Source organism: Streptomyces sp. NPDC052773 (genome assembly GCF_044547145.1).
Classification (GTDB): Bacteria; Actinomycetota; Actinomycetes; order Streptomycetales; family Streptomycetaceae; genus Streptomyces.
The window spans coordinates 104,030-161,135 of the sequence record NZ_JBITZX010000012.1; the positions used below are offsets into that span (position 1 = coordinate 104,030).

At 73.0% G+C, this 57,106-nt stretch carries 48 protein-coding genes and 2 pseudogenes (1 of these 50 only partly in view); 31 read left to right on the forward strand and 19 right to left on the reverse strand.

Annotated elements, in window-relative coordinates:
• Positions 1-133 precede the first annotated feature (133 nt).
• From ACIG0D_RS25130 to zapE, 4 genes are all read right to left on the reverse strand, one after another.
• The gene (locus ACIG0D_RS25130; protein WP_399804912.1) at positions 134-1,600 is read right to left on the reverse strand and encodes a SulP family inorganic anion transporter; all 1,467 of its coding nucleotides are present in this window, start codon (positions 1,598-1,600) and stop codon (positions 134-136) included.
• 8 nt (positions 1,601-1,608) lie between these two features.
• A complete protein-coding gene (locus ACIG0D_RS25135) occupies positions 1,609-2,190 on the reverse strand; it encodes a carbonic anhydrase (protein ID WP_399804914.1) in 582 nt (193 codons plus the stop codon).
• Between the two features lie 81 nt (positions 2,191-2,271).
• The gene (locus ACIG0D_RS25140; RefSeq protein WP_399804916.1) at positions 2,272-2,646 is read right to left on the reverse strand and encodes a hypothetical protein; all 375 of its coding nucleotides are present in this window, start codon (positions 2,644-2,646) and stop codon (positions 2,272-2,274) included.
• A 231-nt stretch (positions 2,647-2,877) separates the two neighbouring features.
• The gene (zapE, locus tag ACIG0D_RS25145; RefSeq protein WP_399804919.1) at positions 2,878-4,005 is read right to left on the reverse strand and encodes a cell division protein ZapE; all 1,128 of its coding nucleotides are present in this window, start codon (positions 4,003-4,005) and stop codon (positions 2,878-2,880) included.
• 540 nt (positions 4,006-4,545) lie between these two features.
• Between zapE and ACIG0D_RS25150 the strand changes: the two genes are divergently transcribed.
• From ACIG0D_RS25150 to ACIG0D_RS25170, 5 genes are all read left to right on the forward strand, one after another.
• The gene (locus ACIG0D_RS25150; RefSeq protein ID WP_399804922.1) at positions 4,546-5,313 is read left to right on the forward strand and encodes a pyrimidine reductase family protein; all 768 of its coding nucleotides are present in this window, start codon (positions 4,546-4,548) and stop codon (positions 5,311-5,313) included.
• A 176-nt stretch (positions 5,314-5,489) separates the two neighbouring features.
• Positions 5,490-5,963 carry an indole-3-glycerol phosphate synthase gene (locus ACIG0D_RS25155; protein WP_399804925.1) on the forward strand — a complete coding sequence of 158 codons (474 nt, stop codon included), beginning with the start codon at positions 5,490-5,492 and terminating at the stop codon, positions 5,961-5,963.
• 109 nt (positions 5,964-6,072) lie between these two features.
• Positions 6,073-7,470, forward strand: coding sequence for a UDP-N-acetylmuramate--L-alanine ligase (gene murC, locus ACIG0D_RS25160; protein WP_399804928.1), 1,398 nt, complete (start codon positions 6,073-6,075; stop codon positions 7,468-7,470).
• 13 nt (positions 7,471-7,483) lie between these two features.
• Positions 7,484-7,891 (forward strand): peptide-methionine (R)-S-oxide reductase MsrB, encoded by a 408-nt coding sequence (gene msrB, locus ACIG0D_RS25165; RefSeq protein WP_399804931.1) that lies wholly within the window; start codon positions 7,484-7,486, stop codon positions 7,889-7,891.
• A 139-nt stretch (positions 7,892-8,030) separates the two neighbouring features.
• Positions 8,031-9,404, forward strand: coding sequence for an FAD-dependent oxidoreductase (locus ACIG0D_RS25170; RefSeq protein ID WP_399805284.1), 1,374 nt, complete (start codon positions 8,031-8,033; stop codon positions 9,402-9,404).
• Here the strand turns inward: ACIG0D_RS25170 and ACIG0D_RS25175 are convergent.
• On the reverse strand, positions 9,322-10,707 hold the full coding sequence (locus tag ACIG0D_RS25175; protein ID WP_399804934.1) for a cation:proton antiporter: 1,386 nt from the start codon (positions 10,705-10,707) through the stop codon (positions 9,322-9,324). The two genes, ACIG0D_RS25170 and ACIG0D_RS25175, sit on opposite strands and share 83 nt — an antisense overlap.
• Positions 10,708-10,903: 196 nt before the next feature.
• Positions 10,904-11,512 (reverse strand): TetR/AcrR family transcriptional regulator, encoded by a 609-nt coding sequence (locus ACIG0D_RS25180; protein ID WP_399804937.1) that lies wholly within the window; start codon positions 11,510-11,512, stop codon positions 10,904-10,906.
• A gap of 380 nt (positions 11,513-11,892) precedes the next feature.
• Here ACIG0D_RS25180 and ACIG0D_RS25185 point away from each other — a divergent pair, with 380 nt between their 5' ends.
• Together ACIG0D_RS25185 and ACIG0D_RS25190 are read left to right on the forward strand one after the other, a co-directional pair.
• Entirely contained in the window at positions 11,893-13,332 is a 1,440-nt protein-coding gene (locus tag ACIG0D_RS25185) for an APC family permease (protein ID WP_399805287.1), read from the forward strand.
• A gap of 62 nt (positions 13,333-13,394) precedes the next feature.
• A complete protein-coding gene (locus ACIG0D_RS25190; protein ID WP_399804940.1) occupies positions 13,395-14,969 on the forward strand; it encodes an amidohydrolase in 1,575 nt (524 codons plus the stop codon).
• A 7-nt stretch (positions 14,970-14,976) separates the two neighbouring features.
• Here ACIG0D_RS25190 and ACIG0D_RS25195 read toward each other — a convergent pair whose 3' ends face one another.
• Positions 14,977-15,966: an acetylxylan esterase gene (locus ACIG0D_RS25195; RefSeq protein WP_399804943.1), complete on the reverse strand. Its 990-nt coding sequence runs from the start codon at positions 15,964-15,966 to the stop codon at positions 14,977-14,979.
• A 232-nt stretch (positions 15,967-16,198) separates the two neighbouring features.
• Here ACIG0D_RS25195 and ACIG0D_RS25200 point away from each other — a divergent pair, with 232 nt between their 5' ends.
• From ACIG0D_RS25200 to ACIG0D_RS25220, 5 genes are read left to right on the forward strand one after another with little or no spacing between them, the layout of a single operon-like run.
• Complete coding sequence (locus tag ACIG0D_RS25200) at positions 16,199-17,125, forward strand: ABC transporter permease (protein ID WP_399804946.1); 927 nt, start codon at positions 16,199-16,201, stop codon at positions 17,123-17,125.
• The gene (locus ACIG0D_RS25205; protein ID WP_399804949.1) at positions 17,119-17,991 is read left to right on the forward strand and encodes a carbohydrate ABC transporter permease; all 873 of its coding nucleotides are present in this window, start codon (positions 17,119-17,121) and stop codon (positions 17,989-17,991) included. The genes ACIG0D_RS25200 and ACIG0D_RS25205 overlap by 7 nt, the downstream gene beginning before the upstream one ends.
• A 49-nt stretch (positions 17,992-18,040) precedes the next feature.
• Positions 18,041-19,696, forward strand: coding sequence for an extracellular solute-binding protein (locus ACIG0D_RS25210; protein ID WP_399804952.1), 1,656 nt, complete (start codon positions 18,041-18,043; stop codon positions 19,694-19,696).
• Positions 19,693-20,412 (forward strand): hypothetical protein, encoded by a 720-nt coding sequence (locus ACIG0D_RS25215; RefSeq protein ID WP_399804955.1) that lies wholly within the window; start codon positions 19,693-19,695, stop codon positions 20,410-20,412. The genes ACIG0D_RS25210 and ACIG0D_RS25215 overlap by 4 nt, the downstream gene beginning before the upstream one ends.
• Positions 20,409-22,475, forward strand: coding sequence for a beta-galactosidase (locus ACIG0D_RS25220; RefSeq protein ID WP_399804957.1), 2,067 nt, complete (start codon positions 20,409-20,411; stop codon positions 22,473-22,475). The genes ACIG0D_RS25215 and ACIG0D_RS25220 overlap by 4 nt, the downstream gene beginning before the upstream one ends.
• Here the strand turns inward: ACIG0D_RS25220 and ACIG0D_RS25225 are convergent.
• The 3 genes from ACIG0D_RS25225 to ACIG0D_RS25235 form a co-directional block, all read right to left on the reverse strand.
• Positions 22,421-24,457 (reverse strand): alpha-glucuronidase, encoded by a 2,037-nt coding sequence (locus ACIG0D_RS25225; RefSeq protein ID WP_399804960.1) that lies wholly within the window; start codon positions 24,455-24,457, stop codon positions 22,421-22,423. The two genes, ACIG0D_RS25220 and ACIG0D_RS25225, sit on opposite strands and share 55 nt — an antisense overlap.
• A gap of 87 nt (positions 24,458-24,544) precedes the next feature.
• Positions 24,545-26,026 carry a sensor histidine kinase gene (locus tag ACIG0D_RS25230; protein WP_399804963.1) on the reverse strand — a complete coding sequence of 494 codons (1,482 nt, stop codon included), beginning with the start codon at positions 26,024-26,026 and terminating at the stop codon, positions 24,545-24,547.
• Positions 26,023-26,715, reverse strand: a complete 693-nt coding sequence (locus tag ACIG0D_RS25235; protein ID WP_399804966.1) for a response regulator transcription factor — start codon at positions 26,713-26,715, stop codon at positions 26,023-26,025. The genes ACIG0D_RS25230 and ACIG0D_RS25235 overlap by 4 nt, the downstream gene beginning before the upstream one ends.
• 203 nt (positions 26,716-26,918) lie before the next feature.
• Here ACIG0D_RS25235 and ACIG0D_RS25240 point away from each other — a divergent pair, with 203 nt between their 5' ends.
• From ACIG0D_RS25240 to ACIG0D_RS25265, 6 genes are all read left to right on the forward strand, one after another.
• On the forward strand, positions 26,919-28,256 hold the full coding sequence (locus ACIG0D_RS25240) for a ferric reductase-like transmembrane domain-containing protein (RefSeq protein ID WP_399804970.1): 1,338 nt from the start codon (positions 26,919-26,921) through the stop codon (positions 28,254-28,256).
• A gap of 55 nt (positions 28,257-28,311) precedes the next feature.
• A complete protein-coding gene (locus ACIG0D_RS25245) occupies positions 28,312-28,713 on the forward strand; it encodes an FMN-binding protein (protein ID WP_399804971.1) in 402 nt (133 codons plus the stop codon).
• A 1-nt stretch (position 28,714) separates the two neighbouring features.
• Positions 28,715-29,464 (forward strand): FAD:protein FMN transferase, encoded by a 750-nt coding sequence (locus ACIG0D_RS25250; protein WP_399804973.1) that lies wholly within the window; start codon positions 28,715-28,717, stop codon positions 29,462-29,464.
• A gap of 166 nt (positions 29,465-29,630) precedes the next feature.
• The gene (locus ACIG0D_RS25255; RefSeq protein ID WP_399805290.1) at positions 29,631-30,866 is read left to right on the forward strand and encodes an ABC transporter ATP-binding protein; all 1,236 of its coding nucleotides are present in this window, start codon (positions 29,631-29,633) and stop codon (positions 30,864-30,866) included.
• On the forward strand, positions 30,863-31,519 hold the full coding sequence (locus ACIG0D_RS25260; protein ID WP_399804976.1) for an ABC transporter permease: 657 nt from the start codon (positions 30,863-30,865) through the stop codon (positions 31,517-31,519). The genes ACIG0D_RS25255 and ACIG0D_RS25260 overlap by 4 nt, the downstream gene beginning before the upstream one ends.
• Complete coding sequence (locus ACIG0D_RS25265) at positions 31,516-32,184, forward strand: ABC transporter permease (RefSeq protein WP_399804979.1); 669 nt, start codon at positions 31,516-31,518, stop codon at positions 32,182-32,184. Before ACIG0D_RS25260 ends, ACIG0D_RS25265 begins: the two co-directional genes overlap by 4 nt.
• A gap of 101 nt (positions 32,185-32,285) precedes the next feature.
• Here the strand turns inward: ACIG0D_RS25265 and ACIG0D_RS25270 are convergent, their stop codons facing one another.
• The 4 genes from ACIG0D_RS25270 to ACIG0D_RS25285 all read right to left on the reverse strand — a co-directional run bounded on the left by ACIG0D_RS25270 (position 32,286) and on the right by ACIG0D_RS25285 (position 36,598).
• Positions 32,286-32,909 (reverse strand): GTP-binding protein, encoded by a 624-nt coding sequence (locus ACIG0D_RS25270; RefSeq protein WP_399804982.1) that lies wholly within the window; start codon positions 32,907-32,909, stop codon positions 32,286-32,288.
• Positions 32,896-33,384 (reverse strand): DUF742 domain-containing protein, encoded by a 489-nt coding sequence (locus tag ACIG0D_RS25275; RefSeq protein ID WP_399804985.1) that lies wholly within the window; start codon positions 33,382-33,384, stop codon positions 32,896-32,898. The genes ACIG0D_RS25270 and ACIG0D_RS25275 overlap by 14 nt, the downstream gene beginning before the upstream one ends.
• A gap of 71 nt (positions 33,385-33,455) precedes the next feature.
• On the reverse strand, positions 33,456-33,932 hold the full coding sequence (locus ACIG0D_RS25280) for a roadblock/LC7 domain-containing protein (RefSeq protein WP_166002879.1): 477 nt from the start codon (positions 33,930-33,932) through the stop codon (positions 33,456-33,458).
• Positions 33,929-36,598: an ATP-binding protein gene (locus ACIG0D_RS25285; RefSeq protein WP_399804989.1), complete on the reverse strand. Its 2,670-nt coding sequence runs from the start codon at positions 36,596-36,598 to the stop codon at positions 33,929-33,931. Before ACIG0D_RS25285 ends, ACIG0D_RS25280 begins: the two co-directional genes overlap by 4 nt.
• Positions 36,599-36,961: 363 nt before the next feature.
• Here ACIG0D_RS25285 and ACIG0D_RS25290 point away from each other — a divergent pair, with 363 nt between their 5' ends.
• The 5 genes from ACIG0D_RS25290 to ACIG0D_RS25310 all read left to right on the forward strand — a co-directional run bounded on the left by ACIG0D_RS25290 (position 36,962) and on the right by ACIG0D_RS25310 (position 44,227).
• Positions 36,962-37,909, forward strand: coding sequence for an ABC transporter substrate-binding protein (locus ACIG0D_RS25290; protein ID WP_399804992.1), 948 nt, complete (start codon positions 36,962-36,964; stop codon positions 37,907-37,909).
• A 92-nt stretch (positions 37,910-38,001) separates the two neighbouring features.
• Complete coding sequence (locus tag ACIG0D_RS25295) at positions 38,002-39,792, forward strand: aromatic amino acid lyase (RefSeq protein WP_399804995.1); 1,791 nt, start codon at positions 38,002-38,004, stop codon at positions 39,790-39,792.
• A 269-nt stretch (positions 39,793-40,061) separates the two neighbouring features.
• Entirely contained in the window at positions 40,062-41,891 is a 1,830-nt protein-coding gene (locus tag ACIG0D_RS25300) for a S8 family peptidase (protein WP_399804998.1), read from the forward strand.
• 336 nt (positions 41,892-42,227) lie between these two features.
• Entirely contained in the window at positions 42,228-42,875 is a 648-nt protein-coding gene (locus ACIG0D_RS25305) for a ScbR family autoregulator-binding transcription factor (protein ID WP_399805001.1), read from the forward strand.
• A 173-nt stretch (positions 42,876-43,048) separates the two neighbouring features.
• On the forward strand, positions 43,049-44,227 hold the full coding sequence (locus tag ACIG0D_RS25310) for a damage-control phosphatase ARMT1 family protein (RefSeq protein ID WP_399805004.1): 1,179 nt from the start codon (positions 43,049-43,051) through the stop codon (positions 44,225-44,227).
• A 17-nt stretch (positions 44,228-44,244) separates the two neighbouring features.
• Here the strand turns inward: ACIG0D_RS25310 and ACIG0D_RS25315 are convergent, their stop codons facing one another.
• Complete coding sequence (locus ACIG0D_RS25315) at positions 44,245-45,510, reverse strand: cytochrome P450 (RefSeq protein ID WP_399805007.1); 1,266 nt, start codon at positions 45,508-45,510, stop codon at positions 44,245-44,247.
• A complete protein-coding gene (locus ACIG0D_RS25320; protein ID WP_399805010.1) occupies positions 45,507-46,310 on the reverse strand; it encodes an alpha/beta fold hydrolase in 804 nt (267 codons plus the stop codon). The genes ACIG0D_RS25315 and ACIG0D_RS25320 overlap by 4 nt, the downstream gene beginning before the upstream one ends.
• A 185-nt stretch (positions 46,311-46,495) precedes the next feature.
• Here ACIG0D_RS25320 and cyc2 point away from each other — a divergent pair, with 185 nt between their 5' ends.
• A complete protein-coding gene (gene cyc2, locus ACIG0D_RS25325; protein WP_399805014.1) occupies positions 46,496-48,664 on the forward strand; it encodes a germacradienol/geosmin synthase Cyc2 in 2,169 nt (722 codons plus the stop codon).
• Here cyc2 and ACIG0D_RS25330 read toward each other — a convergent pair.
• Positions 48,657-50,186 (reverse strand): hypothetical protein, encoded by a 1,530-nt coding sequence (locus ACIG0D_RS25330; RefSeq protein ID WP_399805017.1) that lies wholly within the window; start codon positions 50,184-50,186, stop codon positions 48,657-48,659. The genes cyc2 and ACIG0D_RS25330 overlap by 8 nt on opposite strands.
• Positions 50,187-50,267: 81 nt before the next feature.
• Between ACIG0D_RS25330 and ACIG0D_RS25335 the strand changes: the two are divergent.
• Positions 50,268-50,597: pseudogene (locus tag ACIG0D_RS25335) on the forward strand (multicopper oxidase domain-containing protein); the annotation flags it as partial.
• Positions 50,598-50,622: 25 nt separating this feature from the next.
• Here the strand turns inward: ACIG0D_RS25335 and ACIG0D_RS25340 are convergent.
• A complete protein-coding gene (locus tag ACIG0D_RS25340; RefSeq protein WP_399805020.1) occupies positions 50,623-51,360 on the reverse strand; it encodes a hypothetical protein in 738 nt (245 codons plus the stop codon).
• Positions 51,361-51,448: 88 nt separating this feature from the next.
• On the opposite strand from ACIG0D_RS25340, the gene ACIG0D_RS25345 reads away from it, so the two are divergent.
• The 5 genes from ACIG0D_RS25345 to ACIG0D_RS25365 all read left to right on the forward strand — a co-directional run bounded on the left by ACIG0D_RS25345 (position 51,449) and on the right by ACIG0D_RS25365 (position 56,069).
• Positions 51,449-52,315: a LysR family transcriptional regulator gene (locus ACIG0D_RS25345; protein ID WP_399805023.1), complete on the forward strand. Its 867-nt coding sequence runs from the start codon at positions 51,449-51,451 to the stop codon at positions 52,313-52,315.
• 168 nt (positions 52,316-52,483) lie between these two features.
• Complete coding sequence (locus tag ACIG0D_RS25350; RefSeq protein ID WP_399805025.1) at positions 52,484-53,077, forward strand: PDZ domain-containing protein; 594 nt, start codon at positions 52,484-52,486, stop codon at positions 53,075-53,077.
• A gap of 93 nt (positions 53,078-53,170) precedes the next feature.
• Entirely contained in the window at positions 53,171-53,797 is a 627-nt protein-coding gene (locus ACIG0D_RS25355) for a LysE family translocator (protein WP_399805028.1), read from the forward strand.
• A 124-nt stretch (positions 53,798-53,921) separates the two neighbouring features.
• Positions 53,922-55,070, forward strand: coding sequence for an aminopeptidase P family protein (locus tag ACIG0D_RS25360; protein WP_399805031.1), 1,149 nt, complete (start codon positions 53,922-53,924; stop codon positions 55,068-55,070).
• Positions 55,071-55,124: 54 nt separating this feature from the next.
• Entirely contained in the window at positions 55,125-56,069 is a 945-nt protein-coding gene (locus ACIG0D_RS25365; protein WP_399805033.1) for an aminoglycoside phosphotransferase family protein, read from the forward strand.
• A gap of 192 nt (positions 56,070-56,261) precedes the next feature.
• On the opposite strand, the pseudogene ACIG0D_RS25370 reads toward ACIG0D_RS25365, so the two are convergent.
• Positions 56,262-56,460, reverse strand: a pseudogene (locus ACIG0D_RS25370) (hypothetical protein); the annotation flags it as partial.
• Positions 56,461-57,047: 587 nt separating this feature from the next.
• Between ACIG0D_RS25370 and ACIG0D_RS25375 the strand changes: the two are divergent.
• A protein-coding gene (locus tag ACIG0D_RS25375) for a TPM domain-containing protein (protein ID WP_399805294.1) crosses the window boundary here: on the forward strand, positions 57,048-57,106 show its 5' end (the start). 1,936 nt of this gene lie beyond the right edge of the window; 59 of the gene's 1,995 nt are visible here — the first part of the coding sequence; the start codon lies at positions 57,048-57,050; its stop codon lies beyond the right edge, outside the window.

Genomic DNA, 57,106 nt, shown 5'->3' on the forward strand with positions numbered 1-57,106 from the left:
GGGCGCGCCCCCGCCCCCCCCCCCCCCCCCCGCGGGGGGCCCCCCGCGCGCCCCCCCCCCCCCCCCCCCCCCCCCCCCCCGGGTGGGAGTGCGCCGGCGGGTCGGGGGCCCGCCGGGGGAGTGGGTCGCCGGGTCAGGCGGCCATGGTCAGCTTCACCGGTTCGATGCCGGTCGCGCTGTGGCGCTCGGCCCAGTTCTCCAGTGCCGTACGGCAGGCGTGGTCGAGGTGGTGCAGACCCGACAGGTCCAGCTCGACCGGGCGGTCCTGGGGCAGGGACTCCAGGCTGTCGAGGATCTTCGGCAGCCTGAGGAACGTCGCGTTGCCCGACAGATACGCCTGGACGGGGCCGGCGCCCTTGTCGACGACCTCCAGCTTGACGTGTGAGGCCTCCCAGGCGGTCTTGACGACCGACAGGGCGAGGCCGATCAGGACGCCCTCGAACATGTTCACGGTGACGATCGACACCGCGGTCACGACGAGGATCAGCGCCTCACCCTTGTGACCCCGCCACAGCCCCGCGATCTGGCGGAACGGGATCAGCTTCCAGCCCGCGTGCACCAGGATGCCCGCGAGGGTGGGGATCGGGATGAGCGCCAGGGCGGAGGGCAGCGCGGCGGCGAACAGCAGCAGCCACACGCCGTGCAGCACCCGCGACGCCTTGGTCTTCGCACCCGCGCTGACGTTGGCGGAGCTGCGCACGATCACCGCGGTCATCGGCAGCGCGCCGAGCAGACCGCACACCGTGTTGCCGGTGCCCTGGGCGATCATCTCCTTGTCGTACTGGGTGCGCGGACCGTCGTGCAGCCGGTCCACGGCCGCCGCGCTGAACAGGCTCTCCGCCGAGGCGATCAGCGCGAACGCGACGATCGTGCCCCAGATGGCCGGGCTGGCCAGTTCGCCGAAGGCCTCGGACCCGGGCGGCTGGATGACGCCGAGCAGGCCCTCCACCTCGACCGTGGCGACCGGCAGGGAGAAGACGAGCGAGACGACCGTCGCCAGGACCACCGCCGCGAGGGCGCCCGGCACGGACTGCACCTGCTTCGGCAGCTTCTTCCACAGCACGACGACGGCGATGGTGCCCGCGCCGATGGCGAGGGAGGCCAGGGCCTCGGTGCTCCGGAACGCGTCGGCGAACGCTCCGGGCAGGCCGAAAATCTTGCCTATGCCGGTCTCCGGCGCCTTCAGGCCGGCCGCCGCGTAGATCTGGCCGGCGATGATCACCAGGCCGATGCCGCAGAGCATGCCCTCGACGACGGAGACGGAGATCGCCCGGAACCAGCGGCCGATCTTGAGGAAGCCCATGGCGAGCTGGAGCAGGCCGGCGACCAGCACGATGACACCGAGCGTGCCGACCCCGAATTCGCTGACGGCCTCGAAGACGATCACGGTCAGACCGGCGGCCGGCCCCGACACCTGGAGGCTGCTGCCGGGCATGAGCCCGGTCACCAAACCGCCCACGATGCCGGTGACAAGACCGATTTCGGCCGGAACGCCGGAGGCGACCGCGACGCCGACGCACAGCGGCACGGCGACCAGGAAGACGACGATGGAGGCGAGGAAGTCCTGCCGCAAGTGGGGGAATTTGGATATGGCGGACATGGCGGGCCTCACAGAGTCTCGAACGAGTCGGTCTCCGCGCGGTGTTCGCGCACCGCACCCGTGTGCACCTCGTAGTACCAGCCGCGCAGGCGGATCCGGTCCTCCGCGAGCCGCTTCTCGATGCACGGGTAGGAGCGCAGCCGCTGAAGCTGCGTCAGGACGTGGTTCTGTACGGCCTCGGCGACCGTCGGGTCGCTCGGATCGGAGCACTTGGGGTGGTCCGCGGCGTGTGCCAGCCAGTCCCGCACGGCCGGTACGGCGTCCAGGTCGTCGCCGCGCACCACCGCGCCGACGGCGCCGCAGTGCGAGTGCCCGCAGACCACGATGTCCTTCACGCCGAGGACTTCCACGGCGTACTCGATGGTGGCCGCCTCGCCCGTGGGGGTGGCGGAGGCGTAGGGGGGAACGACGTTGCCCGCGGTGCGCAGTTCGAAGAGCTGGCCGGGGCGGGCGCCCGTGATCAGTGCCGGGACGACCCGGGAGTCGGAACAGGTGATGAACAGGACCTCCGGGGACTGGCCCGCGGCGAGGCCGGCGAACTCCTCAGATCGCTGTCCGAACTTTCGGGCGTTGTCGATGAGGGGCTGCATGATGTGGTGATTCCTCCTGGCGCGCGTGGGGCGCGTCGGGCGAGCATGACAGAGCAACAGAGGTGGGGGACTGCTGTGTGCTCAGCAGCGGAAGACCTGAAGTGCGGCCTGTGAATGGGCTGACGACGGTCTCTCGCGGTCGTAAGCGGCACCGGGCGGGGGCGCGACGAGGCCGGTTCCCGGCTCCCCTCGGGCGGGCAGCGGCCGTCCGGCCGCGTCGGGCGCGGGCACGACCGTGCGGGTGCGGTCGCGGAAGTGCAGGTGGCCGTTCGGGTCACCGCAGGAGGGAGCCGAGTGGAGGGAGGTGTACTCCTCGTGGCTCCGCGCCGTGATGGAGGGGATGGTTCCGGTCTGGGCCGTGGCCACGAAGTCACGTGTTGTGTACGCGTGTGCGAACGACGCCGTGGCGGCGAGGCAGGGGAAGGTCAGCAGGACGGCGGCGAGAACCGCTAACACGGTCCGTGCCGTCGCACCTCTGAACATGACTGCCCTCCCTCGAAACGCCCATGCCTTCTAGTCCGGACCAACGGTTGGTCAACGGTTGGTCAAGAAACACGTTAACCCTGCAAAGTTGTTTGCAGGGTTAACTCAACGTTTCGAGCGGAAGAGAGCCCAAAAAGAGTGGGTTGACTGTCCGAAACCAGATCTTGATCTTGGCTGCGGTGATCCGGTAATGGGCCCTCGGGGTCAGTCGGTCGCGGTCGGCTCCACCAGTCGCTTGGCGTCGCGGGCGAGCGCGGTCAGCCGCGAGATCGCCCGGAAGTACTTCTTGCGGTAACCGCCCTTCAGCATCTCCTCGCTGAACAGCCGGTCGAAGGGCAGCCCGGAGGCCAGGACCGGGACCTCGCGGTCGTAGAGCCGGTCCGCGAGGACGACGAGCCGCAGCGCGGTCGACTGGTCGGGAACCGGCCGTACGCCCGTGAGGCACACCGCCTTGAGCCCGTCCGTGAGGGCGCCGTAGCGGCTCGGGTGGACCCGGGCCAGGTGGTCCAGCAGATGCGGGAAGTCGTCGAGGGAGGCGCCCTCGGTGGCGTACGCCGCCTTGGTCACCTGCTCGTCCGAGTACGGGGCCGGGGCCTCGGGCAGGCCGCGGTGGCGGTAGTCCTCTCCGTCGATGCGCAGGGTGCGGAAGTGCGCGGACAGGCCCTGGATCTCGCGCAGGAAGTCGGCCGCCGCGAAGCGGCCCTCGCCGAGCTTGCCGGGCAGCGTGTTCGAGGTCGCGGCGAGCGCGACGCCGGCGTCGACCAGCTTGCCCAGCAACGTCGACACCAGGACCGTGTCGCCCGGGTCGTCCAGCTCGAACTCGTCGATGCACAGCAGCCGGTGTCCGGACAGGGTCTGCACGGTCTGCTGGAAGCCGAGGGCGCCGACCAGGTTGGTCAGCTCCACGAAAGTGCCGAAGGCCTTGTACTCGGGTGCGGCCGGGGTGGCGTGCCACAGGGAGGCGAGCAGATGGGTCTTGCCGACGCCGTAGCCACCGTCGAGGTAGACCCCGCGGGGCCCTGCCGGGGCCTTCGGGGCCTTGGCCCTGCCGAAGCCGAAGAGGCCGCGCTTGGGAGCGCCCTTGCCGGAGGCGTGCGCACCGCCCAGGCCCGCCGCGAAGGACTCGAGGACCTGGACGGCCTCGGTCTGGCTCGGCTGGTTCGGGTCCGGGATGTACGTGCTGAAGCGGACCGAGTCGAAACGCGGTGGCGGGACCATCTCCGCGACCAGGCGCTCCGCGGGGACGCGGGGCTCACGGGCGCAGAGGGAGAGGGGGGTGGCCGCGTCGGTTATCGGGGGGCGGCGGTTGGCGGGGGCGGGGGTGGAGGACACGGTTACCCATGCTAGGGCCTGTGGGCGGGTGGCTATGGGGGTGGCTATGGGGGTGGCCGCGGGGGGCCTGTGGGTGCGGCCAGGGGCGTGGTGGCGGCGGTGCCTGCGGGGGTGGGCGAGGAGGTGCCCACGAGGGCGGCTAGTAGGTGCCCGCGGGGCAGTGCCTACGGGACGCCGGTCCGGTCGTCTCGCGGGTGCGGCGGCGTCGCGGTCGGCCGCCCTCCTCCACGCTCGGCTTCGCTCGCGCCGTGGGCCTCATCGCCGGGAAGTCGGGGAGCCGGGGAGTCGGGGGGAGCACGGAGTCGGGGACCCTCGTGGCCGGGAAGCCGGGAAGCCGGGAAGCCGGGAAGCCGGGAAGCCGGGAAGCCGGGAAGCCAGGGAAGCCAGGGAAGCCGAGGAGGCGCGGAGCTGGGGAGCCGCGGAGCCGCGCAGCCGGGGAAGCCGCGGAGTCGCGTACCGATACCGACGCCGAGCCCCCGAGGGGCGCGGCTTCGTCGCTCGGCACGTTCGGTATCGCTCTCGCGTGGAACACTGCTCCGCATGCGACGCCTGTTCCCTGCGGCCGCCGAGGCCGATGATCGTGAGTGGAGTCTCGCCGAGCTGGCCGAGGCCTATGCCTATCCCGAGCCGGGGCCGGGTGAGCCGGCGGCCTGGCTGCGGGCCAACATGGTGTCCACGCTGGACGGGGCCGCCCAGCACGAGGGGCGGTCCCAGCCGATCTCCAACGCGACGGACATGCGGATCTTCGGCACCCTGCGGGCGCTGGCCGATGTGGTCGTGGTCGGTGCTGAAACGGTTCGCCAGGAGGGGTACCGGCCCGCGCGGGCGCGGGCGGAGTTCGCCGCGCTGCGGGAGGCGGCCGGGCAGGGGCCGGCCCCCGCCATCGCGGTGGTCTCCGCGAGCCTGGAGCTCGACTTCTCGCTTCCGCTGTTCACCTCGCCCCTCGTGCCCACGCTGGTGCTGACCGGCGCGGCGGCGGACCCGGCGCGGATCGCCGCCGCCGAGAAGGCCGGGGCCCAGGTGGTCATCGCCGGTGACGGGGTCGGCGTGGAGCCCGCCCGGGTCGTACGGGCGCTCGCCGAGCGCGGCCACACGCGCCTGCTGACCGAGGGAGGCCCGCGGCTGCTCGGGCAGCTGATCGCGGCCGGGGTGCTCGACGAGCTGTGTCTGACGGTCTCGCCGATGCTCACCGCGGGGGACGCCCAGCGGATCGCCGGGGGGCCGGGCGTGGCGACGCCGCGGCAGTTCGAGCTGGTGTCCCTGCTGGAGGAGGCCGGGTTCCTCTTCTCCCGTTACCGTCGGTCATGAGTTCATATGGAATCTGCCATTCCGTTTCGATGGAATGTGCCGTTCCGTTTTGCTTCCGATGGGCAGACTAGGACTCGCAGTACCCGTGCGCTCACGGGGCAGGATGGTTTCCGCAGGGCCTGGGGCCCACGGAGGACAGAGGGCGTCACAGCCCTCGAAGCAGAAGGGGGCGCCTGGTGTTCACAAGCGTTTTGATGATCGAGAAGGCCCTGACGTCCGCCGACGTGGAGTTTGTCACCACCTTGCACGGCGACGAGCCGGTCCGCTTCCACGTGCTGCTCCAGCCGCGCGGCGAGCAGGCCGACCGCCTGCTGCGCGCCATCGACGACCTCGCCCTCGGCGCCGTGGAGGAGGCCGTGCGCGAAGGGGAGACGCCCGAGGGCGAGGAGGCCAGAAGCGCCGGGGAGCAGGCGCTCGACGTGTCGCTGAGAGCGCTGCGCGCGGCCGGCAGCGCAGCCGACGGACGGCTCATCGAGGACCATCCGCTGGACGCGCTGAAGTCCCTGGTCGCGGAGGTCGGGGCGGACGAGGTGATCGTCCTGACCGACCCGCACTACGTGGAGGAGTTCTTCCACCGCGACTGGGCGTCGCGGGCCCGGCACCGGGTCGGGGTGCCGGTGCTCAAACTGTTCTCCCACAGCAAGGCATAGGCTTGGGCGGCGCACCCCGGCCGGCCGCGGCCGGGGCGCCCACCGACGTACCGCACACCGAGACGCCGAGCACCGCGTCTCGACGTACCGCATCTGGGGAGAAGAACGCATGGCACCCGGCCTTCCTACCGCCATGGACCGACCGCACTTCATCGGCATCGGCGGCGCCGGAATGTCGGGCATCGCCAAGATCCTCGCGCAGCGCGGCGCCAAGGTCGCGGGCAGTGACGCCAAGGACTCGGCGACCGCCGAGGCGCTGCGCGCGCTGGGCGCCACGGTGCACATCGGACACGCCGCCGAGCACCTCGCCGACGACGCGAGCTGCGTGGTCGTCTCCTCGGCGATCCGCGCCGACAACCCCGAGCTGGCCCGCGCGGCCGAGCTGGGCATCCCCGTCGTGCACCGCTCCGACGCCCTCGCCGCGCTGATGGAGGGCCTGCGCCCGATCGCGGTCGCGGGCACCCACGGCAAGACGACCACGACGTCGATGCTCGCCGTCTCCCTCTCCGCGCTGGGGCTGAACCCGTCGTACGCCATCGGCGGCGACCTGGACGCGCCCGGCTCCAACGCGCACCACGGCGACGGCGAGATCTTCGTCGCCGAGGCCGACGAGAGCGACCGCAGCTTCCACAAGTACGCCCCCGAGGTCGCCATCGTCCTCAACGTCGAGCTGGACCACCACGCGAACTACGCCTCGATGGACGAGATCCACGAGTCCTTCGAGACCTTCGTCGGCAAGATCGTCCCCGGCGGCACCCTGGTCATCTCCGCGGACCACGAGGGCGCGCGCGAACTGACCCGCCGGCTCGACGGCACGGTGAGGACCGTCACGTACGGTGAGTCGGCCGACGCCGACGTCCGGATCCGCTCCGTCGTCCCGCAGGGCCTGAAGAGCGAGGTGACCGTCGAGCTGGACGGCGCGTCGCTCACCTTCACGGTCTCCGTCCCCGGCCGCCACTACGCCCACAACGCGGTCGCCGCCCTCGCGGCGGGCGTGGCGCTGGGCATCCCGGCGGCCGAGCTGGCGCCGGCGCTGGCCGCGTACACCGGCGTCAAGCGCCGCCTCCAGCTCAAGGGCGAGGCCGCCGGCGTCCAGGTGATCGACTCCTACGCCCACCACCCGACCGAGATGACCGCCGACCTGGAGGCGATGCGCGGGGCGGCCGGCGACGCCCGCATCCTCGTCGTCTTCCAGCCGCACCTGTTCTCCCGCACCCAGGAGCTGGGCAAGGAGATGGGCGAGTCCCTGGCGCTCGCGGACGCGTCCGTCGTCCTCGACATCTACCCGGCCCGCGAGGACCCGATCCCCGGGGTCACCAGCGAGCTGATCATCGACGCTGCCCGCGCGGCGGGCGCCGAGGTGACGGCCGTGCACGACAAGGCCGAGGTACCGGACGCGGTCGCGGGAATGGCCCGCCCCGGCGATCTCGTTCTCACCATGGGCGCGGGCGACGTCACCGACCTCGGCCCGCGCATCCTGGACCGTCTGTCGAGCCAGTCGAAGTAAGGGGCTGAAGCACATGCCGTACGACGTCGAGAAGCCGGACGAGCAGTGGCGCGCGGAGCTGTCCCCGGCCGAGTACGCGGTGCTGCGCCAGGCCGCCACCGAGCCCGCGTTCACCGGTGAGTACACCGACACCAAGACCAAGGGCGTCTACTCCTGCCGTGCCTGCGGCGCCGAGCTGTTCACCTCCGACACCAAGTTCGAGTCCCACTGCGGCTGGCCGTCCTTCTACGACCCCAAGGACACCGACGCCGTGGAGCTGGTGGAGGACCGCTCCCACGGCATGGTGCGCACCGAGGTGCGGTGCGCCCGCTGTGGATCACACCTCGGGCACGTGTTCGAGGGTGAGGGGTATCCGACGCCGACGGACCAGCGGTACTGCATCAACTCGGTCGCGCTGCGGCTCCACACCGACGAGGCGTGAGGGGACGCCGCCCGAACCGACCCGAAACGCCCTCGGCCCGCCCCGCGGACCGGAATACTGGTGACCTCTCACGACGAGGTGACCGGGGAGCGGATCGGTGAACTCTGCTGGAGACAAAGGCCGTTGGAGCGAGGACGGCATCCGGGGCGGGCGGCACGCGGTCGTCGTCGGAGGGAGCCTCGCGGGACTGCTCGCGGCGCATGTGCTCGCCGGGCACGCGGACCGGGTGACGATTATCGAGCGGGACCGGTTCCCGGACGGGCCGCAGTCGCGGCCCGGTGTGGCGCAGGGCCGGCATCCGCATGTGCTGCTGGAGGGCGGGCAGACGGCGCTGGAGTCGCTGCTGCCGGGCTTCCTCGCGGAGCTGCGGGCGGCGGGGGCGCCACGGGTGGGACTGCCGTCGGACCTGGTGCTGAGGCAGGACGAGCGCTGGTTCCGCCGCATGCCCTCGACCACACACATCTACACCGGCTCCCGCGCCCAGCTGGAGGAGCTGCTGCGGCGGCGGGTGCTCGCCAACCCGGTGATCGGGGTGGTGGAGGGCACCGACGCCGTCGGACTCGCCGGTGACGCCTCGCGCGTGCGGGGCCTGCTGCTGCGGGACCGCTCCGGCGGCGCCCGCGGCGAGCAGCGGACCCTGGAGGCCGACCTGGTCGTCGACGCCTCCGGCAGCGGGACCAAGGCCCCGCAGTGGCTCACCGCGATCGGCGCCGAGGCCCCGCGCGAGGAGACCATCGACACGGGGCTGGCGTACGCCTCCCGCGTCTACCGCGGCAAGGACGGCGTCCTCGGCGGCGACACCGCCGGCTACTACGTCTACCCCAGCCCCGCCCAGGTCCACGGCGGCGGTGCGCTGCCGCTGGAGGACGGCACCCACCTGGTCATCGTCTCGGGGCTGCGCGGCGACGAACCGCCCACGGACGACGACGAGTTCGTGACGTACGCCAAGCGGCTGCCGCATCCGCTGCTGCACCGCTGGCTGGACGAGGCCGAGCCGCTCTCCCCGGCGTTCGGCTACCGGCGCACCGCCAACGTCCGCCGCCGCTACGACCTGCCCGGCCGCCGCCCGGCCGGATTCCTCGCCACCGGTGACGCCCTGTGCACCTTCAACCCGATCTACGGGCAGGGCATGGCCGTCGCCGCGATGAGCGCGGTCGCCCTGCGCGACGCGCTGGCCGACCCGCGCCGCACCCCCACCACGCTGCGCGTCCAGCGGGCCGTCCTCGCGGCCTCCCGGCAGGCCTGGGACATCTCCGCCGGAGCGGACCGCAAGATGCCCGGCGCCACCGGCACCGCGGTCGAGGGCCGGCCCGCGGACCGCGCCGCCGAGTGGTACCTGCGGCGCGTCCAGGAGCGCTACCCGAACGACCCCGTCGTGGGCCGCGCCTTCCGCGCCGTACTGACCCTCTCCGCGCCCGTCACCGCCCTGTTCACGCCCCCCGTGGCCCGCGCGGTCCTCTTCGACGCGCCGCGGCCCGCGCTGACGGAGCCTCCGGTGACACCGGAGGCCTGAGCGCTGTGGCGGAGCGCTGGACGGCGGGGTCCGTCGTGCGCTCCGCCGCCGGGGTGGCCCGGGTACCGGGGCCGTCGGGGTTGTCAGGAGAGTCGGTGCTGCCGGGGCGGCCCAGGAGCCGGTTCAGGAGGGGGCCGGCCATCGCTGTCGTGACCACGGCCATGACGACCATGAGCGAGTAGAGGCCCTGGCTGAGGATGCCGAGGTGGAGGCCGACGTTCAGGACGATCAGCTCGGTCAGGCCCCGGGTGTTCATCAGGGTGGCGAGGGCTGCGGACTCGCGCAGCGGCATGCGGTTGAGGCGGGCGGCGGTGAACGCGCCCGCGAACTTGCCGCCGATGGCCACCGCGAGGATCAGGGCGAGGTCGCCGAGTCCGCCGGCGTCGAGGCCGGAGAGGTCGACCTGGAGGCCGGCGACCAGAAAGAACACCGGCAGCAGCAGGGTGCCGCTCAGCTGTCCGAGGCGGTCGTGGACGTCGGCGCGCAGCCGTTCCGTGCCGGTGCGGGGGAGGACCACGCCGAAGAGGAAGGCGCCGAAGATGTAGTGCAGGCCCAGCCACTCGGTCGTGGCGGCGGACAGCAGCAGTCCCGCGAGGACGCAGGCGAGCACGCCCGGGGTGAGCGAGACGGCGGTGGTGCGGGCCGCGAGACGGCGCAGCAGCGGGCGTACGACGAAGAACATGCCCAGCAGGTAGGGGGCGGCGAGCAGGATGCGCCACTGCTCCGGGCCGGTCGGGCCGCCGAGGGCGACCACGGCGGCCAGCAGCGTCCAGGCGAGTACGTCGTCGATGGAGGCGCAGGCCAGCGCCACCACGCCGAGTGGGCTGCGGGCCATGTCGCGGTCGGTGAGGATCCGGGCCAGCACCGGGAACGCCGTGATCGACATGGCGATGCCCATGAACAGCATGAACGCCGTACGGTCGGTGGCGGCGTGGTCGCGCAGGAGGTAGAGGGCCAGGAGGGTGCCGAGACCGAACGGCAGCAGGATCGAGCTGACCGAAACGCTGGCGGCGAGGCTGCCGATCCCGCGGATCCGGCCGGCGTCCCACTCCAGGCCGATGACGAACATGAAGACGGCGATGCCGACCGCGGCGAGCGCGCTCAGCAGGGGCCGTACGGAGTCGGGGAAGACGGCGTCGGAGACCGCCCCGTCGAACAGGGTCGGCCCCAGGGCGATGCCGGCTAGCACCTCCCCGATCACCGCGGGCTGACCCAGGCGCCGCGCCAGCGCGCCGAGCAGCCGTGCCAGGAGCACCAGTACGGCGAGTCCCGCGAGAAGGGACGTCGTCTGATCAGCAGTCATGCGGCGATGCTTGCCGCCGGGACGACACGGTGAACCCGCCGGGCGGCGGTTCCGAGGGCACTGAGGGCACGCGGGGGCGCAGGTTCGGCGCAGCTTGCTTCCGCGGGGGCGCCGACGGGCGGGAACGGCACCGGCCACCGGCCTGGATTCCGTCCTGGGACGGCAGGGCGCACCGAAGCGCCCGGGCGGCGCCCGGTCAGGCGTCCGCCAGCCTGCGCCGCGCGTCCCCGAGGAAGCCCTCCAGAGCGATGTCGAACGCCCGGTCCGCGCGGTGGCCGGCGACGGCGGCCAGGGCCTCGGCGAGGCGTGGGGTCGCGGCGGTGTCGGCGATCTCCCACATGGTCTCGGGGGCGGCGAGGTCCAGGGCCGAGCCCAGGACCACGTTCTCCAGGGCGGTGAGGACGGGCATGACGTCGGGCAGCGGGAAGCCCGCGTCGAGGAGGAGGTCGACGGCCCGCTCGTACTGCGCGAGGACGCGGGGCGCGCGCACCGGCGAGGTCATCAGCATCGGGATGGCGCGCGGGTGGGCGGCGAACGCGGCCCGGTAGGAGCGCGCCCAGGCGGCCAGCGCGCGGTCCCAGGGGCGCAGGTCCAGGGTCGTGGCGTCGATGGCCTCCGCCACCCGCTCGCGCAGCAGTTCGACGATGCCGTCCCGGCCGTCCACATGGTGATACACCGAGCCGGTCTGCACACCGAGCCGGCGGGCGATCTGCGGAACGCTGAACTCGCCCTGGCTGTCGACGAGTTCCAGTGCGGTGGTGGTGATGCGCTCCCGGTCGAGCAGGGGTGTGCGCGGCCGTCCCATGAGGCGTGGTCCTTTTCGAGGTCTTCCCGGCTGTCTGAAGGTGAGGTTACATTGCGGAAACCGAAAGCCTTTAGGTTTACGGCGCCGGACACCCCGCACGCCCGTCCCCACTCGTCCCTCACGCAGTCAGAAGGGCTTCGCCCGTGCCCGTCTCCAGCTCCAGCACCAACCCAGGCCCCGGTCCCGGTCACCGGCCCGGCTCCGGTCCCCGGCCCGGCTCGGACCCCCGGCCCGGCTCCGCCTCCCGGCCCGGCTCCGGCTCCGCCTCCCGGCCCGGCTCCGGCTCCGGCGAGGGCGCCGCCGTCTCAGGCGAGGGCGCTGCCGTCTCCGGCGAGGGCGCTGCCGTCTCCGGCGAGGGCGCCGCCGTCTCCGGCCCCGCCCTGCGCGCCGGCACGCTCGGCACCGCCGACATCGCCTTCTTCGTCGTCTCCGCCGCGGCCCCGCTCACCGTCATGGCCGGAGTCGCCCCGCTCGCCATCCTGCTCGGCGGCATCGGCGCTCCCGTCGGGTATCTGCTCGCCGGCCTCACCCTCGCCGTCTTCGCCGTCGGCTTCACCGCCATGAGCCGCCATGTCCGCAGCGGCGGCGCGTTCTACGCGTACATCACCCGCGGCCTCGGCCGCGGCGCCGGCATGGGCGCCGCCCTGCTCGCCCTCATCGGCTACAACGGCATGGAGATCGGCGTCTACGGCCTCCTCGGCACCGCCACCCAGGACACCGTGCACGCCCTGACCGGCGCCGACATCCCGTGGCTGCCCGTCTCGCTCGCGGGCCTGCTGCTCATCGGATACGGCGGCTACCGGTCCATCGACTTCGGCGCCAAGGTCCTCGGTGTGCTGCTCGTCGCCGAGACCGGCATCCTCGTCCTGCTCGCCGCCGGGGTGCTGCTCAAGGGCGGGGCGCACGGGCTGTCCCTCACCTCGTTCACGCCCGGCAACGTCTTCGTGCCCGGTCTCGCCGTGGTGCTGGCCTTCGCGTTCGCCGCGTTCACCGGCTTCGAGTCGACCGTGATCTACCGCCGCGAGGCCCGCGACCCGGGGCGCACCGTGCCCCGCGCCACCTACGCGGCCGTCGGCTTCCTCGGCCTCTTCTACGCCTTCGTGGTGTGGATCGCGATCCAGGCCTTCGGCGACGCGGAGGTCGTCGCGGCGGCCGGCGAGGACCCCGCCGAGCTGTTCTTCACCGCCATCACCTTCTACGTCGGCGGCTGGGCGGCCGACCTCATGCACATCCTCATCGTCACCAGCGTCCTGGCCTCCCTGCTCGCCTTCCACAACGCCATCAACCGCTACGGCCTCGCCCTCGCCGAGGAGGGGATCCTCCCCAAGGCGCTGGCCCGGGTCCACCCGCGCCACGGTTCGCCGTACGTCGCGGGCCTCGCCCAGACCGCCCTCGGCGCCGTCGTCGTCCTCGCCTTCGCCGTCGCCGGAGCCGACCCGTACGCGCAGTTGCTGCTGTGGGTGAACACCCCCGGCATGCTCGGCCTGATGGCGCTGCAACTGCTGGCCGCGCTCGCCGTGCCGCTGTACTTCCGGCGGATCCGCCACAGCGAGGGCGCCCTGCGGACCGTGGTGGTGCCCGTCGTCGCCGCGGTGCTGCTCACGGCGGCCCTCGTCCTGGTCGTCGCCCACCTCGACCGGTTCACCGGCGCGTCCGCGACGGTCAACGCCGTGCTCGTCGTCCTCGTCCCCGCCGTCTTCGCCACCGGCCTCCTGCTCGCCCGCCGCCTGCGCCGGCACCGACCGGAGGTCTACGAGCGGTTCGCCGCCGAGCCGGACGCCGATGCCGAGGAGCCCGACTCCGCGCGGCCCGCCACCTGACCCGCACGCCCCCCGATCCATCCACCACCCACCGTCCCCCTCCCGCACGACAAGGAGCCCGCATGCCTGCCCCCGCCGACCTGGTTCTCACCGGCGCCCGTGTCCGCACCCTCGACCCCGACCGGCCGTACGCCACCGCGGTCGCCGTGCGCGACGGGAGGATCGCCGCCGTGGGGGAGGAGGACGACGTACGCGACTGGCGCGGCGCCGCCACCGAGGTCGTCGATCTGGGTGGTGCCTGGCTGGTGCCGGGGCTGGTGGACGGCCACAGCCATCCGGTGTACGGCCTGGACATGGCCACGGGGCTCGATCTGTCGCGGGTCACCGACCTCGACGGGCTGCGGGCCGCGCTCGCCCGCGCGGAGCGGACGGACGGCTGGGTGGTCGGTTTCGGCCTGGACCACAACGTGTTCGGCGGGCGGCCCGTCGACCGCGCCCTGATCGAGGACGTCCTCGGCGACACTCCCGCCTTCCTGCGGCTCTACGACGGCCACTCGGCCCTCGTCACCGGGGCCGCGCTGAAGGCCGCCGGCGTGACCGGCCCCCGGACGTTCGCGCAGCGCTCCCACCTCGCCGTCGACGCCGACGGCCGGCTGACCGGGCACCTCGTGGAGCACGCCGCGATGGACCTGGTGACCGCGGTCATGCCGCGCCCGTCGTACGCCGAACGCAGGGCCCGACTGGTGGAGTTGCTGTCCGCCATGGCGGCCACCGGACTCACCGGCGCCCATGTCATGGACGCCGGCGACCCGGAGCTGGTCCGCGCGGTGGCGGAGGAGACCGTGCTGCCGCTGCGGCTGCGGTTCGCCCCCTGGTGCATGCCGGGCGCGGACCGCGACGACCTGGCGGAACTCGTCGCCCTGCAGCGGCTCGGCGGGCGGCACTGGCGGGTCGGCGGGGTGAAGTTCTTCATGGACGGCACCGTCGAGGGCGGCACCGCCTGGCTGGAGCACCCGGACTGCCACGGCCAGGGCACCGAGGCGTTCTGGCCCGACCCGGCGGCCTACCGCGACGCGGTGCACCACCTTCACCGGGCCGGGGTGCGCACCGCCACCCACGCGATCGGGGACGCGGCCGTGCGCCACGTCCTCGACACGGTCGCCGAACTGGGCCCGGGCGCGCGGCTCACGCACCGGATCGAGCACATCGAGTCGGTGCCCGACGACACGATCGGGCGCTTCGCCGAGCTGGGCGTCATCGCCTCCATGCAGCCCCCGCACACCGAGTACACCCGCGCCGACCGCTCCGACGAGTGGTCCCGGCGGCTCGGCGACGCCCGCGCCGGGCGGGCCTGGCGGCTGCGGGACCTGCGGGACGCGGGCGCGGTCGTCGCCCTCGGCTCGGACTGGCCGATCGCCCACTACGACGCCCGCGCCGTCCTCGCCACCGCGCGGGCGCCGCGGGGTGCGGCCTCCGCGCGCGCCGGTCTCACCGGCCTCCAGGCCCTGGAGGGCTGCACCACCCACGCGGCCCTCGCCGCCGGGGAGTCCGCCGTCGCCGGACGGATCGCCGAGGGCTTCCGCGCCGACCTGACCGCCTTCGGCCTCGACCCGGTCAAGGCTCCGGCGGACGAGGTCGCCGAGGCGCCGGTACCGCTCACCGTCACCGGCGGGCACATCGTGCACCGGACGCTCTGATCGTCTCTCAGGGCGCCAACAGGCCGCCCAGCCAGTCCAGTTGGCGCCGGACATGCGCCGCCTCCCCGCCCTCGTGCCCGTTGAACGGATAGGCGTGCAGCTCGCGGCGCGGATCGGGGTCCGTCAGCTCGCCGTAGCGGTGGTAGGCGGCGTACGCGCCGCTGGGCGGGCAGACCGTGTCGCGCAGGCCGACGCCGAAGTGCGCGGGGGCGGTGGCGCGGCGGGCGAAGGGGACGCCCTCGACGTAGGAGAGGGTGCGCAGGGCAGCCGTCTCGGCGCCGCGGTGCACGGCGAGATAGGCGGAGATCTCGCCGTACGGCCCGTCGTCGGTGAGGTCGAGGGCGCGGCGGATGCCGCACAGCAGTGGGGCGGTGACCAGGACGGCCGCGAGGTCGGGCACCAGCCCCGCGACGGCCAGCGCGAGCCCGCCGCCCTGGCTGTTGCCGGCCGCGGCCACCCGCCCGGGGTCGACCCCGGGCAGCGCCCGCAGCGCGGCCACCGCGCGGACCGCGTCGGTGATCAGCCGGCGGTAGTGGTAGTCGTGCGGATCGAGCAGGCCGCGTACGGCGGGGCCCGGTCCGCCGGGGGCCGTGGCGTGCGGGTCCGGGGTCGCGCCGCCGCTGCCGTACCGGTCGCCCTGGCCGCGGTTGTCCATGAGCAGATGGGCGTATCCGGCGGCGGGCCAGGTGAGCCGTTCGTGGGGCAGGCCTCGGCCGCGGCCGTAACCGGCGTACTCCACGACGGCGGGCAGCGGACCCGGCGTCCCGGCCGGGCGGGTGTACCAGGCGCGCACCGGGTCACCGGCGAAACCCGGGAACGTCACGTCCCAGGTGTCGACCAGCCGGAGCCCGGTGGCCACCGGGCGGGCGGACAGGACCGGTTCGGCCGGTTCGGCCTCCTTCAGCGTGGCCTGCCAGAACGCGTCGAAGTCGGCGGGCTCGTCGGGGGCGGGGCGGTGGTTCTCCAGTTGGTCCAGCGGCATGTCGAACGCGGGCACGGCACCTCCCGGGGTTCAGGACAGGATCTCTCTCCCCTCCGATCGTTACGGCTATGCATCTGAAACTTTCGAATTGGTGGTGATGGGAAAACTGCCTGCTCGTAGGGGAGTTCGCCGGATCGGATGCCCCATCCCGCTCAACTTCGCCTTCTGCAGCACCCATTGACACCCCTCACACCCCCACTTAAGTTGCGGCACCACTGCCGGAACATTCGTGGAGGCGCGAACTGACATGACCAACCGGACCGTCGTGACGCGCCGCACCTGGCGGCAGGCCCTGCGCCGCGACTGGCAGCTGTACTCGCTGGCGGTGCTGCCGCTGCTGTTCTTCCTGGTGTTCCGCTATCTGCCGATGATCGGCAACGTGATCGCGTTCCGCCGTTTCGAACCCGGCGGGTCGATCTTCGGCGAGGAGTGGGTGGGGCTGCGCTATGTGGAGATGTTCCTCACCGACCCCACCTTCTGGCAGGTGTTCCGCAACACCCTGTGGATCGGCGCGCTCACCCTCGTCTTCTGCTTCCCGATCCCGATCGTGCTGGCGCTGCTGCTGAACGAGGTGCGCACCCGCGCGCTGAAACGGTTCGTGCAGTCGGTGTCCTACCTGCCGCACTTCCTGTCGGTCGTGATCGTCGCCGGCATCACCCTCCAGATGCTGTCGACCAACGGCCCGGTCAACCACGTCCTCGGCTGGTTCGGGCACGAACCGATCCGGTTCATCCAGGAACCCGAGTGGTTCCGCACCATCTACGTCGGCTCGGAGATCTGGCAGACCGCCGGCTGGGGCACGATCCTCTACCTGGCCGCGCTCACCACCATCGACGACGACCTGTACGAGGCGGCCCGCATCGACGGCGCCAACCGCTGGCGGCAGATCTGGCACGTCACCCTGCCCGGCATCCGCCCCACCATGATCACCCTGCTCATCCTCAACATCGGCACGTTCCTGGCCGTCGGCTTCGAGAAGATCCTGCTGCTCTACAACCCGCTGACGTACCCGACCGCCGACGTCATCTCGACGTACCTCTACCGCACCGGCGTGGAGTCCAACAGCTTCAGCTACGCCGCCGCGATCGGCCTGTTCGAGGCGGTCATCGGGCTGGTCCTGATCACCTCCGCCAACCAGCTCTCGCGTCGCACGGTGGGGACGAGCCTGTGGTGAGACCGAGCCGCTCCTACCGTGTCTTCCAGGGGATCAACGCGGTCGTCCTCACCCTGGTCGTGATCGTCACCCTCTACCCCTTCGTCAACATCATCGCCCGTTCCTTCAGCGGTGAACGGCAGATCCGGGCCGGCGAGGTGACGCTGTGGCCGAAGGGGTTCGACCTCACCACGTACGACATCGTCTTCCACGACGCGATGTTCTGGCGGAACTACGGCAACACCGTGCTCTACACGGTCGTCTCCACCGCCATCGCCATGGTCCTGACGACCTGTTACGCGTACGTGCTGTCGAAGAAGCACCTAAAGGGGCGCGGCCTGCTCGTCGGGATCGCCGTGTTCACCATGTTCTTCACCGGCGGGCTGATCCCGAACTACGTGCTGATCACCAGCCTCGGCCTGAAGAACACCATCTGGGCGCTGGCCCTGCCGAACGCGATCAGCGTGTTCAACCTGCTGGTGATGAAGGCCTTCTTCGAGAACCTGCCGAGCGAGCTGGAGGAGGCCGCGCAGATCGACGGCCTCGGCACCTACGGCATCCTCGCCCGGATCGTGCTGCCGCTGTCCAAGGCGGTCGTCGCGACCATGGTGCTGTTCTACTCGGTGTCCTTCTGGAACTCCTGGTTCGGGGCGTTCCTCTACCTGGACCGCACCGAGCTGATGCCGGTCACCGTCTACCTGCGCAACCTCATCGCCGGTGCGACCGGCGGCGGCAACGCCGGCGCGGGCACCGAACAGCTCACCCAGGTCGCGGCGAACATCCAGGCCGTCACCATCGTGCTCACCTCGCTGCCGATCCTCTGCGTGTACCCGTTCGTCCAGCGCTACTTCGTCTCCGGCGTGATGCTCGGCGCGGTCAAGGGGTGACACCCCCCGCGCGCGCCCTCAACGGCCCAACGGAACAAGGGAGTCCGACGTGAAGAACACAGGCCGGCTGTCGCGGCGCCAGATCCTCTCCGCCGCGGGATTCATCGGACTCGCCACCCTCGCCGGCTGCGGCGGCGGCGAGGACGGAGAGGACGGCAAGGACCTGTCGCGCAAGCGGGACGGCGCGATGAAGAACCACCGCGCCGGAGAGCCGTTCAAGGCTTCCAAGCCGCTCACCTTCGACGTGCTGCACAACAACAACCCGGTCTACCCGCTCAAGGACGACTGGCTGTTCTGGGCGGAGCTGACCCGGCGCACCGGCGTCACCCTGAAGCCCGTCGCGGTGCCCCTGGCGGACTACGAGAAGAAGCGCAGCGTCCTCATCGGCTCGGGCGACGCCCCCTTCCTGATCCCGAAGACCTACCACCCCTCCGAGGTCGCGTTCGTGTCGTCCGGCGCGATCCTCCCCGTCAGCGACTACGTCCACCTCATGCCCAACTTCCAGGCGGCGGTGCGCAAGTGGCGGCTCCAGCCGGAGCTCGACTCCATCCGGCAGTCCGACGGCAGGTTCTATCTGCTGCCCGGCCTGCACGAGAAGGTCAGGTCCGGATACTCGCTGGCGCTGCGCACGGACGTCCTCGAACGGCTCGGCCTGAACCCGCCCACCACCTGGGACGAGGTGTACGAGGTGTTCACCGCGATCAGGCGGGAGTACCCCGACCGCTACCCCTTCTCCGACCGCTGGAGCACCAACACGCCCTACCCGGCCGCCGCCCTGTTCAGCTACCTCGGCCAGGCGTACGGGGTGCGGGCCGGATGGACGTACACCAACATCAGCTGGGACGCGGACGCGGGCACCTTCGTCTTCACCGGCGCCACGGACGCCTTCCGGCAGATGATCGAGTTCGTGCGGAAGCTGGTCGCGGAGAAGCTGATCGACCCCGAGAGCTTCACCCAGACCGACGACGAGGCCGTGCAGAAGCTGCTGGGCGAGAAGACCTTCGCGATCAGCGCCAACCCGCAGGAGCTGGTGCAGAACTACCGCTACAACCTGCGCAAGCAGGTGAAGGGCGCGAAGATCGAGATGGTGCCGGTGCCGATCGGGCCCGCCGGCCCCGTCGTGCTGGGCGGCGCCCGCCTGGAGAACGGCGTGATGATCTCCAGCGAGGCGCTGAAGAGCGACAACTTCGTGGCGCTGCTGCAGTTCGTGGACTGGCTCTGGTACTCGGACGAGGGCCAGCGGTTCGCCCGCTGGGGCGTCGAGGGCGTCACCTACACCCGCTCCGGCGGCCGGTACCGGACGAAGGACGGCATCAGCCTCATGGGCTCCGACCCGGACGCCCCGAAGGACCTCCAGAAGGACTACGGCTTCTACAACGGCGTCTTCGCCTACGGCGGCAGCTGGGAACTGGTCTCCTCCATGTTCGGCCCGGACGAGCGGAGGTTCCAGGACGCGATGTCCCGGCGGCGGCAGCTGCCCGTCGACCCGGCCCACCCGCTGCGGACCGAGGAGCAGGAGCAGGCCCAGCTGTGGGAGACCCCGCTGCGCGACCACGTCACCCAGAACACCCTCAAGTTCGCCCTCGGCAAGCGCCCGCTGTCGGAGTGGGACGACTACGTCGCCGAGCTGAAGGCGAAGAACATGGACCGCCTCGTCGACCTGCACAACCAGGCCCGCGAACGCTTCGAGCAGGAGAACGGGTGATCCGCGTCCCCGACGGACCGGGCGGCCCGTTCCCCACGCGGGGCACCCCCGCCGCCTTCGGAACGGGCCCCCTCTCCCGGGCCGCCGCGCTGATCCACACCCTGGTCACGGTCCAGGCGCTGCTGCTGCTCACCACCGCGCCGGGCCTGGCCGGGCTGCTGCTGCTCGGGCCGGACCCGTCGAACCTGCCCCTGGCCGCCCTCTGCCTGCTGCCCGTGGGCCCGGCCGCGTGCGCCGCCGTCTACGCCCTGTACCACCGCAGCCGCGACCTCGCCGATCTGCACCCGGCCCGCGCCTTCCGGCGCGGCTGGCGGCTGAACGCCGTCCCCGCGCTGAAACTGTGGACGCCGCTGCTCGGCTGGCTCACCCTCATCGCCTTCACCCTCACCCACTTCACCGCGACCGGCCTGCCCCGCTGGTGGGCGGCGCTGCTCGCCGTCACCGGCGCCGGCGCGCTGCTGTGGGGCGCGCACGCCCTGCTGATCACCTCGCTGTTCGCCTTCCGCGCCCGGGACACCGCCCGGCTCGCCGCCTGGTTCCTGCTCCGCCACGGCCGTACCACCCTGGCCGCCGCCTCCCTGACGTTCCTGGCCGCCGCGTTCACCGCCTGGCTCACCGAGGCGCTGCCCGCCCTGCTGGCCGCCCCGCTGCTGCTGTCCCTGCTGCACGCCGGCCGCCCGGTGATCGCCGAGACGGAGAGGGAGTTCACCGGATGACCACGCCCCGCACCGACCGCATCCCGTACGGCGGCGACTACAACCCCGAGCAGTGGCCCGAGCCGGTGTGGGACGACGACCACCGGCTGTTCACGCGGGCCGGCATCGACACCCTCACCGTCGGGGTCTTCGCCTGGTCCCTCACCCAGCCCGCCGAGGACACCTACGACTTCACCGTCCTCGACCGCGTCCTCGACCGCGCCGCGGCCGAGGGCCGCCGGGTCTGCCTGGCCACCGGCACGGCCGCCGTGCCGCCCTGGCTGGCCACGGCGTACCCCGAGGTCAACCACACCGACTTCGAGGGCCGCCGCCACCGCTACGGCCAGCGCCACACCTTCTGCCCCAGCTCACCGGCGTACCGCCGCCTCTCCACCGCCCTCGCCGGCCGGCTCGCCGAACGCTACGCTCGCCACCCCGCCCTGCTCGCCTGGCACATCAACAACGAGTACCAAGGCCCCTGTTACTGCGAGCGGTGCGCCGCCGCCTTCCGTGACTGGCTGCGCGCCCGGCACGGCACCCTCGACGCCCTCAACGACGCCTGGTGGACCACCTTCTGGTCACACCGCTACACCGCCTGGGACCAGATCGAGCCGCCCAGCGCCCTCACCGAGCACTGGCGCGGCCCCGACCACACCGCCTTCCAGGGCATCACCCTCGACTACCACCGCTTCACCACCGACGCCCGGCTCGGCTGCTTCACCGCCGAGAAGGCGGCGATCCGCGCCCACGATCCGGCGACCCCCGTCACCACCAACTTCATGGGCATGTACCGCCCGCTCGACTACCACCGCTGGGCCCCGCACCTCGACTTCGCCTCCTGGGACGACTACCCGCCCCTCGGCGCCCCGCCGACCTGGCCCGCCCTCGCCCACGACCTGATGCGCGGCCTCAAGGACGGCGCCCCCTTCTGGCTCATGGAGCAGACGCCGTCCACCACGGCGAGCCGGGACGTGAACCCGCTGCGCCGCCCCGGCGAGCTGCGCCTGGCGAGCTGGCAGGCCGTCGCGCACGGCGCGGACGCGGTGCTGTACTTCCAGCTGCGCGCCTCGCGCGGCGCCTGCGAGAAGTACCACGGCGCGGTCATCGGCCACGCTGGCCGCGACGACACCCGGGTCTTCGCCGAAGTCGCCCGGGTGGGTGAGGAGTTGCGGTCCCTGGGCGGTCTCACGCTCGGCGCCCGCACCCCCGCCCGCACCGCCCTCCTCTTCGACTGGGACAGCTGGTGGGCGCTGGAGATCTCCGACGGCCCGTCCCGGCTGGTCCGCTACCAGGACGTCGTGCACGCCTACTACCGGGCCGCGCGCGAGGCGGGCGCCGACGTGGACGTGATCCCGGTGACCGCGGACCTCACGCCGTACGACGTGGTCCTCGCCCCCGTGCTGCACCTGGTGAAGGGCGACCTCGCGGCCCGTCTCGAGGCGGTGGCCGCGCGCGGCGGCACGGTCCTGGCCACCTTCCTCTCCGGCCGCGCCGACCTCCACGACCGGGCCTTCCCCACCGACGTCCCGGGGCCGCTCGCCCGGCTCATGGGCGTGCGCGTGGACGAGTGGGACGCGCGTCCGGCCGACGTCGTCAACCCGGTCCTGTTCGACGGGGCGCGGGTGGACGCCCGGCTGGTGTTCGAGATCGTGCTGCCGCGCGGCGCGGAACCCGTAGGCGTCTACCAGGAGGACTTCTACGCGGGCACCCCCGCCGTCACCCGCAACCGGTTCGGAGCGGGGGAGGGCTGGTACGTGGCCACCGCGCTGGACCAGCCCGGCGTCGACCGGGTCGTCCGCCGCGTCCTCGACCGACACGGGCTGATCGGGCCGTACGCCGCCCACCGCGCCGTCGAGACCGCGCACCGCGTCACCCCGGACGGCACCCGGCTGCTGTTCCTCCTCAACCACGCCGCCGAGCCCGCCCACCTGACCGCGCACGCCCCCGGGAGGGATCTCCTCACCGGCCGGCGGGTCGAGCGGGGCGACGCCCTCCCGCTCGACGCCCGGGGCGTCGCCGTCCTGCGGCTTCAGTGGATCCGGCGGCCGTGCGCGTCCGGCACGCCGGACTTGCGGAAGAAGTAGCTGTTGATGTGGTCCCGCCACTCGCGGGCGCTGCGCACCTGCTCCTCGTACCGCTCCGCCACGCGCGCGTGCCGCCCCGGCTCCACCAGGTCCGCGAGCGAGGCCCACACCCGGCGGGCCTCCTCCACCTCCTCGACCCCCTCGAAGTGGGTGTCGTAGATGTGCTGGATCACCGTCTTCCCGCTGTGCAGGACATGGTCGTAGGGCACGTGGTGGAAGAACAGCAGCAGCTCGTCGGGGCAGGTGTCCGGGGACTCGTACAGCTCCGACCAGGGCTTCGCGTACTGCGCGGCGTAACCGGTGCCGCCGGCGCGGCTGCGGTCGACGCCGACGCCGTCACGGTCGGCGAAGTGGTAGGTGCCCCAGGGGCTGTACTCGTAGCCGTCGACGCTCGGCCCGTAGTGGTGCCCCGGCTGCACCATGAAGCCGACGCCGAGCGGGGCGGTGTACTTCTCGTACGTCCGCCACGAGTCCTTCAGCACCGCGTACACCCCGGCCCGCAGCCGCTCGGGCTCCCGGGTGCGCTCGGGCGTGAAGGTCAGGTCGATCCACTCGCCGAGGAGCCGGTACGGGTCGGCGCCGGGCTCCCAGCCGAGCCGGCCGACCGAGTAGAGGTTGGCCTGGGCGAGGGGGTGGCCCGTCCAGTAGGGGTCGTCCCCGGCGTTGGAGACGGCGACCAGGCCGCCGCGCGCCAGCTCCGCGACGGTCGGCGTGCCCTCCCCCTCGGGACGGAACCGCAGCACCTCGCTCCACATCGGCGCCAGCGCGCACACGTGCCGCTGCTGGCCGGTGTACTCCTGGGTGGCCTGGATCTCCACCGCGATCCGGGTGCCCGGCATGGCCCCGATGACGGGGGAGACCGGCTCGCGGACCTGGAAGTCCATCGGGCCGTGCTTGACCTGGAGGACCGCGTTGTCGCGGAAGGTCCCGTCGAGCGGGGCGAAGTGGTCGTACGCGGCCCGCGCGCGGTCCGTCGAGCGGTCCCGCCAGTCCTGGCGGTGGTTGTAGACGAAGGCCCGCCAGTGCACCGTGCCCCCGTGCGGGGCGAGCGCGTCGGCGAGCAGGTTCGCCCCGTCGGCGTGGGTGCGGCCGTAGGCGAACGGGCCCGGCTGCCCCTCCGAGTCGGCCTTCACGACGTAGCCGCCGAAGTCCGGTATCGCCGCGTACACCCGCCCGGTCGCCTCAGCCCACCAGGCGCGCACCGCCGGATCCAGCGGGTCGGCGGTGGGCAGGCCGCCGAGGACGACGGGCGCGGCGAACGTCACCGACAGATGGGTGCGGATGCCGTACGGGCGCAGCGCGTCCGCCAGGTCGGCCACCTCGCCGAGCCGGTCGGTGAGCAGCCGGGCCTCCTCCGCGTGCACGTTCACGTTGTTCACGGCGACCGCGTTGATCCCGCTCGCCGCGAGCAGCCGCCCGTACGCCCGTACACGGTCCAGGTCCCCGCGCGCCACGCCGTCCCGCCAGAACAGCGAGCCACCCGCGTAACCGCGCTCAACCTGGCCCATCACCGGGTGCACGGAGACGTTGTCCCAGTGGTTCAGCATGCGCGTGGCGAGCACAGGGCGGTGCGCCTGGCGCTGCCGGTCGCGGTCGAAGGCGGTCCGGCCGAGGCGTACGACGTGGAAGAGGCCGTGGAGCAGGCCGTGCGGGGCGGCGGCGGTGACCGTGGTGCGGCCGTCGCGCCGCTCCAGGAAGAAGCCCTCCTCGCCGAGCCGGTCCAGGTGTTCGGGGCGGGTGCGCAGCAGCAGGTCGTACGGCCGGCCGGGGTCATCGGGGTCCGGCTCGGCGACCCGGGCGGCCTCGCCGCCGAACTCCGCGCAGGCCGCCGTCACCTCGTCGTACACCGTGTCGGCGAGGAGCCCGTCGCCGTGGACGAGGACTCGGCGGGAGCCGAGGGCGCGGAAGGCTTCTCGGGGCAGCCAGGCGGGATCCGGAGCGGCGGCGCTCCCGGCGGCGGACGCGGCGGCGGACGCGGTCAACGAAACCCCCTCGGGTGCGCGGTCGGCGGGGAGAGCCGGGGAAAGTATCGCCCGTGGGCGGGGCGCGCGGGAGGGGGCGATCATCCCCTAGGACGGCATCGGCAGCCGTACCGTGAACTCCGTCCGGCCCGGCTCGCTCGCCACCTCGATCGTCCCGCCGTGCGCCCGCACCAGGGAGGCGGCGACGGACAGGCCCAGGCCGCTGCCCCCGCGGTCGCGGCTGCGGGCCTTGTCGACGCGGTAGAAGCGGTCGAAGACCCGTTCCCGGTCGGCGGCGGGAATACCGGGCCCCGTGTCGGTGACCCGGACGACAGCCGCCCCGGGCGCGACCGAGGCCTCCACGCACACCTCGGTCCCGGCCGGGGTGTGCACGGCGGCGTTGGTGAGCAGGTTGTCCAGCACCTGCCGGATGCGCTGCGGATCGAGCCGCAGTCGCAGCCGCACCGGCCCGCCGCCGGTTCCCCCGGTTCCCGAGAGGCCCTCGGCCCCTTGGGTCCGCACGGTCAGCGGATGGTCCGGGTGGCCGGCCCGGAACGCGTCGGCGGCCTGCTCCACCAGCTCCGTCAGATCCGCCTCGGTCATCCGCAGCGGCGTCTCCACCTCGGCCGCGTCCAGCCGGGCGAGCAACAGCAGATCGTCCAGCAGGAACCCCATGCGGGCGGCCTCGGCGCGCAGCCGCGCCAGGTGCTTCTCGCGCTCCTCGGGCGCGTTGGCGGCGGCGTACTGGAACAGGTCGGCGTAGCCGCGCACGGACATCAGCGGGGTGCGCAGCTCGTGCGAGGCGTCCGCGACGAAGCGGCGCAGCCTCCGCTCGGCCTCCGCGCGCACCGCGAGGGAGTGGTCGATGTGCTCCAGCATGGTGTTGAACGCGGTGCGCAGCTCCTCCACCTCAGGCCCGCCCCCGGCGCGCGGCGCGCGCAGCGGCAGCCGGGCCGCCGACTCGGTCAGATCGTGCGAGGCGATGCCGTGCGCGGTGTGCGCCATGTCGCTGAGCGGCTTCAGCCCGCGCCGCAGCATCCGGCGCCCGAACACCACCAGCGCGAGCAGCGCCAGCCCGAACGCCACGACCTGGATGCGGATCAGCCGTCCGACGGTGTCCTCGATCCCGTCCATCGGCGCGGCGCTCACCAGCACCACCCCGGGCCGGACCTCGCAGGCGCGCAGCCGGTAGGTGCCGGCGCCCCTGAGGTGCTCGGTGCGCAGCACTTCCGTGTGCGCGGCGGTCTGGGCCCGGGCCAGGGCGGTGAAGTCGTCGACGTCCGCGGGCAGGTCGGCGGGGTCCTCGGGCCGGCGCAGCACGGCGGTGCCGTCCGCCACGTCGTACACGGCGTAGTACCAGCGGTAGTACTTCTTCCCGGAGAGCGTGCCGTAGTCCGCGATGCTCTTGGACTGGGCCATCTGGCCCTGCGCCAGCTGGGTGTCGAGCTGGGCCGACAGATAGTCCCGCATGGACGTGGTCAGGGCCGTGCCGACGACCGCGAAGACGAGCAGGGCGAGCGCGCCCAGGCCCAGCGCCAGCCGGGTGCCGAGCCGCAGCCGCCGGTGGGTGGAGGTCAGCCGCCGGATCACTCCGCGGCCTGCCGGATGACGTATCCGAAGCCTCGCACGGTGTGGATCAGCTGTCCGCGGCCGGCCTCGTCCAGCTTGCGGCGCAGGCGGCTGACGACCAGCTCGACGACGTTGGACCGGCCGCCGAAGCCGTACTCCCAGACGTGGTCGAGGATCTGCGCCTTGGTGAGCACGGTCGGCGACCTGCGCATCAGATAGCGCAGCACCTCGTACTCGGTCGGGGTGAGCGTCAGCAGGGTGCCGTCGCGCCGCACCTCCCGGGTGTCCTCGTCCATCGTGAGGTCCCCGACCCGCAGCACCGACCGCTGGAACCCGGGTCCGGCGCTGCGCCGCAGCACGGTCCGCAGCCGGGCCATCAGCTCCTCCACCGCGAACGGTTTGACCAGGTAGTCGTCGCCGCCGCGGGTCAGTCCCGCCACCCGGTCGGCGACGCCGTCGCGCGCGGTGAGGAACACCACCGGCACCATCGTGCCCGAGGCGCGCAGCCGGTCCAGGACGCCGAAACCGTCGAGATCGGGCAGCATCAGATCGAGCACCACGATGTCCGGACGGAACTCGGCCGCGCGGCGCAGTGCCTGCTCGCCGGTGTGGGCGGTGACCGCCTCCCAGCCCTCGTAGCGGGCGACCGTGGCGACGAGGTCGGCGATGGGCGGATCGTCGTCCACGACGAGCAGTCGTACTTTTTCCACCCGTTCATAGTGCGTGACCCACCCGGACGGACCAGTCCCGCGCGCGAGCCGGGCAACGATCGATACACACTTGAAAGTTGTACGACAGGAAATCGACAGCCCCGGGCGGCCAAGCTCGGTGTCCTCGGCTCCGGCCCCCTCGGTGACCTCGGTCCCCGAACCACTCGGCGCCTTCATGGCCCTCGACTCAGGAGTTGCCGTCCGTGACGACCGTCCAATCGCCTCCCCGGCCCCCCACGGCGATACGCCCCCGGATGGTGGCGCGCACCGGTCTGTACGCCGTGCTCGCCGCCAACGCGGCCGTCGTGACCGTCTTCTTCACGCAGGCCGGGTTCGCCTCCAACGCCCTCGTCGTGCTGGGCCGCGCGGCCGGCCTGTACGGCGCGCTGCTCATGGCCTTCCAGCTGCTGCTGGTGGCCCGGCTGCCCTGGCTGGACCGCCGCATCGGCATGGACCGGCTCACCCTGTGGCACCGCTGGACCGGCTTCGCGCTGCTGTGGACGCTGCTCGGGCACGCCGTCTTCATCACCTTCGGTTACGCCGACTCCTCCGGGATGGACCCGGTGAACCAGCTCGTGGACCTCGCCGAGACCACCGAGGGCGTGCTCCGTGCGGTGGCCGCCCTCGCCCTGATCCTCGCCGTCGGCGCCGTCTCCGCCCGCTTCGCCCGCCGCCGGCTCGCCTACGAGACCTGGCACTTCGTCCACCTCTACACCTACCTGGCGGTCGTCCTCGCCTTCTCCCACCAGGTCGCCACCGGCACCACCTTCGTCGCCTCGCCCGCCGCCACCGCCTACTGGTGGACCCTGTGGGGCGCCGCCCTCGGCGCGGTCCTGCTCGGCCGCGTCGTACTGCCCGTTCGGCGGAACCTGCGCCACCGGCTGCGGGTCTCCGCGGTCGTCCCGGAGAACGACGACGTGGTCTCCGTCTACGTCACCGGCCGCGACCTCGACCGGCTGCCCGCCCGAGCGGGCCAGTTCTTCCTCTGGCGGTTCCTCACCCGCGACCGCTGGTGGCAGGCCAACCCGTTCTCCCTGTCGGCGGCGCCCGACGGCCGCACCCTGCGGCTGACCGTGAAGGCGGCCGGCGACGGCAGCGCCGCCCTGCGCGACCTGCGGGTCGGCACCCGGGTGTTCGCCGAGGGCCCCTACGGCGCGTTCACCACCCTGCACCGCACCCGCCCCGACGCCGTCCTCGTCGCGGGCGGCGTCGGCGTGACCCCCATCCGGGCGCTACTGGAGGAGCTGAGCGGTCACGCCGTCGTCATCTACCGGGTCGCCACCGAACGGGACGCCGTCCTCCACGACGAACTCCGCGAGCTGGCCCACGCCAAGGGCGCCGAGCTGTACCTGGTCACCGGCCCCGCCACCCCCGACCGCCTCGCCCCGGCCGAACTGGCCCGCCTGGTTCCCGACATCGCCGACCGCGACGTCTACCTCTGCGGCCCGCCCGGCATGACCGCCGCGGTCCGGCGCAGCCTGCGCGAGCTGGGCGTACCGGCCCCGCAGATCCACTTCGAGCGCTTCAGCCTGGCCGGATGACCGGCACGAGGGGAACGGCGAGCACGACCCGTACGACGCGAACGAGGGAAGCACCGTGAAACGAGCACTGCCCGTCCTGGTCCTGACCGTCGCCGGACTGGTCCCCGTCTGGCGCTACGCGCCCTCCCACGAGTCCGCGCCCACCGGCGAGGCCGCGGCCGCCCCCGTGCCCGCCGCGTCGGCGCCCGCCGCCTCGTCCGACGTGGTCGCGGGCCCGGCCGTCGCGACCGAGAAGGGGGACGTGCAGGTCGAGGTGACGTTCGAGGGGGAGCGGATCGCGGCGGTGCGGATACTGCGCCAGCCGAACCATCCGCAGACGACGAACGCGGTGCCGGTGCTGATCGAGGAGACGCTGCGGGCGCAGAGCGCGGACATCGACACCGTCTCCGGGGCGACGATCACCAGCGAGGGCTACCGGAAGTCGCTTCAGGCCGCGCTCGACGCCCGGGGAGCGTGACATGTTCCGGCGGGTCGAGCACGTCATGGGCTTCCCGGTCTCGCTGCGGATCGACGACCCCGAGGTGCCGGAAGGGGCCGTGGACCGGATGTACGGCTGGCTGCGGGAGGCCGACGAGCGGTTCAGCCCGTTCCGGCCCGGCAGCGAGGTGTCCCGGCTGGACCGGGGCGAGATCGCGCCGGAGGCCGTCAGCGCCGGCCTCGCCGAGGTGCTGGCCATCGGCGAGCGGTACCGGACCGCCACCGGCGGCGCCTTCGACGTCCGGATGCCCGGCCGCGGCCTCGACCCGTGCGCGGTCGTCAAGGGCTGGTCGGTGCAGCGGGCGGCCGGACTGCTGACCGCCGCCGGGGTACGGCGGTTCTGCCTCAACGCCGGGGGTGACGTGGTCGTCGCGGGCGGCACGGCCGAGGCGCCCTGGCGGGTGGGCGTACGGCACCCCGACCACGCCGACCGGGTCTGCGCCGTACTGGAACTCACCGACGGCGCGGTCGCCACCTCCGGCCGCTACGAGCGCGGCGACCACATCCTCGACGCCCGCACCGGCCGCCCCGCCACCGGCCTCCTCGCCGTCACCGTCGTCGCCCCCACCCTCACCGAGGCCGACACCGTCGCCACCGCCGCGTTCGCCCTCGGCCCGGACGGCGTCGCCTGGGCGGCCGGGCAGCCCGGTTGCGAGGTGTACGCCGTCGACGCGGAGCGCCGGGTGCGGCGGACGCCGGGGGTCCCGCTGGCGGCGGCGGACGCCGCGTGAGCCGCCCGTGCGGCAACTGCCTTACCGGCGGCGGGAATCGGCGGCGGTCCGTTGATCCGCCCGCCACACAACGGGTCTAGACTCTCCCGGCAACGGCCCGCCGCCGTGCCCGGCGGTCCCGGCGAGAGCGGACGGCAGCTGCCAGACCCGAAGGGTGTTCGGCGTTTTGATACGGATGGATTCAGTCACCAAGCGGTACCCGGACGGAACGGTGGCGGTCGACCGGCTGTCACTGGAGATCCCGGACCGGGCCATCACGGTCCTGGTCGGACCGTCGGGCTGCGGCAAGACCACGACCCTGCGGATGATCAACCGGATGGTCGAGCCGACCGAGGGAACGATCCTCCTCGACGGCGCCGACATCCGCCGCCGGCCCGTCAACGAGCTCCGCCGCTCCATGGGGTACGTCATCCAGCACGCCGGTCTCTTCCAGCACCGCACGATCGTCGACAACATCGCCACCGTGCCCCGCCTGCTCGGCTGGCGCAAGGAGAAGGCCCGCGCCCGCGCCCGGGAGTTGATGGAGCGCGTCGGCCTCGACGCCTCCCTCGCCCGCCGCTACCCCTACCAGCTCTCCGGCGGCCAGCAGCAACGCGTCGGCGTGGCCCGCGCGCTGGCCGCCGACCCGCCCGTCCTCCTCATGGACGAGCCGTTCTCCGCGGTCGACCCCGTCGTCCGCAAGGGACTCCAGGACGAACTCCTGCGCCTTCAGGACGAGTTGGGCAAGACGATCGTCTTCGTCACCCACGACATCGACGAGGCCGTCAAACTCGGCTCGATGGTCGCCGTCCTGCGCACCGGCGGCCGGCTCGCCCAGTTCGCCCCGCCCGCCGAGCTGCTGTCGAACCCCGCGGACCCCTTCGTCGAGGACTTCCTCGGCGCCGACCGGGGCATCCGCCGCCTCTCCTTCTTCTCCTCCGCCGGACTCGACCTGCTGACCGCGCCGATCGTCGCCGTCGACGCCACCGCCGAGCAGATCGCCGCCCGCGCCGCCGCCGGCACCCGGGAGGGCGTCCCCTACCTCCTCGTCACCGGCGTCGACGGCACCCCCCTCGGCTGGGCGGAGCCCGGTGACCTCACCGCCGGTGACATCCGCCCGGAGCGACTGCTGCCCTGCGGGCGGCCGTTCGTCGCCGGCACGGACTCGCTGCGGGCCGCGCTGGACTGCGCGGTGCTCTCGCCCACCGGCTGGGCGGTCGCCGTCGACGGCGAGGGCCGGGCCGCCGGGGTCGTCTCGCAGCAGAGCATCGGCGAGGCCATCCGCGGCGCCCACGCGGACGACGCGAAGCCCGGGGAGCCGGGGGAGCCCGGGGAGCCCGGGGAGCCGGGGAAGCGGGGGGAGCCGGGCGGGGCGATGCCCGGCAAGCAGGGCGACGCGAAGTCAGCGAAGGCCGCGCGATGAGCGAGTTCTTCGACCTGCCGAGCGACCTCCAGAACAGCTACGCGGGCCTGATCGTCCAGCATCTGCGCCTCGCGCTGGTCCCGGTGCTGGCGGGCCTGCTCGTCGCGCTGCCCATCGCCCAGCTGTGCGTACGGCTGCGCTGGCTGTACCCGCCCGTGCTGTGGGCGACCACCGTGCTCTACGCCATCCCCTCGCTCGCCTTCTTCGTCGTCCTCATCGACTACACCGGCATGAGCGAGATCACCGTGATGATCCCGCTGACCGTCTACAGCCTCGTGGTCTTCGTCCCGGCGCTCGTGGACGGCGTCCGCTCGGTGCCGAGGGAGACCCTGGACGCCGCCACCGCCATGGGCTTCGGCCCCGTACGCCGCTATCTCCAGGTGCAGTTGCCGATCGCCGCCCCCGCCGTCATCGCCGGCCTGCGGGTCGCCTCGGTGTCCAGCATCTCCCTGGTCAGCGTCGGCATGCTGATCGGCAACCAGGGGGCCCTCGGCAACCTGCTCAACAGCGGCATGATCTACCACCAGCCGCGCCTGGTGTGGCTGTCGGTCGTCGGCACGGCCGTCCTCGCCCTCCTGGTGGACGCCGCGCTGATCCTGCTGCGCACGCTGATCACCCCCTGGATGCCCGCCGCGAAGGGTGCCGCCCGGTGAACGTACTGAACTTCGTCGACGCCTTCTTCAGCAACGGCGCCCACTGGCAGGGGTACGACGGCATCCCCACCCGCCTCCTGGAACACGTCCGCTACACACTGCTGGCGCTCGCCATCGCCGCCGCCGTGGGACTGCCGGTCGGCCTGCTGACCGGCCATACCGGACGCGGCGGCAACGCCCTCGCCCTGATCGCGACCGCCGCCCGCGCCCTGCCCAGCTTCGGCCTGATGGTGCTGATGTTCGTGCTGCTCGGGCTCGGACTGGCGCCCGTGATGATCCCGTTGGTCGTGCTCGCCGTCCCGCCCATCCTCGTCACCACCTACGAGGCGATGCGCTCCGTCGACCCCGCCCCGGTGGACGCCGCCCGCGGCATGGGCATGGGCGAGGCACAGGTGCTGCTGCGGGTCGAACTCCCGGTCGCGCTCCCGCTGATCCTGAGCGGGCTGCGCTCGGCGGCCATCCAGATCGTCTCGACGGCCACCATCGCCGCGTACGTCAGCTTCGGCGGCCTCGGCCGGTACATCGTCGACGGCCTCTACCAGCGCGACTACGAGAAGGTCGTGGGCGGCGCCACCCTGGTCGCCGCCCTCGCCCTGGCCACGCTGGGAGTGTTCTGGGTGGCCGGGCGCCTGGCGGTGTCCCGGGGCGTGCGCCGCGGCGGCTGAACCGGGCTTCCGCATTCCGGCTACCGGCTTGCAGTTTCCGCCGTCCGGCTTCCGCCGTCCGGCTTCCGGCTTGCAGCTTCCGCCTTCCGCCTTCCGGCGCCTCAGCTCTCGGCGCGCGCCAGCGCGAGCTCCAGGACGACGAGCAGCGCGTCCCGCACCGAACCGCGCTCCCGGGCGTCGAACACGACGACCGGGACGTGGTCGGCGACGTCCAGCGCCCAGCGGACCTCCTCCAGGGAGTGCTCGACCCGCCCGTCGAAGGCGTTGACGGCGACCGCGAACGGGATCTCCCGGTGCTCGAAGTAGTCGACGGCGGCGTAGCAGTCGTCGAGGCGCCGGGTGTCGACGATGACCAGCGCGCCCACCGCGCCCTCGACGATGTCGTCCCACATGAACCCGAACCGCTCCTGCCCGGGTGTGCCGAACAGATACAGCTTCAGCGTCGGGTCGATGGTCAGACAGCCGAAGTCCATGGCCACGGTCGTCGTGGTCTTGCGCGGGGTGTGGGTCAGGTCGTCCACACCCGCCGCGACCTCGGTGATGGCCGCCTCCGTGGTCAGCGGCTCGATCTCGGAGATCGCTCCGACCGCGGTGGTCTTGCCCACCCCGAAGCCGCCCGCGATCACCATCTTCACCGGCAGCGGCGGCCGTACGGCGCTCCGCGCGGCGCCGCCGGTGGAGGCGCCCGGGAAGCCATGGAGGGCGACGGGCTCAGTCGGTGTCACGGAGTACCCCTCGGGAGTCGGGGATGGCCCGCAGGCCATCGATAACCCTGCGCAGGACGGAGGCGTCATGGGTGGCGGCCGTGTCCGGCACGTGCACCGCCAGATGCCCGGCCGCCCGCAGATCCTCGGCGAGCACCCGGACCACGTTCAGATGCAGCCGCAGCCGCGCCGCGATCTCCGCGAGGGACTGCGGCCGGGCGCACACGGCGACGATGTCGTGCTGCTCGAAGGCGAGCCGGCCGAGCGCGTCCAGCCCCTCCGCGGTGGCGATCACCTGCGTCTCCACCGGCATCGGCCGCCCGGCCGCGGCCTCACCGGCACCCGCCACCCGTCCCGCGGTGACCAGGAAGGGACGTACGGCGGGAACGGGACCGACTGATTCCGGCTCCGGCTCCTGGTCGTGGGGCCGGGCCGGGGCCGGGGGCGGAACCGGGGCCGGGGGCGGAACCGGGGCCGAAGGCGATGCCGGGCCCATGGCCGGGGCCGGGTCCGGGGATGTGGCCGGGTCCGGGGCCGTGGCCGGGGGCGGCGGGGGACCGTCCGCCATCAGCCCGCCGGCGCGGCGCCGACGCTGTTCTTCAGCTCCAGCACCAGCTGGGGGCTGAGCGCGGCACCGGCGCGGTTGGCGAACAGCGTCATCTCGTACGCGATGTTGCCCAGCTTGGCCTCCTTGTCGGCGACCACGCCGAGCACGGCACCGCTGCCGATCGCGGAGACCAGGACATGGCCGCCCTCCAGATCGATGATGACCTTGTTCAGCGCGCCCAGGCCGTAGTTGCCGGAGGCTCCGGCGGCCAGGCTGGTCAGGCCGGAGACGATCGCCGCCAGCCGCTCGGAATGGGCTCGCTCACGCAACTGCGCCACCGCGATGAGCAGCCCGTCCGAGGACACCGCGATGGCGTCCACGACACCGGCGGTCTCGGTCGCGAAACGGTTGAGCAGCCAGGTGAAGTCGGCTGCGGCGGCCCGCAGGTCGTCCGGTGCGGTGTCTCCGGCGGGAGTGCCACCTGTCTGCGTGCTCAACTCTCCGCTCCTTCCGGGGGATTGGTCGTGGGCTCGTTACGCGTGTGCGGGTCCGGGGTCTCGGACGGGGTGTGCGGGAGGTCCGGGCGGGGGATGCCGGTGCCGTTGCTGTCGCGGTGGGCGCGTTCGACGGCCGCCTCGAACTCCTCCAGCGCGTCGCGCACCGCCTCCGCGTCGGCCGGGGGCACCGCCTGCCGCGCGGCATGCCGTTCGGCGTCCGCGCCCAGCGTCGTCCGCAGCGTCGCGCCCCGGACCCGTCGCCGCAGCGGCCGTGCACCGCCGCTGCCCGCGGGGTCGGCTTCCGTGCGGGCGCGCGGGATGAGCGGGGCGTCACCGGGGGCGGCGCCGGGTTCCCGCCGGGGGAGTCGCCGGGGGAGCGGCGCGGGAGTGCCGCCGGGGGTGTCGCGGGGGGTGTCGCCGGGGGCGTGCGGTCCGGCGTTCGTCGAGGGCCCGGCGTGAGGGGTGCCGGGAGGCTCGGTGCTGGGGGTGGTGGTGCGGGGGAGGTCGGTGGTGCCCGAGGCGTGCGGCGAGGCGTGCGTCGGGGGCGCGGTGGCGGTCCCCGGTCGTTCCTCCCCGGCGGCAGGGGCGGCGCCGTCCGGGCTTCCCGGTGTTCCGGGCCGTACGCCGGCCGGACCGCGTGGGTCGGCGAGCGTGGTGTCCGTACGGCGGACACGCTCGGCCGGCACCGGGCCGGACGCCGACGGCAGCGCGCCGGGGGCCCGAGGCGCCGGAGTCGCCGGCGCCAGCAGGAGCTCCGGCGGCAGGGCGACCTCGGCGGTCACACCGCCGCCGGGGGTGCGGGACAACGTGACCCCGATGTCCCAGCGGCGCGCGAGCGTGCCCACCACGAACAGGCCGAGCACCTTCGTCGGCACGAGGTCGAGCCGTTCGCGGCGGATCAGCCGGGCGTTCTCCTCGGCCAGGCGCTCGGCGCTCATGCCGAGACCGTGGTCGGCGACCACGACCGTCGCCCCGTGCGGGCCACCCTGCACGGTGACCTCCACGGCGCTGCCCGCGGGCGAGAACGACACGGCGTTCTCCAGGAGTTCGGCGACCATCAGGGTCAGGTCGCCCACCGCGTCGGGCTCCACCATGACCTCGGTCCCGGCGTGCAGCTCGACGCGCTGATAGCCCTCGATCTGCCCGAGCGCGGCCCGTACGACGTTGGTGAGTTCGGTCGGGCCCGCGTCGAGCGAGGCCTCGTGGATGCCGGCCAGCAGCATCAGGCTGTCGGCGTTGCGGCGCAGCCGGACCGCGATGTGGTCGATGCGGTACAGGCGCTCCAGCAGCGCGGGGTCGGTCTCGCCGCGCTCTACGGCGTCGATGAGCGCGAGCTGCCGGGTGGTCAGGTTGCTCACCCGGCGGCCCACGTTGCCGAACATCTCGGCGACGTTGCGCCGGCTGAGCACCTGCCGCTCCAGCAGCGCCGCGGCGGTGGTCTGCACATGGTTGAACGCCTCGGCCAGCTCGCCGATCTCGTCGCGGGCGGTCACCGGCACCTCGCTGAGCCGCAGCGGCGCGTCGTCCTCGGCGTCGTCGTCGGCGACCCGCGCGAGTTCGCGTCCGGCGACGTCGGCGACGGTGCGGGCGGCGCCGGTGAGCGCCTGCACGGGCCGTACCACGGAGCGCCGTACCGCCACCGCGAAGGCCAGCCACAGCGCGAAGCCGAGCAGGGCGAGGCCCAGCAGCCAGCCGGCGTTCCACCAGGCGTCGGCGGAGGCCTCGTCCGCGCGGTCGGCGATCTGGTCGATGAGTGAGGCGGTGATCTCCAGCCGGGTCGCGGACTGGTCGCGGTAGGCGGGGTAGGCGGCCAGCGCCTCGTTGAACTTCTCCCGGATCCGCTCCGGCGTGCCCGCCTGGAGATTGCTCGGGTCGATCTGGAGTTCGGCGTACTGCCGGCCGATGACGGCCTTCGCCGGGCTGTGCTCGATGCCGCGCAACTCCGCCACCTGTGCCTCGGTGGCGAACCGGCCGAAGCGATCGGCCTGGTGCTCGTACAGCTCGTGGGCGCCGACCGCGTTGACGAACTCGATCAGGGCGTTGGAGTCGCCGGTCGACGCGGAGAACACGCTGGTCTCGAAGGAGCTGTGGGCGGCGTCCGCGCGCAGCAGGGAGTCCAGCAGATTGCCGGTGAAGGTTGCGGCGAGAGGGGTGTTGCGGTCCAGGCCGAGCCCGTCGATCAGGGCCTTGGCGACGCCCGTGTACGCCGGGTCGATGTTGTCGGCGGGCAGATAGCCCTGCTCGATGGTGGCGCGCAGGCTGTCCAGGCCGCTGATCTCGCGCAGTGCCCGCGCCTCGGTGTCCGGCAGCCGGTCGCCGAAGGTGTCGCGCACCTTCTCCACCTGGGCGTCGACCGCGTCCTGCGCCTCCTGGTAGCCCTCCGCCGAGGGCTGGGTGCCGGCGCCGGACGCCTCGTGGCGTACGGACAGCAGGATGGCCTGCTGGTGCTCGGCCTCCACGCGGTCGACCAGGGTAGCCACCTGGGCGCTGTCGCGGACGAGTTGTGCCGCGCTCGCCGCGTCCCTCGCCCGTTCGACCTGGTCGGCGATCAGATAGACGAGTACGGCGGCGAGTCCCGCGAGCGGCACGCCGACGAGGACGTTGAGCTTGCGGCGGAACGGCCACCGGTCGGCGAAGCCCCGGATCCCCGCCTCGTGGGTGGACATCGGGCCTCCTCCATGACCGTTTGTGATCGACTTTTGTGATCAACGTGTGTGATCAACGTGTGTGATCGACATGGACGTGTGTGACGGGCGTCAACTCCCGGGAGACTACCGCCTCTTGAGGTGATCGCCGACGACTGCACGTCAAGAATCCGTTACAACCCGCTCTGTTTCCTTGGGAGTTCGTTCGCTTTTCCTACACAACTTGCCGGTTGGGGATGGTCAACCGACCACTTGTTGACGGCGATTGTGATCAGGTGACCCTTGACTGATCGAGAAGGCGCTGGATTGGATCGACGGCAGCGCAACGCCACCACTCCCTCAGCCCCGGAACGGGAAACCGTGACTTCTACCGTGAAGAGCAGCGTGAACAGCAGCCGGTCCAGCAGGAGAAACCGCGGCGCGGCCGCCGTGGCACTCGCCGTCGCGACGGCGCTGCTGGCGGGCTGCGGCTCGTCCGAGGACGAGGCCGACAACCCGCTCGCGGAGGACAAGGCGGACAGCGGCACCGTCGTCGTCGGCTCCAACAACTTCGCCGAGAGCATCCTCCTCGCCGACATCTACGGCGAGGCCCTGAAGGCCAGGGGCATCAAGGTCACCTACAAGCCCAACATCGGCAGCCGCGAGACCACCTACGGCCTGCTGAAGAACGGGTCGATCACCGTACTGCCGGAATACAACGGCTCACTGCTCGCCTACCTCGACCCCGACGCCGAGCAGAAGTCCGCCGAGTCGGTGAACGCCGCCGTCAAGGCCAAGCTCGACTCCAAGCTGACGCTGCTGGAGTCGGCGCCGGCCGAGGACAAGGACTCCGTCTCGATCAACGCCCAGACGGCGAAGAAGTACGGCCTGAGCGCCCAGTCGACGCTCGCCGACCTCAAGGACATCGCGCCCGACCTGGTCATCGGCGGCTCGCCCGAGTTCCAGACGCGGCACCAGGGGCTGGTCGGGCTGGAGAAGGAGTACGGCCTGAAGTTCAAGTCCTTCAAGGCGCTCGACGCCGGGGGGCCGCTGACCCAGGCCGCGCTGGCGAAGAACACCGTGCAGGCCGCGGACATCTTCACCACCGACCCGACCATCACCAAGGAGAAGTTCGTCGTCCTGCGGGACCCGAAGAACCTCTTCGGGTTCGCCAACGTCACCCCGCTGGTCCACAAGAGCGGCCTCTCCCAGGAGGGCGTGGACACCCTCAACGCCGTCTCCGCCAAGCTCGACACCAAGACGCTGCTCGACCTGGACTCCCAGGTCCAGCTGGAGAACAAGGACCCGCTGGACGTGGCGCAGGCCTGGCTGAAGTCGGTGGGCCTCGACTGACGGACCTGACGGACCTGACGGACACGGATTTCCTGACGGACTGACCGACCTGACCGGCTTGACCGACCTCACGGACCTGAAGACGCCCGCCGATGAGCACGACCACGGACGAACCACCGCTGCGGCCCGGCCCGGCGGAGCGCGGCCCGGCGGAGCCCGGCCCGACGGAGCCCGGGCCGGCGACCGGCGTCGACCTCGACGGTGCCGGACTGACCGTCGAGGACGTGGCCCGGCTCGCCGACGGCACGGCCGTGCCGAGCGTGCCGTCCGCCGCCCTGGAGCGGGTCCGGCGCTCCTGGCGGGCGGCGCAGCGGCTCGCCGCCGCGGGCCGGCTCTACGGCCGCGCCACCGGCGTCGGCGCGCACCGCTCGGTCCCGGTCGGGCCGGACGACGAGGCGGACCACGGGCTGCGCCTGCTGCGCAGCCACGCGGGCGGCGCCGGCGCCCCGCTGCCCACCCGTCAGGTCCGCGCGATGCTCGCCGTCCGCGCCAACCAGCTCCTGGCCGGCGGCTCCGGCATCCACCCCGACATCGTCCACGGCCTGGTGGAGGCCCTACGCCTCGGCCACCACCCCGCGGTCCCCGAATACGGCGGCCTGGGCACCGGCGACCTCACCGCCCTCGCGGAAACAGGCCTGGCCCTGATCGGCGAACGCCCCTGGCTCCCTGACGTCCATGCCCCCGGCCTCGATTCCGGCCCCGGCTCCGCACCGGGCTCCGCACCCGGTTCCGGCTCCGCCTCTGGCTCCGATCCTGCCCGAGGCCCAGCGCATGTCCGTGGCCCGGGGCCCGGCCGAAGCCCAAGCATCAGACCCGCACCTGGTCTTGGCCCCGGACTTGACCCCGGCCCGAGCCCGAGCGTCGGCCCCGGTCGCGGCCTCGGCCCTGACTCCCGGCCAGACCCGGGCCCCGACCTCGGTCCGGAACCCGGCCCCGGCCCCACCCCCACCCCCATCCGCCTCCGCCCCGGCGACGCGCTCGCCCTGCTCAGCAGTAACGCGCTCGTCCTCGGTCAGGCGGCGCTCGCCTCGCACGCGCTCGGCGCCCTGCTGCGGGCGACGCACGCCGTCGCCGCGCTGTCGCTCGCCGCGGTGTCAGGGTCGCCGGAGGCGTACGCCGCGCCGGTGCACGCCCTGCGCCCGTACCCCGGTGCCGCGCGCGCCGCGGCAGAGGTGCGGCGGCTGCTGGAGCTCCCGGAGCGGCCGGCCGGCTTCGGCAGCCGTATCCAGGATCCCTACGGCTTCCGCGCGTTCCCCCAGGTGCACGGGGCCACCCTGGACGCCGCGGACGCGCTGCGCCGGATCGTCGAGACGGAGATCAACTGCCCGACGGAGAACCCGCTCATCGCCCCGGACGGCACCGCCGCCTACCACCACGGCGGCTTCTACGCCGCCCCGCTCGCCCTCGCGCTGGACGGCCTGAACCTCGCCCTGCTGCAGACCGCCCAGCTCTGCGCCGCCCGGCTCACCGCCCTCGGCCGCCCGGACCTCACCGGGCTGCCCGCGTTCCTCGCCACCGGCCCGGCGGGCAGCTCCGGCACGATGATCCTCGAGTACACGGCCACCTCCGCCCTCGCCGAGCTGCGCACCTGCGCCACCCCCGCCTCCGCCGGGCACGCCGTCCTCTCCCACGGCCTGGAGGAGGCCGCCAGCTTCGCCTCCCAGGCCGCCCGCCAGACCCTGCGCGCCACCGACGCCTACCGCACCGTCCTCGCCTGCGAACTGGTCACCGCCGTACGAGCCCTCCGTCTGCACCCCTCCCCGCCCCGGCTCCCCGTCCTCGCCGTCGCCGCCGCGGCCCTGCCCGCCGGTACCGAGGACCGTCCCCTGACGACCGACCTGGCGCGGGCCGAGGAGCTGCTGATGACCTTGGCGGAGCTGTAGCGGTCAAAAACCGGTCGCAAGGGGGCAACTCGGCGACAGCGAGGGTGGGTTTCCGGACGGATCGAGGGTTTCCCCTGTATCCCTGTGACCTTCCCTTTGCCTATCGTTCGAGCACAGCTGACCCACAGGTAACCCCTTGCACAGCTGACGCACTTCGCGCCTGGCCGGCCACCGCGCTCGCTTTTCGGTAAGCCCCCCTCCGCTTCGACGACGAAGCGCCCGATCGCCGCTCCGAGCTGCCCGGAGTCCGGCACGCGAAAGGCACGCCCTTGCGTACTTCCCCGTCCCTGCGACGCAAGCTGATATCCGTCGCCGCCCTCTCCGCGGCGCTGATCACGGCCGGCACCGCCTCGGCCGCCGTCGCCCAGGAGCCCGCTCCCCAGGCCACCTCCCCGCAGGCCTCCGCCGACCTCGCCGCCCGCACCGAGGCCGCCCCCGGCGTCGTCGCCGAACGCCTCATCGTCGGCTACGAGTCCGGCGCCTCCGAGGCCAAGTCGAACAAGGCCGCCGAGGCCGACGCCGCCGCCAAGGGCAAGGAGGCCGGCGAGAAGCTGGACTTCCAGCGCCGCCTCGGCACCGGCGCCGCCCTCGTCGACCTCGGCGAGGACCTGACGAAGGCGGACGTCGCCGACGTCATCGCCGAGTACCAGGCCGACCCGCAGGTCGCCTACGTCGTCCCCGACCGCCTGAACAAGCCGCAGGCCGACCCGAACGACACCGACTACGCCAAGCAGTGGGACCTCTTCGAGGCCACCGCCGGCATGAACGTCCCGGGCGCCTGGAACACCACCACCGGCACCGGCGTCACCGTCGCCGTCATCGACACCGGCTACGTCGCCCATTCCGACCTCGCCCCGAACATCGTCGGCGGCTACGACTTCATCGCCGACACCGCCGTCGCCGTCGACGGCAACGGCCGCGACAGCGACCCCTCCGACCCGGGCGACTGGTACGCCGCGGGCGAGTGCGGCGCCGGCGTCCCCGCCTCCAACTCCTCCTGGCACGGCACCCACGTCGCCGGCACCATCGCCGCGGCCACCAACAACGCCAAGGGCATGGCGGGCATCGCGTACGGCGCGAAGATCTCCCCGATCCGCGTCCTCGGCAAGTGCGGCGGCTACGACTCCGACATCATCGACGCCATCACCTGGGCGTCCGGCGGCACCGTCTCCGGCGTGCCCGCCAACACCAACGTCGCCAAGGTCATCAACATGAGCCTCGGCGGCGACGGCGCCTGCACCAGCGCCACCCAGAACGCCATCAACGCGGCCGTCGGCCGCGGCACCACGGTCGTCGTCGCGGCGGGCAACGACAACGAGAACGTCGCCAACCACTCGCCGGGCAACTGCAACAACGTCATCTCGGTCGCCGCCACCAGCCGCACCGGTGCCAAGGCCTCCTACTCCAACTACGGCTCCCTGATCGACATCTCGGCGCCCGGCGGCCAGACCAGCACCGGCACCGCGAACGGCATCTACTCCACGCTGAACTCCGGCACCAAGACGCCGTCGACCGAGTCGTACGCCTTCTACCAGGGCACCAGCATGGCCACCCCGCACATCGCGGGCCTCGCCGCGCTGATGAAGTCGGCCAACTCCGCGCTGACCCCGGCCCAGATCGAGTCGGCCATCAAGTCCAACGCCCGTCCGCTGCCCGGCGCCTGCTCCGGCGGCTGCGGCGCGGGTCTCGCGGACGCGACCAAGACCGTGCAGGCGGTGAGCGGCTCCGGCGGCACGGACGGGTCGACGGGCAGCACCACCTTCACCAGCACCACGGCCGTGAACATCCCGGACGCCGGCTCGGCGGTCGAGTCCCCGATCACCGTCACCGGCCGCAGCGGCAACGCCCCCTCGGCCCTCCAGGTGGGCGTGGACATCACCCACACCTACCGCGGTGACCTGGTCATCGACCTGGTGGCGCCGGACGGTTCCACCTACCGGCTGAAGTCCTCCAGCTCCTCGGACTCCGCGGACAACGTCCTCACCACCTACACGGTGAACGCCTCCAGCGAGGTCGCCAACGGCACCTGGAAGCTGCGCGTGCAGGACGTGGCCGCGCAGGACACCGGCCGCATCAACAGCTGGAAGCTGACGTTCTGATCGAGGTCTGAACGCCTCCCCGAAACGGGCGGGCCGGACGGTGCGGATGGGCGCCGGACGGCCCGCCTTTCTGTTGCCCCCAAATAAAGAACCGCACATCCGGTTTTTTCATGGGGGAGTTTGTCATATGCCGAGCCCCCGGATCGTAAGGTTCCGGTCATCGCCCTCCTGCATCACCGCTGGTTGGAGCTAGGATGAACTGCGTCGACTCGTCCGCGAGGAGGCGACGTGGAAAACTGACGGGGCGGCACATGCCAGCGGCGTGTGAGCTATCGTGTACACCCCGTGAGTAACAAACGGCGTGGCCCGTTCTTTTAAGCCAGGAGAGTCGAGACGATGGCGAGGCAGTTACGCGCCGAACAGACCCGGGCGACGATTATCGCGGCCGCCGCCGATCTGTTCGACCGGTACGGCTACGAATCGACCAGCCTCAGCGACATCGTCGAGCACGCCCATGTCACCAAGGGTGCCCTGTACTTCCACTTCGCGGCCAAGGAGGACCTGGCCCACGCCATCATGGAGATCCAGTCCCAGGCCTCGCGCCGGCTGGCCCGCGAGGTGGACGAACGGGACTGCTCCTCCCTGGAAGCCCTGATGCGCATCACCTTCGGCATCGCCCGGCTCGCCGTCGAGGGCCCGGTCGCCCGCGCCGGACTGCGCCTGGCCACCGCGGGCGTGGGCGTACGGCCGCCGCTGCCGCACCCGTTCACCGAGTGGCTGGAGATCGCCTCCCGTAAACTCCTGGGCGCGGTCAAGGAGTCCGACGTCCACCCGGACATCGACATAGACGCCGTCGCCCACTCCCTCGTCAGTTTCTTCGTCGGCACCCGGGTCATGGGCCGCTCCCTCGAACCCCTCGTACGGCTGCCCCGCAGGGTGGCCGAGATGTGGTACGTCCTGGTCCGCGGCCTGGTCCCGGTGACCCGCCGCCCGCGCTACCTCAGCCTGGTCGCCCAGCTGGAGCGCGAAGCAAGAGCCGTGTGACCCGCGCGAGGCCCGCCGGGCCGGTGATGCCGCACGGCCGGTGAGGCCCGCAGGGCTGGTGATGCCGCACGGCCGGTGAGGCCCGCACGGCTCGCAAGTCCCGCCCGCGTGCCTCGGACGCGGCGGGCGACCGTGCTCCGCGCCGCCGGAGCCCGCGCGATACGGTGAGCCGCATGCCCGACACCGCCCCAGCGCCCGTCCTCCGCGCCGACCGGACCGGCTCGTTCCCCCACGGTGTGCTGGCCGAGCGCCACCCCGCCATCATCCGGCAGGTACGGGAGTCCACCCCGTACGACCCCGACCGGCGCCGCGCCCTCGACGCACTGCTGGAGAACTGCACCCAGGGCGTCGTCGAATCCCTCCCCGCCGACGCGCCCGACCTGAGCCGCTGGCGGCACTGGGGACTCGACACCCACACCGGCCACTCCTGGTTCGACCTGCCCTGGCTGTGGTCCGAGAGCTACTTCTACCGGCAACTCCTGCAAGCGGTCGGCTACTTCACCCCCGGCCCGTGGCACGGCATCGACCCCTTCCGCCCGGCCAAGCTCGCCGAGCTGGACGCGCCGCAGACCGACGAGGAACTGGCCGCCCTCGACGCCCTCGCCGACCGCCCCGCCGACGAACGCACCCGCGCCCTGCTGCACGGCTCCCTCTGGGGCAACCGCGCCGACCTCGGTTTCCGTCTCTCCGCCGAGGGCGCCGACACCCGGGACGCCGCCCCCGGTCTGCTCGCCGACGACAGCGACACCCTCTGGTCACTGCTCCCGCCCTCCGGCACCAACACCCTCTGCCTTGTCGCCGACAACGCCGGCCGCGAACTCATCCCGGACCTCCTCCTCATCGCCGACCTCCTCGACCGGGGCCGCGTCGCCCGGGCCGTGCTGCACGTCAAGCCCCACCCGTACTACGTCTCCGACGCCACCACCGCCGACGTCCTCGACGCCCTGCGCCGCCTGACCTCGGCACCCGGCACGGCCGCGGCCTACGGGCGGCGACTGTGGACGGCGATGACCGACGGCCGGCTCACCGTCCGCGCCCACCCCTTCTCCGCCGCCCCCCTGCCGTACGCCGAGATGCCGGACGACCTGCGCGCCGAGTTCGCCGCCGCCACCCTGACCGTGGTCAAGGGCGACCTCAACTACCGCCGCCTGGTGGGCGACCGGCGCTGGCCCCCGACCACCCCCTTCGCCGACCTCACCGCCTACTTCCCCGGCCCGGTCGCCGCCCTGCGCACCCTGAAGTCGGAGGTCGTCTGCGGCCTCGACGCCACCACCGAGGCCGCACTCACCGCCGCCGAGGGAGACCGCTGGCGAACCGCGGGCACCCACGCGCTGATCCAGGTCAGAGACTGAACGGGCGGGCACGACAGTCAGGGGGCGATCCGCAGCGGCAGGGACTTGACGCCGTTGATGAAGTTCGACACCAGACGTCTCGGCGGACCGGCGCTCCGCAGCACCGGCAGCGCGCGTATCACCTCCCCGTACAGCACGCGCAGTTGCAGCCGCGCGAAGTGCGCGCCCAGACAGACATGGGGACCGTCCCCGAAGGACACCTGCGGATTCGGCGTCCGGCTGAGGTCCAGCCGGTCCGGCTCGGTGAACACCCGCTCGTCCCGGTTGGCGGCCGCGTGGCAGACGACCACCTTGTCACCGGCCCGGATCCGCCGCCCGGCCAGCACCGTGTCGCGCGCGGCCGTACGGCGGAAGGTGAGCACCGGCGGATGCCAGCGCAGCAACTCGTCCACGGCGGTGCCGAGCGACACCGCACCGGACCGCAACCGCTCCTGCTCGGCCGGGTGATCCGCGAGGGCCAGCAGCCCGCCGGGCGCGGCACTGCGCACCGTGTCGTTCCCGGCGACCGTGAGCAGGAAGAAGAACATCTCCAGCTCGGCTTCGGCGAGTTCCTCGTCCTGGGCGAGAGTGGTCAGCACGTCGTCGCCGGGGTGGCGGCGCTTGTGCGCGGCGAGCTGCCGGGCGTAGTCGAACATGTCCCGCAGGGCGGCCGGGGAGCGCGGGTTGACCGGTCTGCCCCGCTCGTCGCGCACCACGGGGCCGGCTTCGTCCGGGTCCTGGTAGCCGATCACCCGCTGCGTCCAGTGGAGCAGCAGCTTCCGGTCGCTCGCCGGGACACCGAGCAGGTCGGACAGGTTCAGCAGGGCGTAGTCGTCGGTGACGGCAGCGACCAGGTCGACGGTTCCGTCCCCGGCTCGGGCGTCGTCCAGGGCGCGGGCGAGGAGCGTGCGGGCCCGCTCCTCGGCGACCGCCGTGAACCGCTCGATCCGGCCGGGGGTGAAGGCCCGGCTCACCAGCCGCCGCAGCCGGTTGTGATGCGGCGGGTCCTGGTTGAGCATCATGCGCCGGATGAACGGCAGGTCGGCCGGGTCGGGATCGCGGATCTGGGTGGCGCCGAGGTACGACGAGAAGGTCGCCGCGTCCTTCAGCACACGCACCACGTCGGTGTGCCGGGTCACCGCCCAGAAGCCGGGCCCGGCAGGCCAGCCCAGCACCTCGGGCTCCTCCTGCCAGGCCATGGGGTGATGGTCGCGCAGCGTGCGGTAGGCGTCATAGGGCACACCGGCGGCGTACTGCCGGGGGTCGAAGACGTCGGGCACGGGCGGCGCGTCGGACAGGGTCATGCGGCACCGCCCTCGGGGCCGCCGGAGCCGGTGTCGTCCGCCCGCAGGAAGTCCTCCGCGACCCGGATCAGCTCCAGCGGCGTCTCGTCCATCGCGTAGTGCCCCGCGCCAGGCAGTTCGTGCAGCATGGCGCGCGGATACCAGGTCAGCCAGGTCTGCCGGAGCAGGTCCGCCGACAGCGCGGGGTCAAGCGCCCCGGCAAGCGCGAGCGCGGGGACCGTCGCGCCCTCGACCCGGTCGTGGAAGTCGTCCCCCGCCCAGGAGTCCAGCCAGGCGCGGAACGCCTTCGGGTCGCTGCACGCCAGCGAGCGCGCGACCATCCGGTCCAGCCAGGCGGCGGGGCGGCGGCCGCCCGTGGTGATGTCGATGATGGCCCGCCGGTTCTCCGGCCGGTGCGCGGCGTCGGCGAACAGCGACCACTGCTCCGGCGGCAGCGCGAGCCCCGAGGCGGGCACCGGCGAGACGCCCACGATCCGGCGTATCCGGTGCGGGGCGACGGCCGCCAGCCGCTGCGCGACCGCGCCCCCCATCGAGTGCCCCACCACCGAGAACCGCTCCCAGCCCAGCCGGTCGGCCAGCTCCACCAGGTCCAGGGCGGCCTCATGGGTCGTGTACTCGCCCGGCGTCTCCCGGGCCTCGCCGTAGCCGCGCAGGTCGACCAGCGCGTACTGGAACGCCGCACGGTCCAGGTCCGGCAGCACCGGCGCGTACGCGGAGCGGTCGGCGAACCAGCCGTGCACGGCGAACACCTTGTGGGCACCGTCGCCGTGCAATTCGTGGGGGAGCGCGAAGGAAGTCATGGGCACCACCGTGGCGGGAGGTCGAAGGGGCGGCAAGAGCGCGCACGAGAGAGGAATACGAGTGTGTACATGCGAGGAACGGACCCGCTTCCGCCCGAGCTCCCGGACCGACCGCGATTCACGCGATGGTGTGATCATGTGCGGCTGCGCGGATGTCCTTCCGGGCGCGGGGGTAGGGCCCGGCCATGACGCAGCCCTTCGAACTCCCGCACTTCTACATGCCGTATCCCGCGCGGCTCAACCCGCATCTCGACGAGGCCCGCGACCACTCGACGGTGTGGGCGCGCGAGATGGGCATGCTGGAGGGCTCCGGGATCTGGGAGCAGGCCGACCTCGACGCGCACGACTACGGACTGCTCTGCGCCTACACCCACCCCGACTGCGACGCGGACGCCCTCTCGCTGATCACCGACTGGTACGTGTGGGTGTTCTTCTTCGACGACCACTTCCTGGAGACGTTCAAGCGCAGCCAGGACCGCGCCGGCGGCAAGGCCTACCTGGACCGGCTGCCGCTGTTCATGCCGCTGGACCCGGACACGCCCGTGCCCGAGCCGCAGAACCCGGTCGAGGCCGGCCTCGCCGACCTGTGGGCCCGCACGATGCCGTCGATGTCGGCCGACTGGCGCCGCCGTTTCGCCGTGGCCACCGAGCATCTGCTGAACGAGTCCCTGTGGGAGCTGTCCAACATCAACGAGGGGCGGATCGCCAACCCCGTCGAGTACATCGAAATGCGCCGCAAGGTCGGCGGCGCCCCCTGGTCGGCCGGTCTGGTGGAGTACGCGACCGCCGAGGTGCCCGCGTCCGTCGCCGGCTCCCGGCCGCTGCGGGTGCTGATGGAGACCTTCTCGGACGCCGTGCACCTGCGCAACGACCTGTTCTCCTACCAGCGGGAGGTCGAGGACGAGGGCGAGAACAGCAACGGCGTGCTCGTCCTGGAGACCTTCTTCGGCTGCACCACCCAGGAGGCCGCCGACACCGTCAACGACGTCCTCACCTCACGGCTCCAGCAGTTCGAGCACACCGCGCTCACCGAAGTGCCCGCGCTCGCCCTGGAGAAGGGCCTCACCCCGGCCGAGATCGCGGCGGTGGCGGCGTACACCAAGGGCCTCCAGGACTGGCAGTCCGGTGGCCACGAGTGGCACATGCGCTCCAGCCGCTACATGAACAAGAACGCCGCGGCCTCCACCGGCCCCTGGCAGAGCCTCGGCGTGCTCGGCACCTCCGGCACCGACGTCCGCGGCCTGCTCGCCTCGGCCGGCGCGGAGCGGCTGCGCGCCTACACCCACCGGCCGTACCAGAAGGTCGGCCCGTCCCGCATCCCGGACATCCGCATGCCGTTCCCGCTGCGCCTCAACCCCGGTCTCGACGGCGCCCGTGCGCGCCTGCTGCCGTGGGCGCACCGTATGGGCATCCTCAGCGAGGGCGTCTGGGACGAGGACAAGCTGCACGCCTACGACCTGCCGCTGTGCTCCGCCGGACTCGACCCGGATGGCTCCGACGACGCCCTCGACCTCAGCGCCCAGTGGCTGGCCTGGGGCACCTACGGCGACGACTACTACCCGCTGGTCTTCGGGCACCGCCGCGACCTCGCCGCCGCGCGGCTCACCACCGAACGCCTGGCGGCCTGTATGCCGCTGGCCGGCGAGGAGCCGGTCGTCCCGGTGAACGGCATGGAGCGCGCCCTGAGCGACCTGTGGCACCGCACCACCGCCAAGATGGACGAGGGCGCCCGCCGCGTCCTGAAGGACTCCGTGAACGTGATGACGGAGAGCTGGCTGTGGGAGCTGGCGAACCAGATCCAGAACAGGATCCCCGACCCCGTCGACTACCTGGAGATGCGCCGCGCCACCTTCGGCTCCGACATGACCATGAACCTGTGCCGCATGGGCCATGGTCCCTCGGTCCCGCCGGAGGTCTACCGCAGCGGCCCGGTCCGCTCCATGGAGAACGCGGCCGTCGACTTCGCCTGCCTCCTCAACGACGTCTTCTCGTACCAGAAGGAGATCGAGTACGAGGGGGAGATCCACAACGCGATCCTGGTCGTGCAGAACTTCTTCGGCATCGACTACCCGACCGCCCTCGGCGTCGTCGCCGACCTGATGAACCAGCGCATGGAGCAGTTCGAGCACGTGGTCGCGACCGAACTGCCCGTCGTGTACCAGGACTTCGACCTGTCCGACGAGGCCCGCGCCGGGCTGGAGAGCTATGTGACCGCGCTCCGGAACTGGATGGCCGGCATCCTGAACTGGCACCGCGCGGTGGACCGTTACAAGGCCGACTGGCTGGCCGGCCGTGCCCACGGCTTCCTCCCGGACCGGGCCCCGGCGGTCCCCGTCCCCGCGTGGGTCAGCTGATCGCCCGGACTCTCCCGGCCGTCGCCTCGGCGAGCTCGCGCACGCCGCGGGCGCCGGCCTCCGAGAGACCGCCGCGCATCTCCTCCGCGAGCGCGAGCAGGACACGGGCCTCCTCCGGGCGTCCCGCGTCGGCCAGGGCGCCGCTCAGCGCGTAGTGCTCCCGGGCGACGAACAGGCCCACGTTCACCAGGCGCCAGTTCCACGCCGAGGCGTTCTCGGCGTCCCCCAGTGCGTCCCTGACCGACGCCAGGGAACGCGCCGCCCGACCGAGCCGGCCGGTACGGCGCTCCAGCGCGGCCTGGTCGAGACGGGCCCAGGCGCGGTCCCGCGCGGTGTCCTGCAGAGCGGTGTACTGCCGCTGGGCGCGCAGCGCCTGGACGAGGTCGCCGAGCCGCTCCAACTGGGCGGCGATCACCCGCAGCGGTGAGGGGTCCAGCCGGGTCGGATCGCCGGGCCACCGCAGCAGGCTCTGGTCCAGCTCGATCGCGTCCAGCCGGCGGATCAGTGCCACCCGGGCGAGCGTGGTCAGCCCCTGGTCCCGCGCCAGCTCGGTCCAGGTGAACAGCGACTCGTCGGCGGGGTCCGTGCCGAAGAAGGCCTCGTCCATCTCCCGCGCCCACGCGCGCAGTTCGCTCCCCTCCGCGTCGAGGGCGGGGATGTCGCTCAGACCGCAGTGGGTGTCGAAGTCCGTTTCGCGCACCTCGTGCAGCAGCGGCAGGTCCCCGGGGTCCCCGCGCAGCCCCACCAGTGCGGCCGCCAGCCGCAGTTCGTCCGTCATCGACGCCTCCGCCTCCGCCCGCAGCAGCGGGCGCAGCAGAAGTGGATCGCCCTCCGCGCGGTCGAACTGCGCGGCCCGCAGCACCAGTCGGCGCCGCACCGGATCCGCGGCCACGGCCGCCAGGGCGTCCTGGGCGCCGTCCCGCAGCAGCGCCAGGTCGGCACGGCCCCGTGCCAGGACGGGCTCCCACAGAGGCGGCCGGGGCAGGTCGTCGAGAAGGTCGTAGGCCCCCTGCTCGTCGTCACCGATCAGCACGAAGTCGGGCTCGGTGCGCATCAGCGCCGCGTGCAGCAGGCCCACCAGCTCGACCGGGGAGCGCTCGGGCAGGCCCAGCGCGGCACGCAGTTCGGCCCGCTCGTCGTCGATGCCGTGGGACGCGCGGATCCCGTCCTCGATCTCCGCGACCCGCCCCAGGATCCTCTCCTCGCCGTCCCGCGGCGACAGGTCGACGCAGTCGCGCCAGCCGGGCAGACCGATCAGGATCTCCAGTGCCTCGTCGACACTCGACCCGATGAGCCCGGCCGTGCCCTCCGAGGAGGCGTACAGCATCGAGCCGTCCGCGCACGCGAAGTACGTACCGCCGGAGTCGTCACCCGCCACCGCCTCCAGCGGGTCGCCCGAAGCCGTTCGGACCGGCTCGACATGGCCCTGCGCCGCACGGTCCAAGTCGAAGCCGAACGGAAAGGCGGCCAGGGCGGCCAGTCGGCGGTCCTGCCGCAGCAGCCGCAACGCGTGATCGGTCATGTCGCAGAACGTAACAGGCCCCACTGACAACGGCTCCGGTGGTACAGGGGAAGCGGACGCACCTCTTCCATGCGCCGTCTCCAGCTCCTGGGCCGCGACGCCTACGACGTCTCGGGCTTCGACCCGGCGATCGGCGGCACCCGCACCCCGATCCGGTACGACGCGGGCACCCGCATCCCGCTCGCACCCAACGAGCGCGGCTACAAGGACGTGTTCCGGGTGCCGGGGAACCAGATGCTGCGCGTCATGGGCCGGTTCGACGGGGCGTACGGCCGCTTCATGTACCACTGCCACCTCCTCGAACACGAGGACATGGGCATGATGCGGCCGTTCGTGGTCATGCCCCCCGAGGCACTGAAGTTCGACCACGGCGGCGCCCACGGCGGTCACGGGGAGGGCCACACGGGCTGATCCGGGCTGGGCACACGGGCCTGGGTCAGACCGGCTGACGCGTCTCCCGCGCGGCGGCGTGGTCGACCGCGGCTCGCGCCAGTGCCCGGATCACCGGGTGCGGGTGCGAGCCGTCGCCGGACAGCTCCGGCTGGAAGAGGGTCGCCACGAAGAAGGGATGTCCCGGCAGTTCGGCGATGCGGACGGCGCCGCTGTCGTCGTGACCGGAGAACCGCAGCCCGTGTGCGCGGAGCGTGTCCAGGTGCCGGGAGGGGCCGTAGTTGCAGGAGTAGCGCTCGACGGTGCGCTCCGAGCCGAGGAGGGAGTGGATCAGGGAGCCCGGCTCCAGCCGTACGGCGGCCTCGTGGCCGGCCAGCGAGCAGGCCAGCGGCTCGATCAGGAAGTCGTCGGCACCGGGGTCGTTCTCGGCGTGCGCGACCCGGGTCAGGCCGCACACCCCGCGGGCGAACTCCAGCAGCGCGTGCTGGAAGCCGCCGCACGTGCCGAGGAACGGGATACCCTCCTCCCGAGCGGTGCGGATCGCGGCGAGCACACCCGCCTCGCTGCGGTAAGGGCTGCCGGGCACCACCCACACGGCGTCGAACCCGCGTACCGCGCCCTCGGCCTCGGCGTCCTGCGAGGGGATCCAGTACGGGTCGAGGACGAGCCGGTCGCGGGCGGCGAGCGCGTCGAGCAGCCGCGGGATACGGGCGTGCGAGACGACGTTGGGGGTGCGGTCGCCGACCAGGGCGACCCGCGCGGCGGGAGATGCGGTCCGTGTCATGGCGTTCATCCTCCGCGCGGCCCCTTGTTCACGTCCAACGATGATCTCTGCACTCTCGATAAGCGTCACTGATGAGAGGCTGGCCCGCATGGACCCGCACCTCCTGCGCACCTTCGTCACCGTCGCCCGCCTCGCCTCCTTCTCGGCGGCCGCGCGGGAGCTGGGCTACACGCAGTCCGCGGTGTCCCAGCACATCGCCGCTCTCGAACAGGACCTCGGCGCACCGCTGCTCACCCGCCGCCCCGTCACCCCGACCGCCGCCGGGGAACGGCTCCTCGAACACGCGGCCCCCCTGCTGCTCCGCCTCGACGGGGCCCGCGCGGACGTGTCCAGGATCGCGGCGGCGCCCTCGCACGGCCTGAGCCTCGCCGCCTCCCCGACCGCGCTCGGGCCCCGCGTCCTCGCCGCCCTTCCGCCCGCCGGAGTCACCCTCCGGGTCATCGCCCGCGAGGAGATCCCCGCGGCCGTCGCCACCGGCACCGCCGACCTGGGGCTCGTCGACGGCCTGACCGCCCCCAGCGACCCGCTGCGGCTGCCCGACGTGGCGCCGCTGGCCACCGAGGGCATCGGGGAGGAGCCGGTCTGCGTGTTGCTGCCCGCCGCCCATCCACTGGCCGGCCGCAGCGGACTGCGCCTCGACGACCTCGCCGACGCCCGCTGGCTGGACGCCCCCGACGCCGCCCTGCCGCTGACCCAGCTGCGCGCCGCGGCGGGCGGCCGGGGCTTCCGCCCCGCCCTGCGCTACGAGGGCACCGACGTGCGCGTCCTCACCGCGCTGGCCGCCGCGGGCCACGGGCTGACCCTGCTGCCCCGCGCGGCTGCCGCCGCGGTGCCGGGCGCGGTCGCCGTCCCCGTCATCGCCCCGCGCGTCGTCCACCGCACGGAACTGGTGTTCGGAGGGTCGCCGAGGGGAGCCGCCGCGGCCCTCGCGGACGCCCTGCTCGTCCGCGCGTGAGGTGCCCGCGCGAGGCGCCTGCGTGCGGTGCCCGCGTGAGGTGTCGCCGAGCGGCCGAAGAGCCGGGAAGAACCAAGATCTTCCCGCATCCGACCACCGGTCAGTCTCACTCGTTCGTGGCAGGTCGCGCGCCGGAGCGCCGGGTAGAGCACCAGCCGGAGGCGATCCATGGAACAGACTGCGTTGCGTCCCAAGCCGATGCCCGGTCAGGAGCCCGGCACCGGCAGCCGACCCGACGGCTCGGCCCCGCGCCCGCACGCCGCGCGCCGGCGCGGCCGACGGCTCACGACCCTGCTGCTCGGCCTGCTCGCCGGGACGGCCCTGGTGCTGTCCGGGGTCGGGCTCGGCACCGTCGGCGCCACCGTGCTCGGCGTGGAGAAGCTGGCCGGACTCCAGCAGCGGACGGTACAGCCGGGGCCCGTGCAGCCCGCCCCGCCCCGCCCCGGCGAGCCCGCGTCACCCGGGCCCGCGTCGCCCGCGCCCGCCCCCTCACCCGCCGGGGCGGTCCTCGGCCTCGAGGTCGTGGACGCCGAGACGTCCGGCGCCCAGGTCGTCGGGGTCCACGTCCCCGGACCCGGATTCGCGGCGGGCCTGGCCCGCGGCGACGTCCTGCTCACCTTCGACGGCGCCCGGATCGACTCGGCGGCCGACCTCGTCGAGGCCGTGGACCGGGCCCGGCCCGGGGAGCGGGTCACCCTGACGGTGCGCCACCCCAGCGGCGGCCGGCAGCAGCTCACGATCGTCCCCGGCGTCGTGACCTGACCCCGCGCGCCACCGCGCCCGGGCGGTGACGGCAGGGCCGCGGTGCGGAAAACCACTGGTCGGTCCCTCCCGCGCGGAGCGACGATGAGGCCCATGCTGAGCACCCTCCTCGCCTTCCTCGGCGCCTGCACCCTGATCGCCGCCTCGCCCGGCCCCAGCACCGTGCTGATCATCAAGCAGTCGCTGCACAGCCGCCGCTCCGGCTTCCTGACCGTGCTCGGCAACGAGACCGGCGTCTTCGTCTGGGGCGTCGCCGCCGCCTTCGGCCTCACCGCCCTGCTCACCGCCTCCCAGGTGGCGTACGACGTGATGCGCATCGTCGGCGCGGGCGTCCTCGTCTACTTCGGCGTCCAGGCCCTGCGCCAGGCCCGCCGGATGCGGCGCACCGGGGAGGCCGCGGAGGTCTGGCAGGACGTCGAGCGCAGCGGCTGGTCCGCCTACCGCGCGGGACTGCTGCTCAACCTCGCCAACCCCAAGGCGGCCGTCTTCGCCCTCTCCTTCCTCCCGCAGTTCGTCCCCGAGGGCGCCCCGCACCTGCCCGCCATGGTCGGCCTCGCCGCCGTCTGGGCCGTCTTCGAGATCGGCTACTACGGTCTGTACGTGTGGTTCGTCGGCCGGATGAAGACCTTCCTGTCGCGCGCCGGAGTGCGCCGGCGGCTGGAACAGGTCTCCGGCGGCGTGCTGCTGCTCCTCGGCGCCCGCATGGCCCTGGAGAGCTGAGCCGTGGTCGTACACCCGTCCGAAAGCCGCGAAAGCTGCGAAAGCCGCGCGCACCGGCTCGCGCGGCCCCCGCTGTCCGGGCAGGATGCTGCCCGTGGTTCCCGCACCCGCCGAGGAGGCCCGGATGACCGGCAGTAGCACACCAGCGGGCAGCGGCGCTCCCGCGCCCTTCACCGCCGACGACTACCGGGCCCGTATGGAACGCGCCGCGCGCGCCGCCGCCGACGCCGGGCTGGCGGGGCTCCTCGTCGCCCCGGGGCCCGACCTCGTGTGGCTCACCGGCTACGCGCCCACCGCGGTCACCGAACGGCTCACCGTGCTGGTCCTCGCCGCCGGCCGGGACCCCGTCCTCGTCGTCCCCACCCTCGAGGCCCCCGACGCCGAGAAGGCCGCCGGCGCGCCCGCGCTGACCCTGCGCGACTGGACCGACGGCAAGGACCCGTACGCCGCCACCGCCGCCCTCCTGGACGTCACCGGCACCTTCGGCGTCAGCGACAACACCTGGGCCCTGCACCTGCTGGGCCTGCAGAAGGCGCTGCCCGGCACCTCCTACGCCTCCCTCACCGAGGCCCTGCCGATGCTCCGCGCGGTCAAGGACGAGGCGGAACTGCGCCTCCTGGCGGCGGCCGGAGCCGCCGCCGACGCGACGTTCGAGGAGATCCGGAAGGTTCCCTTCGGCGGGCGCCGGGAATCAGAGGTCGCCGCCGACCTCGCCGACCTGCTGCGCCGCTTCGGTCACCAGCAGGTCGACTTCACCATCGTCGCCTCCGGCCCGAACGGGGCCAATCCGCACCACGAGGTGGGCGACCGGGTCATCGAACGCGGCGACATGGTCGTCCTCGACTTCGGCGGCCTCAAGGACGGCTACGGCTCCGACACCTCCCGTACGGTCCACGTCGGCGAACCCACCGACGAGGAGCGCCGGGTCCACGACATCGTCCGCGAGGCACAGGAGGCGGGGTTCCGCGCGGTACGGCCCGGCGTCGCCTGCCAGGAGGTCGACCGGGCGGCCCGCGCGGTCATCGCCGACGCCGGGTACGGCGAGTACTTCATCCACCGCACCGGCCACGGCATCGGCGTCACCACGCACGAGCCGCCGTACATGATCGAGGGCGAGGAGCAGCCCCTGGTGCCCGGGATGTGCTTCTCGGTGGAGCCCGGCGTCTACCTCCCCGGCCGGTTCGGCGTCCGCATCGAGGACATCGTGACCGTCACCGAGGACGGCGGCCGTCGCCTGAACGACACTCCGCGCGAGATGGTGATAGTGGACTGACCGCAGTCCACGACCCCGTCCCCGTACGCCCCGTACACGACAACGGCCCCGACCATGACCCAGGCACCGACACCCACCGCGGACACCGTCCGCCGACTCGTCCGCTCCCTGCTCAAGGAGGGAGCGGACACCGCCGCAGGCCCCGACGTCCGGCCGGTCGCCGACGGCGAGGAGGCCGTCACCTGGTGGGTCGGCACCCGCCATGTGCTGCGGCTCGCCCCGGACGCCGAGGCGGCCGTCCGGCAGCGCCGCGAACTGCGGCTGCGCGACCTGGTCCGGCCGCACGTCCCGGTCGCCGTGCCGACCAGCGTGGCGCACGGCGAGTGGGCCCCGGGGCTCACCTACACCCTGGACACCAAGGTCCCCGGCGGCTCCGGCGAGCAGCACGAAGTCTCCGCCCTCGGCGAGGCCGACCTCGCCGGGCTGCTCACCGGCCTGCGCGAGGTGCCGCCGCGCCAGGCCGAGGCGCTGGGCGTGCCGCGCACCGCCCCGCGCTCGCTGGAGGCACTGCGCCGGGCCGCCGTACAGGCCGCCGAACGCCTGGCCGAAGCGGACGAGTTCGACGCGGCGCGGCTGCGGCAGCTCACCCCGCCCGCCGCCGGCCAGCTCGCCGCGCAGCCCGGCGGAGCGGTCCTCGTCCACCACGGGCTCACCGGCGAACACCTCGTGGTGAGCGCCGACGGCAGGGTGCGCGCGGTGCTCGGCTGGGCCGACACGATCATCGGCGACCCGGCCGAGGACATCGCCGGGCTCGCCCGCGCGGTCGGCGCCCCCGCGGCCGTCCGCGCCGCCACCCTCGCCGGCTACGGCGCCCGCCCCTGTCTGCGCGGCCTGTGGCTGGCCCGCTGCGACACCGTCCTCCACCTCGCCGAAACCCTCTCCGGCCGCCCCGTCGCCCCCCTGCCCCTCCTGCGCTCCCACCTCCGCCGCGCGTGGGAACCGATCCTGCTGGAACGGGTGACGGACCTACGGCACGACGGGGCGGACGGCACCCCATAGACAGCTCCACCACACCGGAGCGCCTCGGCTTTCGGTGCCCGTTACGGTGTGGCGGTCGCTTGTCCGGCGGCGCCTGGCCGCTCGGCGAGACGTCAGGAGCGACGCTCGGCGTCGACGGCCGTGTTGCAGGGCACGAAGGTCTGGCGACCGCCACGACATCGGCCGCCGCCCGGTGAGGGCCACTACAACCCCTCAGCTTGCCTCCCGGCGTTGCCGGAGCTCGTCGACGCTTGCGGTCAGGGTGCCGTCGTGCTGCTCGTAGTGGGAGAGCGCGATTCCGAGGCCGAAGAAGGTGGGGGCCCACTCCCCTACGAAGATGCCCCACCGGTCGGCGCGCGCGACCCCGGTTCCCGGTTCCGCTTTGAAGGGAGAGCGCCCAGGCGGCGACCGTCTGGATGGGCTGCCCGGCGCGAGATGGGAGCAAGAAGAATAAATTGCGCATTCGCGATGAATTGGGACGGGGAGGGCGGGTACGCGGCCGATGGTGCCGCTGCAAGGGGCAAGGTGAGGCCAGGCGGCCCGGAACGGCGAGAAGCGCGATCGACGGCCGTCGGCACCTCCGCCCTCGCATTCGGTTGTCAGGCTGCCGGTCAGTCGTACTGCGACCTCGCGTGGCAGCTGCCGCTCGTTTCCTGCGCGAAGCGGCCGGTGGCTTCCGGGCCCGGCTGGTGTCCCCGCGCCTCAACAGCACACGCAGCGTCGAGCGAGTCAGCGAGTGATGCCATGCGCTGTACGCGAATCCCCCCACGGGGGCCGAGAACCACCCGCCCCATGGCGGCGTGGCCCCTGTACGGCCTTTGCGGGCACCCCCCGCTGGTCGACGAAGCCACCCCCCGATGCGGTGTTCGCGCGCGACGTCGGCCGACCGGCCGAGCGCCACGAACACGCTTGCCCGCCGCATGGGCCGGTCAGCGAAGAGCGCGGGTGCACACCGCGTCGAGCACCGCGATCCGTACCCTCGTACGCATCTTCCTTGCTCTGTTGCTGGCTGCGGGGGGCTTCACCCTGTCTTCGGCGAGCGCCGCCTTCGCCGACGG

What these genes read in the sequence shown, in the direction of transcription:
- ACIG0D_RS25130 (WP_399804912.1), bottom strand. Translation starts at nt 1,600, where the DNA reads ATGTCCGCCATATCCAAATTCCCCCACTTGCGGCAGGACTTCCTCGCC.
- ACIG0D_RS25135 (WP_399804914.1), bottom strand. Translation starts at nt 2,190, where the DNA reads ATGCAGCCCCTCATCGACAACGCCCGAAAGTTCGGACAGCGATCTGAG.
- ACIG0D_RS25150 (WP_399804922.1), top strand. Translation starts at nt 4,546, where the DNA reads ATGCGACGCCTGTTCCCTGCGGCCGCCGAGGCCGATGATCGTGAGTGG.
- murC (WP_399804928.1), top strand. Translation starts at nt 6,073, where the DNA reads ATGGCACCCGGCCTTCCTACCGCCATGGACCGACCGCACTTCATCGGC.
- msrB (WP_399804931.1), top strand. Translation starts at nt 7,484, where the DNA reads ATGCCGTACGACGTCGAGAAGCCGGACGAGCAGTGGCGCGCGGAGCTG.
- ACIG0D_RS25175 (WP_399804934.1), bottom strand. Translation starts at nt 10,707, where the DNA reads ATGACTGCTGATCAGACGACGTCCCTTCTCGCGGGACTCGCCGTACTG.
- ACIG0D_RS25180 (WP_399804937.1), bottom strand. Translation starts at nt 11,512, where the DNA reads ATGGGACGGCCGCGCACACCCCTGCTCGACCGGGAGCGCATCACCACC.
- ACIG0D_RS25190 (WP_399804940.1), top strand. Translation starts at nt 13,395, where the DNA reads ATGCCTGCCCCCGCCGACCTGGTTCTCACCGGCGCCCGTGTCCGCACC.
- ACIG0D_RS25200 (WP_399804946.1), top strand. Translation starts at nt 16,199, where the DNA reads ATGACCAACCGGACCGTCGTGACGCGCCGCACCTGGCGGCAGGCCCTG.
- ACIG0D_RS25220 (WP_399804957.1), top strand. Translation starts at nt 20,409, where the DNA reads ATGACCACGCCCCGCACCGACCGCATCCCGTACGGCGGCGACTACAAC.
- ACIG0D_RS25250 (WP_399804973.1), top strand. Translation starts at nt 28,715, where the DNA reads ATGTTCCGGCGGGTCGAGCACGTCATGGGCTTCCCGGTCTCGCTGCGG.
- ACIG0D_RS25260 (WP_399804976.1), top strand. Translation starts at nt 30,863, where the DNA reads ATGAGCGAGTTCTTCGACCTGCCGAGCGACCTCCAGAACAGCTACGCG.
- ACIG0D_RS25275 (WP_399804985.1), bottom strand. Translation starts at nt 33,384, where the DNA reads ATGGGCCCGGCATCGCCTTCGGCCCCGGTTCCGCCCCCGGCCCCGGTT.
- ACIG0D_RS25285 (WP_399804989.1), bottom strand. Translation starts at nt 36,598, where the DNA reads ATGTCCACCCACGAGGCGGGGATCCGGGGCTTCGCCGACCGGTGGCCG.
- ACIG0D_RS25295 (WP_399804995.1), top strand. Translation starts at nt 38,002, where the DNA reads ATGAGCACGACCACGGACGAACCACCGCTGCGGCCCGGCCCGGCGGAG.
- ACIG0D_RS25305 (WP_399805001.1), top strand. Translation starts at nt 42,228, where the DNA reads ATGGCGAGGCAGTTACGCGCCGAACAGACCCGGGCGACGATTATCGCG.
- ACIG0D_RS25310 (WP_399805004.1), top strand. Translation starts at nt 43,049, where the DNA reads ATGCCCGACACCGCCCCAGCGCCCGTCCTCCGCGCCGACCGGACCGGC.
- ACIG0D_RS25315 (WP_399805007.1), bottom strand. Translation starts at nt 45,510, where the DNA reads ATGACCCTGTCCGACGCGCCGCCCGTGCCCGACGTCTTCGACCCCCGG.
- ACIG0D_RS25320 (WP_399805010.1), bottom strand. Translation starts at nt 46,310, where the DNA reads ATGACTTCCTTCGCGCTCCCCCACGAATTGCACGGCGACGGTGCCCAC.
- cyc2 (WP_399805014.1), top strand. Translation starts at nt 46,496, where the DNA reads ATGACGCAGCCCTTCGAACTCCCGCACTTCTACATGCCGTATCCCGCG.
- ACIG0D_RS25330 (WP_399805017.1), bottom strand. Translation starts at nt 50,186, where the DNA reads ATGACCGATCACGCGTTGCGGCTGCTGCGGCAGGACCGCCGACTGGCC.
- ACIG0D_RS25340 (WP_399805020.1), bottom strand. Translation starts at nt 51,360, where the DNA reads ATGACACGGACCGCATCTCCCGCCGCGCGGGTCGCCCTGGTCGGCGAC.
- ACIG0D_RS25345 (WP_399805023.1), top strand. Translation starts at nt 51,449, where the DNA reads ATGGACCCGCACCTCCTGCGCACCTTCGTCACCGTCGCCCGCCTCGCC.
- ACIG0D_RS25350 (WP_399805025.1), top strand. Translation starts at nt 52,484, where the DNA reads ATGGAACAGACTGCGTTGCGTCCCAAGCCGATGCCCGGTCAGGAGCCC.
- ACIG0D_RS25355 (WP_399805028.1), top strand. Translation starts at nt 53,171, where the DNA reads ATGCTGAGCACCCTCCTCGCCTTCCTCGGCGCCTGCACCCTGATCGCC.
- ACIG0D_RS25360 (WP_399805031.1), top strand. Translation starts at nt 53,922, where the DNA reads ATGACCGGCAGTAGCACACCAGCGGGCAGCGGCGCTCCCGCGCCCTTC.
- ACIG0D_RS25365 (WP_399805033.1), top strand. Translation starts at nt 55,125, where the DNA reads ATGACCCAGGCACCGACACCCACCGCGGACACCGTCCGCCGACTCGTC.